The 57,263-nt window shown below is 71.3% G+C and carries 40 protein-coding genes and 24 pseudogenes (1 of these 64 running past the window's edge); 37 read left to right on the forward strand and 27 right to left on the reverse strand.

Going from position 1 to position 57,263, the window contains the following annotated elements; genetic code table 11:
* Positions 1-54: 54 nt before the first annotated feature.
* The 5 genes and pseudogenes from DEJ15_RS10685 to DEJ15_RS10695 all read left to right on the forward strand — a co-directional run bounded on the left by DEJ15_RS10685 (position 55) and on the right by DEJ15_RS10695 (position 2,621).
* Positions 55-1,039: pseudogene (locus DEJ15_RS10685) on the forward strand (glycosyltransferase family 9 protein).
* 46 nt (positions 1,040-1,085) lie between these two features.
* A pseudogene (locus DEJ15_RS18450) lies at positions 1,086-1,199 on the forward strand (PRC-barrel domain-containing protein); the annotation flags it as partial.
* Positions 1,200-1,269: 70 nt separating this feature from the next.
* Positions 1,270-1,440 (forward strand): hypothetical protein, encoded by a 171-nt coding sequence (locus tag DEJ15_RS10690; RefSeq protein ID WP_284174978.1) that lies wholly within the window; start codon positions 1,270-1,272, stop codon positions 1,438-1,440.
* 205 nt (positions 1,441-1,645) lie between these two features.
* Positions 1,646-2,236, forward strand: a pseudogene (locus tag DEJ15_RS18455) (SGNH/GDSL hydrolase family protein); the annotation flags it as partial.
* Positions 2,237-2,366: 130 nt separating this feature from the next.
* Entirely contained in the window at positions 2,367-2,621 is a 255-nt protein-coding gene (locus tag DEJ15_RS10695) for an SGNH/GDSL hydrolase family protein (RefSeq protein ID WP_284176313.1), read from the forward strand.
* A 60-nt stretch (positions 2,622-2,681) separates the two neighbouring features.
* On the opposite strand, the gene DEJ15_RS10700 is transcribed toward DEJ15_RS10695, so the two are convergent.
* On the reverse strand, positions 2,682-2,864 hold the full coding sequence (locus tag DEJ15_RS10700; RefSeq protein ID WP_284176314.1) for an alpha/beta fold hydrolase: 183 nt from the start codon (positions 2,862-2,864) through the stop codon (positions 2,682-2,684).
* Positions 2,865-3,150: 286 nt separating this feature from the next.
* Positions 3,151-3,504: pseudogene (locus tag DEJ15_RS10705) on the reverse strand (alpha/beta fold hydrolase); the annotation flags it as partial.
* A gap of 96 nt (positions 3,505-3,600) precedes the next feature.
* Here DEJ15_RS10705 and DEJ15_RS10710 point away from each other — a divergent pair.
* Positions 3,601-3,987, forward strand: a complete 387-nt coding sequence (locus DEJ15_RS10710) for an NUDIX domain-containing protein (RefSeq protein WP_284176194.1) — start codon at positions 3,601-3,603, stop codon at positions 3,985-3,987.
* A gap of 63 nt (positions 3,988-4,050) precedes the next feature.
* On the opposite strand, the gene DEJ15_RS10715 is transcribed toward DEJ15_RS10710, so the two are convergent.
* From DEJ15_RS10715 to DEJ15_RS10725, 3 genes and pseudogenes are all read right to left on the reverse strand, one after another.
* Positions 4,051-4,731, reverse strand: a complete 681-nt coding sequence (locus DEJ15_RS10715; protein ID WP_284174979.1) for an MFS transporter — start codon at positions 4,729-4,731, stop codon at positions 4,051-4,053.
* Between the two features lie 88 nt (positions 4,732-4,819).
* Positions 4,820-5,320: pseudogene (locus tag DEJ15_RS18460) on the reverse strand (MFS transporter); the annotation flags it as partial.
* A gap of 296 nt (positions 5,321-5,616) precedes the next feature.
* Positions 5,617-6,603 (reverse strand): hypothetical protein, encoded by a 987-nt coding sequence (locus DEJ15_RS10725; RefSeq protein WP_284174981.1) that lies wholly within the window; start codon positions 6,601-6,603, stop codon positions 5,617-5,619.
* A 118-nt stretch (positions 6,604-6,721) separates the two neighbouring features.
* Between DEJ15_RS10725 and DEJ15_RS10730 the strand changes: the two genes are divergently transcribed.
* On the forward strand, positions 6,722-7,072 hold the full coding sequence (locus DEJ15_RS10730; protein WP_284174982.1) for a hypothetical protein: 351 nt from the start codon (positions 6,722-6,724) through the stop codon (positions 7,070-7,072).
* Here DEJ15_RS10730 and yidC read toward each other — a convergent pair.
* Positions 7,014-8,150, reverse strand: coding sequence for a membrane protein insertase YidC (yidC, locus tag DEJ15_RS10735; protein WP_284174983.1), 1,137 nt, complete (start codon positions 8,148-8,150; stop codon positions 7,014-7,016). The genes DEJ15_RS10730 and yidC overlap by 59 nt on opposite strands.
* Positions 8,151-8,217: 67 nt before the next feature.
* Here yidC and ybaK point away from each other — a divergent pair, with 67 nt between their 5' ends.
* The 17 genes and pseudogenes from ybaK to DEJ15_RS10820 all read left to right on the forward strand — a co-directional run bounded on the left by ybaK (position 8,218) and on the right by DEJ15_RS10820 (position 26,490).
* Entirely contained in the window at positions 8,218-8,703 is a 486-nt protein-coding gene (gene ybaK / locus DEJ15_RS10740) for a Cys-tRNA(Pro) deacylase (RefSeq protein WP_110824928.1), read from the forward strand.
* Positions 8,704-8,799: 96 nt separating this feature from the next.
* Positions 8,800-11,393, forward strand: a pseudogene (locus tag DEJ15_RS10745) (ATP-dependent Clp protease ATP-binding subunit).
* 750 nt (positions 11,394-12,143) lie between these two features.
* Entirely contained in the window at positions 12,144-12,389 is a 246-nt protein-coding gene (locus DEJ15_RS10750; RefSeq protein WP_110824930.1) for a hypothetical protein, read from the forward strand.
* Between the two features lie 122 nt (positions 12,390-12,511).
* Positions 12,512-13,054: an adenine phosphoribosyltransferase gene (locus DEJ15_RS10755; RefSeq protein WP_110824931.1), complete on the forward strand. Its 543-nt coding sequence runs from the start codon at positions 12,512-12,514 to the stop codon at positions 13,052-13,054.
* A gap of 141 nt (positions 13,055-13,195) precedes the next feature.
* Positions 13,196-15,185 (forward strand): annotated as a pseudogene (thrS, locus tag DEJ15_RS10760) (threonine--tRNA ligase).
* Positions 15,185-15,763 (forward strand): HIT family protein, encoded by a 579-nt coding sequence (locus DEJ15_RS10765; protein ID WP_110824932.1) that lies wholly within the window; start codon positions 15,185-15,187, stop codon positions 15,761-15,763. Before thrS ends, DEJ15_RS10765 begins: the two are co-directional and overlap by 1 nt.
* A gap of 93 nt (positions 15,764-15,856) precedes the next feature.
* The gene (gene pdxS, locus DEJ15_RS10770) at positions 15,857-16,696 is read left to right on the forward strand and encodes a pyridoxal 5'-phosphate synthase lyase subunit PdxS (RefSeq protein ID WP_502866095.1); all 840 of its coding nucleotides are present in this window, start codon (positions 15,857-15,859) and stop codon (positions 16,694-16,696) included.
* A pseudogene (gene pdxT / locus DEJ15_RS10775) lies at positions 16,686-17,287 on the forward strand (pyridoxal 5'-phosphate synthase glutaminase subunit PdxT). The gene pdxS and the pseudogene pdxT overlap by 11 nt, the downstream one beginning before the upstream one ends.
* 98 nt (positions 17,288-17,385) lie before the next feature.
* Positions 17,386-18,150, forward strand: coding sequence for a YebC/PmpR family DNA-binding transcriptional regulator (locus tag DEJ15_RS10780; RefSeq protein ID WP_110824935.1), 765 nt, complete (start codon positions 17,386-17,388; stop codon positions 18,148-18,150).
* Positions 18,151-18,154: 4 nt separating this feature from the next.
* A complete protein-coding gene (gene ruvC, locus DEJ15_RS10785) occupies positions 18,155-18,787 on the forward strand; it encodes a crossover junction endodeoxyribonuclease RuvC (protein WP_110824936.1) in 633 nt (210 codons plus the stop codon).
* A pseudogene (gene ruvA, locus DEJ15_RS10790) lies at positions 18,784-19,405 on the forward strand (Holliday junction branch migration protein RuvA). Before ruvC ends, ruvA begins: the two are co-directional and overlap by 4 nt.
* Positions 19,402-20,440 (forward strand): annotated as a pseudogene (ruvB, locus tag DEJ15_RS10795) (Holliday junction branch migration DNA helicase RuvB). Before ruvA ends, ruvB begins: the two co-directional pseudogenes overlap by 4 nt.
* Before the next feature lie 67 nt (positions 20,441-20,507).
* Positions 20,508-20,894, forward strand: a complete 387-nt coding sequence (locus DEJ15_RS10800; RefSeq protein ID WP_110824939.1) for a preprotein translocase subunit YajC — start codon at positions 20,508-20,510, stop codon at positions 20,892-20,894.
* 93 nt (positions 20,895-20,987) lie between these two features.
* Complete coding sequence (secD, locus tag DEJ15_RS10805; RefSeq protein ID WP_110824940.1) at positions 20,988-22,733, forward strand: protein translocase subunit SecD; 1,746 nt, start codon at positions 20,988-20,990, stop codon at positions 22,731-22,733.
* Positions 22,733-23,731 carry a protein translocase subunit SecF gene (gene secF, locus DEJ15_RS10810; protein ID WP_110824941.1) on the forward strand — a complete coding sequence of 333 codons (999 nt, stop codon included), beginning with the start codon at positions 22,733-22,735 and terminating at the stop codon, positions 23,729-23,731. Before secD ends, secF begins: the two co-directional genes overlap by 1 nt.
* Complete coding sequence (locus tag DEJ15_RS10815) at positions 23,731-24,090, forward strand: rhodanese-like domain-containing protein (protein WP_110824942.1); 360 nt, start codon at positions 23,731-23,733, stop codon at positions 24,088-24,090. Before secF ends, DEJ15_RS10815 begins: the two co-directional genes overlap by 1 nt.
* A gap of 45 nt (positions 24,091-24,135) precedes the next feature.
* Positions 24,136-26,490 (forward strand): RelA/SpoT family protein, encoded by a 2,355-nt coding sequence (locus DEJ15_RS10820; protein WP_258365889.1) that lies wholly within the window; start codon positions 24,136-24,138, stop codon positions 26,488-26,490.
* Here the strand turns inward: DEJ15_RS10820 and DEJ15_RS10825 are convergent.
* Positions 26,477-28,084 carry an ROK family protein gene (locus tag DEJ15_RS10825; RefSeq protein ID WP_284174984.1) on the reverse strand — a complete coding sequence of 536 codons (1,608 nt, stop codon included), beginning with the start codon at positions 28,082-28,084 and terminating at the stop codon, positions 26,477-26,479. The genes DEJ15_RS10820 and DEJ15_RS10825 overlap by 14 nt on opposite strands.
* 147 nt (positions 28,085-28,231) lie before the next feature.
* Positions 28,232-28,963: a deoxyribose-phosphate aldolase gene (gene deoC / locus DEJ15_RS10830; RefSeq protein ID WP_110824944.1), complete on the reverse strand. Its 732-nt coding sequence runs from the start codon at positions 28,961-28,963 to the stop codon at positions 28,232-28,234.
* Between the two features lie 42 nt (positions 28,964-29,005).
* Here deoC and DEJ15_RS10835 point away from each other — a divergent pair.
* From DEJ15_RS10835 to DEJ15_RS10845, 3 genes and pseudogenes are all read left to right on the forward strand, one after another.
* Positions 29,006-30,540 (forward strand): annotated as a pseudogene (locus DEJ15_RS10835) (SDR family oxidoreductase).
* Positions 30,541-30,565: 25 nt separating this feature from the next.
* Entirely contained in the window at positions 30,566-31,021 is a 456-nt protein-coding gene (locus DEJ15_RS10840) for a DUF6804 family protein (RefSeq protein ID WP_181419538.1), read from the forward strand.
* A gap of 116 nt (positions 31,022-31,137) precedes the next feature.
* Positions 31,138-32,692, forward strand: a pseudogene (locus DEJ15_RS10845) (stealth family protein).
* 226 nt (positions 32,693-32,918) lie between these two features.
* Here DEJ15_RS10845 and DEJ15_RS10850 read toward each other — a convergent pair.
* From DEJ15_RS10850 to ctaE, 5 genes and pseudogenes are all read right to left on the reverse strand, one after another.
* A pseudogene (locus DEJ15_RS10850) lies at positions 32,919-33,807 on the reverse strand (phosphodiesterase); the annotation flags it as partial.
* Between the two features lie 204 nt (positions 33,808-34,011).
* Positions 34,012-35,703, reverse strand: a complete 1,692-nt coding sequence (gene qcrB, locus DEJ15_RS10855; RefSeq protein ID WP_110824947.1) for a cytochrome bc1 complex cytochrome b subunit — start codon at positions 35,701-35,703, stop codon at positions 34,012-34,014.
* Positions 35,700-36,769 (reverse strand): annotated as a pseudogene (gene qcrA / locus DEJ15_RS10860) (cytochrome bc1 complex Rieske iron-sulfur subunit). The gene qcrB and the pseudogene qcrA overlap by 4 nt, the downstream one beginning before the upstream one ends.
* A 33-nt stretch (positions 36,770-36,802) precedes the next feature.
* Positions 36,803-37,540 (reverse strand): cytochrome bc1 complex diheme cytochrome c subunit, encoded by a 738-nt coding sequence (gene qcrC, locus DEJ15_RS10865; protein ID WP_502866164.1) that lies wholly within the window; start codon positions 37,538-37,540, stop codon positions 36,803-36,805.
* Between the two features lie 99 nt (positions 37,541-37,639).
* Positions 37,640-38,278 (reverse strand): aa3-type cytochrome oxidase subunit III, encoded by a 639-nt coding sequence (gene ctaE, locus DEJ15_RS10870; RefSeq protein ID WP_110824950.1) that lies wholly within the window; start codon positions 38,276-38,278, stop codon positions 37,640-37,642.
* A gap of 70 nt (positions 38,279-38,348) precedes the next feature.
* Here ctaE and trpD point away from each other — a divergent pair.
* Positions 38,349-39,408, forward strand: a pseudogene (trpD, locus tag DEJ15_RS10875) (anthranilate phosphoribosyltransferase).
* Between the two features lie 131 nt (positions 39,409-39,539).
* Here the strand turns inward: trpD and glpK are convergent.
* Together glpK and DEJ15_RS10885 are read right to left on the reverse strand one after the other, a co-directional pair.
* Positions 39,540-41,051, reverse strand: coding sequence for a glycerol kinase GlpK (glpK, locus tag DEJ15_RS10880; RefSeq protein WP_110824952.1), 1,512 nt, complete (start codon positions 41,049-41,051; stop codon positions 39,540-39,542).
* A gap of 121 nt (positions 41,052-41,172) precedes the next feature.
* On the reverse strand, positions 41,173-41,898 hold the full coding sequence (locus tag DEJ15_RS10885) for an MIP/aquaporin family protein (protein WP_110824953.1): 726 nt from the start codon (positions 41,896-41,898) through the stop codon (positions 41,173-41,175).
* 345 nt (positions 41,899-42,243) lie between these two features.
* On the opposite strand from DEJ15_RS10885, the gene dhaK reads away from it, so the two are divergent.
* From dhaK to DEJ15_RS10910, 5 genes and pseudogenes are all read left to right on the forward strand, one after another.
* Positions 42,244-43,245: a dihydroxyacetone kinase subunit DhaK gene (dhaK, locus tag DEJ15_RS10890; RefSeq protein WP_110824954.1), complete on the forward strand. Its 1,002-nt coding sequence runs from the start codon at positions 42,244-42,246 to the stop codon at positions 43,243-43,245.
* Between the two features lie 79 nt (positions 43,246-43,324).
* Positions 43,325-43,952: pseudogene (gene dhaL / locus DEJ15_RS10895) on the forward strand (dihydroxyacetone kinase subunit DhaL).
* A pseudogene (gene dhaM / locus DEJ15_RS10900) lies at positions 43,949-44,257 on the forward strand (dihydroxyacetone kinase phosphoryl donor subunit DhaM); the annotation flags it as partial. The pseudogenes dhaL and dhaM, both read left to right, overlap by 4 nt.
* Before the next feature lie 46 nt (positions 44,258-44,303).
* Positions 44,304-44,531 (forward strand): annotated as a pseudogene (locus tag DEJ15_RS10905) (HPr family phosphocarrier protein); the annotation flags it as partial.
* Positions 44,532-44,631: 100 nt separating this feature from the next.
* Positions 44,632-44,694: pseudogene (locus DEJ15_RS10910) on the forward strand (hypothetical protein); the annotation flags it as partial.
* Positions 44,695-44,729: 35 nt separating this feature from the next.
* Here DEJ15_RS10910 and DEJ15_RS10915 read toward each other — a convergent pair.
* The gene (locus DEJ15_RS10915) at positions 44,730-45,566 is read right to left on the reverse strand and encodes a helix-turn-helix transcriptional regulator (protein ID WP_110824957.1); all 837 of its coding nucleotides are present in this window, start codon (positions 45,564-45,566) and stop codon (positions 44,730-44,732) included.
* Positions 45,567-45,685: 119 nt separating this feature from the next.
* Between DEJ15_RS10915 and DEJ15_RS10920 the strand changes: the two are divergent.
* A pseudogene (locus DEJ15_RS10920) lies at positions 45,686-46,195 on the forward strand (SDR family NAD(P)-dependent oxidoreductase); the annotation flags it as partial.
* 273 nt (positions 46,196-46,468) lie between these two features.
* Here DEJ15_RS10920 and DEJ15_RS10925 read toward each other — a convergent pair.
* Together DEJ15_RS10925 and DEJ15_RS10930 are read right to left on the reverse strand one after the other, a co-directional pair.
* On the reverse strand, positions 46,469-47,359 hold the full coding sequence (locus DEJ15_RS10925) for a pentapeptide repeat-containing protein (protein ID WP_110824959.1): 891 nt from the start codon (positions 47,357-47,359) through the stop codon (positions 46,469-46,471).
* 46 nt (positions 47,360-47,405) lie between these two features.
* Positions 47,406-47,837 carry a DoxX family protein gene (locus DEJ15_RS10930; protein ID WP_110824960.1) on the reverse strand — a complete coding sequence of 144 codons (432 nt, stop codon included), beginning with the start codon at positions 47,835-47,837 and terminating at the stop codon, positions 47,406-47,408.
* A 148-nt stretch (positions 47,838-47,985) separates the two neighbouring features.
* Here DEJ15_RS10930 and DEJ15_RS10935 point away from each other — a divergent pair, with 148 nt between their 5' ends.
* The gene (locus DEJ15_RS10935; RefSeq protein ID WP_110824961.1) at positions 47,986-48,399 is read left to right on the forward strand and encodes an arsenate reductase ArsC; all 414 of its coding nucleotides are present in this window, start codon (positions 47,986-47,988) and stop codon (positions 48,397-48,399) included.
* Positions 48,400-48,430: 31 nt separating this feature from the next.
* Here DEJ15_RS10935 and DEJ15_RS10940 read toward each other — a convergent pair whose 3' ends face one another.
* From DEJ15_RS10940 to DEJ15_RS10955, 4 genes and pseudogenes are all read right to left on the reverse strand, one after another.
* Complete coding sequence (locus DEJ15_RS10940; RefSeq protein ID WP_181419537.1) at positions 48,431-48,592, reverse strand: hypothetical protein; 162 nt, start codon at positions 48,590-48,592, stop codon at positions 48,431-48,433.
* Between the two features lie 10 nt (positions 48,593-48,602).
* Positions 48,603-48,986: a DUF4190 domain-containing protein gene (locus DEJ15_RS10945; protein WP_284174985.1), complete on the reverse strand. Its 384-nt coding sequence runs from the start codon at positions 48,984-48,986 to the stop codon at positions 48,603-48,605.
* A 149-nt stretch (positions 48,987-49,135) separates the two neighbouring features.
* Positions 49,136-49,369: an NUDIX hydrolase gene (locus tag DEJ15_RS10950; RefSeq protein WP_284174986.1), complete on the reverse strand. Its 234-nt coding sequence runs from the start codon at positions 49,367-49,369 to the stop codon at positions 49,136-49,138.
* Positions 49,370-49,650: 281 nt separating this feature from the next.
* Positions 49,651-50,403 (reverse strand): annotated as a pseudogene (locus DEJ15_RS10955) (SDR family oxidoreductase); the annotation flags it as partial.
* 288 nt (positions 50,404-50,691) lie between these two features.
* Here DEJ15_RS10955 and DEJ15_RS10960 point away from each other — a divergent pair.
* Together DEJ15_RS10960 and DEJ15_RS10965 are read left to right on the forward strand one after the other, a co-directional pair.
* Complete coding sequence (locus DEJ15_RS10960; protein WP_284174987.1) at positions 50,692-51,096, forward strand: NfeD family protein; 405 nt, start codon at positions 50,692-50,694, stop codon at positions 51,094-51,096.
* Positions 51,093-52,008, forward strand: a pseudogene (locus DEJ15_RS10965) (SPFH domain-containing protein); the annotation flags it as partial. The gene DEJ15_RS10960 and the pseudogene DEJ15_RS10965, both read left to right, overlap by 4 nt.
* Before the next feature lie 357 nt (positions 52,009-52,365).
* On the opposite strand, the gene DEJ15_RS10970 reads toward DEJ15_RS10965, so the two are convergent.
* From DEJ15_RS10970 to tatC, 5 genes and pseudogenes are all read right to left on the reverse strand, one after another.
* Entirely contained in the window at positions 52,366-52,716 is a 351-nt protein-coding gene (locus tag DEJ15_RS10970) for an RNA polymerase-binding protein RbpA (RefSeq protein ID WP_110824968.1), read from the reverse strand.
* Between the two features lie 113 nt (positions 52,717-52,829).
* A complete protein-coding gene (locus tag DEJ15_RS10975) occupies positions 52,830-53,483 on the reverse strand; it encodes an apolipoprotein N-acyltransferase (RefSeq protein ID WP_349814697.1) in 654 nt (217 codons plus the stop codon).
* Positions 53,484-53,859: 376 nt separating this feature from the next.
* A pseudogene (locus tag DEJ15_RS10980) lies at positions 53,860-54,411 on the reverse strand (apolipoprotein N-acyltransferase); the annotation flags it as partial.
* An 11-nt stretch (positions 54,412-54,422) separates the two neighbouring features.
* Positions 54,423-56,863, reverse strand: a pseudogene (locus DEJ15_RS10985) (DEAD/DEAH box helicase).
* A protein-coding gene (gene tatC, locus DEJ15_RS10990) for a twin-arginine translocase subunit TatC (protein ID WP_110824970.1) crosses the window boundary here: on the reverse strand, positions 56,860-57,263 show its 3' portion. The gene runs 349 nt beyond the window's last position; the window shows 404 of its 753 coding nt (coding positions 350-753); its start codon lies off the right edge, out of view; it ends in the stop codon at positions 56,860-56,862. Before tatC ends, DEJ15_RS10985 begins: the two are co-directional and overlap by 4 nt.

The following is a 57,263-nucleotide window of genomic DNA, read 5'->3' on the forward strand; positions in this document are numbered from 1 at the left end:
CAACTCCCCGGGCGTGGCGGACGGGGCGGTCGGCGCCCGGTAGCGTCGGGCCACGTGACCGCCGTTCCCACCCTGCCCCCGTCCGACGGCCGCCCGGAGCTCGTGGTGCTCCGTGCGATCAAGCTCGGCGACCTGCTCGTCGCCGTCCCCGCGCTGCACGCCCTCCGGCGGGCGTTCCCCGGGCACCGGATCACGCTCGCGACGACGGCCTGGCTCGCGCCGGTCGTCGAGCTCGTCCCCGACGTGGACGTGCACCTCGCCCAGCACGGCCTCGACCACCCGATCGCGGTCCCAGCGGGTGTCGTGGACGTCGCGGTGAACCTGCACGGTGCCGGCCCGGAGTCCGGGCAGCTCATCGACGCGCTGCAGGCCCGCCGCGTCATCGGGCACGGCGCACCCGACGGGCCCGAGTGGCAGCACGACGTGCACGAGCGCGAGCGGTGGGCGGGTCTCATGACCGCGCACGGCATGCCCGCCGACCCCGACGACGTCACGATCGCGGTCCCGGCCGTCCCCGCCGTCGTCCAGGGCGCGGCGGTCGTGCACGTCGGCGCCTTCCACGGCGCCCGGCACTGGCCGGTCGACCGCTTCGCCGCCGTGGTGCGGGGGGCTCGTCGAGCGCGGCCACCAGGTCGTGCTGACGGGAGGCGCGGACGACGTCGAGCGCGCACTGGCCGTCGCGGAATCGGCAGGTCTGGACGACGCGGCGGTGCTCGCGGGCCGCCTCGACCTGCAGCCGTTCGCCGCGGTCGTGGCGGCAGCGAGCCTCCTCGTCACGGTGGACACGGGAGCGGCGCACCTGGCGTCGGCCTACGGGATCCCGTCCGTCGTGCTGTTCGGTCCGGCTCCGCCCGAGGCCTGGGGCCCGCCCGCGTCCGGCCCGCACGTGGTCCTCACCGACGCATCGGTCCGGCGCGGTGACGTCTTCGCGGAGGACCCGGACCCGGCGATCCTCGCGGTCGCCGCCGAGGACGTGCTCGCGGCCGTCGACGGGCTCGGGGTCGTGCCCGCCGTCCGCGCACCCAGCGCCGATCGGTAGCGTCGATCCGACGGCACGGAAGGTCCGGCCGTCGGAGGGAGTCGCCGTGTTCGAAGCAGCCAACATCCGGGACTGGATCGGTCTGCCGGTCGTCGACGACCAGGACGACAAGATCGGCACCCTCGAGAGCATCTACTACGACACCGCGACGTCGGAGCCGGCGTTCGGGTCGATCACGACCGGCGTCGTCGGGAAGAAGCTCGTCTTCGTCCCCCCTCGTCGGCGCGACCGTGACCCCGAAGCACCTCGTCGTGACCTTCGACAAGAAGGCCGTCAAGGACGCTCCGTCGATCGCGACGGACGGCGAACTCGACGCCGCGCTCGAGCCCGAGCTCTTCGCCCACTACGGTCTGCCGTACCAGCCCGGCGCGGGCGGCGAGCGTCGCCTCGGTCGTCGCTGACATCCCGGCGGCGGGAGTCGAGCCGGAGAACCCGACCGTGCCCGCTCGACCCCGCCCGTCGGGTCGCCCACCCACCCGAACCCGTTCCGGAGCCCACCCTGCGCCGCTCGACCGTCTCCCGCGTCCTCACCGCGCTCGTCGCGACCGTCCTGCTGGCGGGGACGGCGTCGGTCGGCGGGGTACCGGGCACACCGACCGCCCCCCGGTGCCGCCGTCGCCGCTCCGCTCTGGCCCGTCCCCCCAGCCCTTCCCGGCCACCGACGACCCGCCCGAGACGCTCGCCGGGCTGCCGCCGGGCAGTGCGTACGTCGCGCTCGGTGACTCGTACTCCGCCGGGTACGGGCTCGGGCACCCCACGGGGCTCCCGGTCCGGGCGTGCGCGCAGTCGGGCGAGGACTACCCGCACCGCATCGCCGCCCGCTTCGGATTCGACCTCACCGACGTCACCTGCGCGGGCGCGACGAGCGAGGACGTCCGGGACCGCGTGCAGTTCCGCGGCGCCCGGCCGCAACTCGAGGCGCTGTCCGCCGACACGCGGCTCGTGACACTGACGATCGGCGGCAACGACGCCGACCTGTTCGGCACCGCGGGCTCGTGCCTGGCACTGTCCGCCACCGGCCCGGTGTTCTCCGGCCAGAACGCCCCGTCCTGCCGGTCGACACTCGCGTCCGACGGGGTGGACACCCTCGGCGCGAAGATCCAGGGCCGCGTCGCCCTCGGCGTCGCCGAGACGCTCGCCGACGTCCGGGCCGCAGCGCCGAACGCCACGGTGATCGTGCTCGGGTACCCGGCGATCTTCCCCGACGCGGCACACACCCCGTCGTCGGGCTGCTTCCGCCCGGCCGTCGACCTGGGGACCCTGGCCGGGCGGTTCCCCCCGGGACACCTACCCGTTCACCGACGCCGACGTCCGCTGGCTGCACGGCGTGCAGGAGCAGCTGGACGACGTAACCCGGAACGCGGCGCAGGCCGCGGGCGCGACCTTCATCGAGGTGTTCGCCGAGACGCAGGCGCACTCGGCCTGCGCGCGGAAGGGCGCCTACGTCGAGGGGATCTCGCTCGAGTCGCTCGGCGGCCTGAGCCGGATCGACCTCCGTCCCGGCGCGCTCCACCCGAACCGCGCCGGCGTACGCTTCCTGACCGACCGGACCGCGGACGTGCTCCGGAGCAGGTTCGGCTGAGCCGACACGTCCGTCTCGGACGCGCGACCCGGTCCGGGTGCTCCGCGACCGCGGAGCGGGTCAGCGCAGCACCGCGGCGAGCCGGTCCAGGAGCACCGGGACCGCCGTCAGCGCCGAGATGTGTCCGTCCGCGGGCCGCTCCTCGTACGCCACGGCGGGGAGTGCCGCGGCGAGGCGCCGCCCGTGTGCGACCGGCACGACCCGGTCGCGGGCTCCGTGCACGACGGTCGTCGGGACGGTCACGGCGGACAGCGGGAACCCCCCAGTCGGTGACGAACGCCACGTCGTCGTCGGTCGCGCCCTGCAGGCCCGACCCACCCGCCGCCGTCGCGTCCTGCCCGAGCGCGGCCCAGTCCCCGTCCAGGGCCGCCCAGTCGCGGTCGACGAACTGGGACGGGTCGAACGTGGCGGTCGACGCCCAGGCGAGACGGGCCTCCCGTCCGGCGGCGGCCGACCGGAGGCCACCGTCGGCCGCCATGCCGTCCCACCACCCGGTCGTGTCGTCGAACGGCGCGGGCGAGGCGACGACGGCCGCGGCGGCGACCCGGCCGGGCAGCAGTGCCGCGGCGGCGAGCGCGTGCGGGCCACCACCGGACCCGCCGAGGACCGCGACGCGGGGGAGTCCCAGCGCGTCGAGGACCTGTTCGAGGTCGCGAGCGCCGTCCGCGACGCGTCGTCCGGGCAGGGGGTCGGCTCCGCCGTAGCCCGGTCGGGTCACCGCGACGAGACGGAGCCCGCGGGCCGCCGCCGCGCTGGTGAGCGGCTCGAAGAGGGCGCCCGTGTGCGGGGACTCGTGGTGCCACACCACGGTGGGCCGGACGGCGTCCGGTGCGGTGTCGTCGACGAGGACCGAGCGGCCGTCGCGGAGTCCGATGCTGCGCATGCGCGCGAGGGTAGTCTCCGACCGTGCCCCTCCGTTCCGCCGGTCTCCTGCTGCACCGGGGGGAGCGGTCCCGCGCTCGAGGTGTTCATCGCGCACATGGGTGGCCCGTTCTGGCGTCGGCGGCCGCGGGCGTGGACGATCCCGAAGGGCGAACCCGTCGCGGGCGAGGACACCCTGACCACGGCGCTGCGGGAGTTCACCGAGGAGATCGGCACAGCACCGCCGGACGGTGTCCCGCACCTGCTCGGCGACTTCCGGCAGGCCTCGGGCAAGGTCGTCACGGTCCACACGCTGCACGCACCGGACTTCTCCGTCGACGTGGTGCGCAGCAACACCGTCGCGCTCGAGCTGCCGCGCGGCTCCGGTCGGTTCGTCGAGGTGCCCGAGGTCGACGACGCGCGTTGGACGCCGGTCGACTCCGCGCGCGGGCTCGTCGTGGCGGGGCAGGTCGCCGCGCTCGACGCCCTCGCAGCGCGCACCTGACACCTCCCGTCTCCGCCGTCCGAGCACGACGGGGAAGGGCGAGCGTCGGGCGTGCGCGGAGCGCTACCGCTCGCCGACGGTCCCGACGGAGCCGGTCGCGGTGCGGATCGAGCCCGTCGCCGCCCGGTGGACCGTGGCGACGGAGCCCGTGATCGTCTGGATCGCACGGCTCACGGTCGGGATCGAACTCGTGACGACGGCCAGCGACGAGGTCAGGACCTCGATCGACGACGTGCTGAGGTGCGGCTGCGCGGTCGCGTGCACCGGGAACCCGCGGCGCGCGAGCACGACGACGGAGAGCCCGCCGAGGAGCACGACCGCCCCGGCGAACGGCAGCGTCTGCAGCCCGGAGAGCCCGAGCACCTGCCCCCCGAGCGCGGCACCACCCGCGATGCCGATGTTCGACGCGCCGTTCACCAGGGCGCCTGCGATCTCCGGGCTGACCCCGCCGGTGCGGATCGCGGCGGCCATGAAGAGCGTCCCGGTCGTGCCGTTCGCCGCCATCCAGACCCCGGCGACGAGCATCGTGCCGGCCAGGGACCCGTGCGTGAACGGCATCACGACGAAGGCGGCGGCCATCGCGGCGATCGACACGACCAGCGTCTGCCGTGGTGCGCGGTCGACGAACAGCCCGGCGAGCCAGAGTCCGACCACGCCGGTGCCGCCGAGCACGAGCAGCGCGCCGGACACCATGCCGGCGTCGAGCCCGGCGTCGACGACGTAGGGGCCGACGTACGTGTACACGACGTAGTGCCCGGCGAACAGCAGCAGGTCCGCGACGACGACGGAGAGCAGTCCGGTCCGGGCCCACGCCCTGGGGGGACCCGACGTGCGGGGACGCGGCCCCGCGGACGGAGGGGAGGAAGGCCGCCGCGACCACGGCGAGGACGGCGGCGCACGCGGCGACCCCGCCGACGGCCGGTCGCCAGCCGACCGTCTCGCCGACGCCGGTGGCGAGCGGCACGCCGATCACGAAGCCGAGCGAGCTCCCGGAGTAGACGAACGCGATGGCCCGGCCGGCCAGCCGCGGCGGCACGATCCGGGTGGCGTACGCGGACGCGACGGAGAAGAACAGGGCGTGCGCGATGCCGCCCACGACCCGGCCGGCGCAGACGACGGCGAACGAGGGCGCGAGGGCGACGAGCGCGTTCGACACCGTGTACCCGACGAGGGTGGCGACGAGCACGGTCTTGCGCGGCAGCTTCGCCGTGAGGGACGTCAACGGCAGCGCGAGCAGCGCGACGGCGGCCGCGTACACCGTGATGACGACGCCCATGGTCGACTCGGTCACGCCGAGGTCGCGGCTCATGGTCCCGAGCAGGCCGACCGGCATGAGTTCGGTCGTGATGGCGAAGAACGTGGCGAGCCCGAGCACGGCGATCCCGACCACCGACGACGTCGTGACGGTGATCGGCGTCGTGTACGGGTGGACGGTCTGGTTGCTGGTGGTGGACACGGCGGCTGACCTCCTCGAGGACGTGGAGGAGCGCGCGCGGACGACGGGTCGGCCGGGGAGAGCGCGCTCGGGTGGACGGGATGTGGAGACGGATTTCTTGCCACTCCACGGCGAGTGCGCCCGTCCAGTGTTGCACGCTCGATCCGGTTCGCGCGAGGGCACCCGGGTGGCTCTCAGGAGCGCTCCAACGCCGCGCGGGCAGGAGCCGTCAGTACATCCGACTCGTGGCGGTGCTCGTGACCGTGCCGCGTACCGCGCCGCCGACCAGGCGCACCCACAGCGTCCCGCTGGCCGACGTCGCGGAGAGCGAGACCGTGCCGTGGAGGGCGTCCTCGCGGGGGTAGCAGGCGCTCGTCCCCTCGATCCGGTCCGCCGTGGCGACGAGGCAGATGGTCGACGGGTCCCGTCCGACCGCCGCCCACACGTTCCACGGCGTGCCCGCCGCGTCGCCCGACAGCGAGCGGTTCGTGAAGACGAGCCGCGTCGAGCGCAGCGCGACCGGGGCCTCGATGGAGCCGGGGGAGTTGGTCGGCGAAGGTCTGCGGCAGGTCGAGCATCTGTTCGACGGTGACCGTGCCGGCCGCCGGGGTCACGGTGGCGCGACCGGGTTCCGCGGATCTCGCGCCGACCGAGAGTCCGACGCCGGTGCCGAGCACCAGTCCGACCACGACGGCGCCGGCACCGGACGCCCAGAGCACGGTCCGGTCGGTCCGGCGCGCCCGGTCGGCCAGCCGTCGGGCACCGGCGAGGAGGCCCGATCCGCCTCGGTCGGGCGCGTCGCGATCCGCGCCGCCGTCGTCCGCGCCGCCGACCGCGACGCCGCCCTCTCCGACCCCGTCCCCGCCGACCCGCTGGTCGTCGGTCCGGTGGTCGTCGGCCCGGTGCTCGCCGGGGTCGCGGACGTCGGCGTCCCCGCCGACGCCCGGGATGACCGCGTCGTCGTCGGTCGGGTCGCCCTCCGGACCGGCCGACCGGCCACGTCGCGACGCGGGGCGGGCCGCCGCCCGTCGACCGTCGGCGCCGGAGGACGTGGCGGGCGCGACGTCGGAGCGGGGGGCGCCTCCGGGCCTCCCGGTCGAGGTCCGCCAGCGCGATGCGGGCGCGGGCGGCCTCGGTGGGTGTCGACGCGGCGCCCCAGGCGATGCGTTCGAGACGGGCACGTGCTGCCGCGTCGTCGTCGGTCCGGCTCATGCGCGCTCCTCGTCGTCACGCCTGGGGCAAGACTGCCACCGCAGCGGTGTCGGCGCCCACCCAGACCGGGGGGAGTACGCCCGAGGGATGACCGACGCGCAGAACGACCAGTCGACCGACCCGGCGGTGCCCGCCGACGCCACCGGTTCCACACCGGCGGACGTCGACGAGGAGACCCTCGAACCGCTCAGCCACGACACCCAGTCCGGCGCGGCCGACTACGTCGCGACGAGCCCGGGCGGCAGCGGCACCGAACGCCACGTCCCGCTCCCCCGAGGAGGAACAGGGCCGCGACACCGAGTACGACCCGGTCGACCAGGGACCGCAGCAGGAGGGCCAGGGCGGCTGACCCGCGGCTCGTTCGGCCCCGCGCCCGCCGTCACCGCACGAGCCGGCGCAGGACCGCGCGCTCCGCGAGCGTCCACACGGCGCTCGTGACCAGGTACAGGGCGGCGGCGAGCGGCGCGACCGCGGCGAAGACGACCGAGACGAACGGGACCCACCGCGCGATCCCGGCCGTGACGGCCGCTCCCGGCACGGTGACGTCCGGAGCGGGGACAGGCGCCGGGTTCCAGTGCTGCTGTGCCCGACGCGTGTGCTCGACCGCGACGACGAGCACCGCGAGCAGCACGAGCACGAGCCAGCCGTGCACCCACAGCGGGGACGTCAGCACCGCGACGGCCGACTGCGCGAGCGGGATGCCGGCGAGGGACGCGCGGAGCAGGGTGTTGACCGTCCCGTCGATGCTCGCGTGCGTGAAGACCGTGTACAGCAGCGAGACCACGGGTGCCTGTGCGAGGACGGGCAGGCACCCGGCCAGCGGTGCCACCCGTTCGGCCGTGTACAGCTCCTGGAGTGACCGCTGGAACCGTGCGGTGTCGCGACCGGCACGTCGGCGGAGTTCCGCGATCCGCGGTGCGAGGCGGCGACGGTCCCGCTCCGCCCGGACCTGCAGCACGGACAGCGGGACGAGCAGGACGCGGACCGCGAGGGTCAGCACGACGACGGCGAGCGCCGCTGCTGCCGGTCCCGCGACCGGGGTGAGGGCGTCGGTGAGGACGGCGACGAGGTCCGCGCCGGCGTGCAGCACGGCGCTGAGGCCGGGCAGGGTGGTGATGTCCATGGATGGTCCTTCGATCGGAGGGGTCGGGCGCGAGCGCGGCCCGACACCGACCGGTGTCAGACCGCCGGGACGCCCCCCCGGAGCCCGTGACCGCACGTGCCCGTCCGCATCCGGGTCGCTCCAGGCGATCCGGGTGACGAGGTCCGGTGCCGTGGAGGGCACCGGGAGACGGTCCGCTCCGACCGCGGTGATGAGCAGGGCGACGAGCCGCAGCACGAGCGCGGCTGCGGCGAGCGCGGCGATCCCGGCGACGGTGACGCCCACGACGGTGACGCCGAGCACGGCGACCGCGAGGGCCGGTGGTGCACCAGGGACCCATGCGTGACCGAGCGCGGCGGGGCCCGGCGCGTGCAGCGCGGAGACCACGCGGAGCAGCACCTCGATGACCGTCATGGTGCGGCTCAGCGTACCGTCCGCGAGCCTCCGGAGACGTGCCGGGGACGCGGGGCAGGATCGGTGCATGAGCGCAGCTTCCCCGAGCACCCCGGCGACGGTCGCGCTGGAGCGGGCCGGCGTCCCCTACACGCCGCACGTCTACGAGCACCACGAGAGCGCGACGAACTTCGGCGAGGAAGCAGCGGCGGCACTCGGGCTCCGCGAGGAGCAGGTCTTCAAGACCCTCGTGGTGTCGGTCGACGGTGAACTCGCGGTGGCGATCGTCCCCGTGGCGGACCGGCTCGACCTCAAGGCCGTCGCGGCGGCCGTCGGCGGGAAGAAGGCGTCGCTCGCGGACCCCGCGCTCGCGGAACGCCGCACCGGGTACGTCGTCGGCGGGATCAGTCCGGTGGGACAGCGGACACGACTGCGCACCGTGCTGGACGCGTCGGCCGCCGACCACGCGACGATCTTCGTGTCCGGCGGGCGCCGCGGGTTCGACATCGAGGTGGTCCCCGCCGACCTGGTGCGCGTCACCGACGCGAGCACGGCGGCCATCACCCGGACCTGAGTCGACTCGCCGCAACTTCTTCCCGGACACGGGAATGACCGCGGCCCTCCTGCGTTGCATTGAGCCGAAGGCACTCAAGTTCCTCAGGAGGTCCCTTTGCCACAGACGTTCGGCCCGACCGGCGGCAACGACTCGTTCGACGAGTTCCTCGCACGACTGCTCGCGGCTTCGCAGAACCCCGGTCAGTCCCAGCGGTCCGTGCCGTTCGGACGGCCGGTCGACATCACCCGGCTCCTCAGCCGGCGCACCCACGAGCTGCTCCAGCAGACGGCCGCGTACGCCGTCGAGCAGGGGCAGCACGAGATCGACGCGCTGCACGTGCTGCACGTGCTCGTCGGCACCGAGCCCTTCGCGGCCGTCCTCCGGTCCGCGGGTGCCGACCCCGAGCGGTTCGCCGCCGAGGTCGAACAGCGCCTCCCGATGCCGTCGGGTGACCGTGTCGAGGGTCGCCCGGCCCTGACCCCGTCCGCGCAACGGATCCTGCTCGAGGCCACCCAGGCCGCGCGCGGGTTCGGCAGCACGTACACCGACCCCGAGCACGTCTTCTTCGCGCTCGTCACCGACCAGGACACCGTCGCGGGGCAACTCCTCGCGAGCGCCGGCGTCACCCCGCAGGTGATGCAGTCCTACGCGCACGACGCGGCCGAGGCCGCACGAGAGGGGCGACCCATGCCCGGCACCACCACCGCCGACCAGGACCAGCAGTCGGAGACCCCGACGCTCGACCAGTACGGCACCGACCTCACGGCACGCGCTCGTGACGGCCGCATCGACCCGGTGATCGGCCGCGCCGACGAGATCGAGCAGGCCGTCGAGATCCTGCTCCGCCGCACCAAGAACAACCCCGTCCTCATCGGCGAGCCCGGCGTCGGCAAGACCGCCATCGTCGAGGGACTCGCCCAGCGCATCGTCGACGGCGACGTCCCGGCCCTGCTGCAGGGCAAGCGCGTCGTCGCGCTCGACCTGCCCGGCATGCTCGCCGGCACCCGGTACCGCGGTGACTTCGAGGAGCGCCTGACCAAGGCGATGGACGAGATCGCCGCGCACGCGGACGAGCTCATCGTCTTCGTCGACGAGCTGCACACCGTCGTCGGCGCCGGTGGTGGCGGCGAGGGCGGTTCGATGGACGCCGGCAACATCCTCAAGCCGCGCCTCGCCCGCGGTGACCTGCACCTCGTCGGCGCGACGACGCTGAAGGAGTACCGCCGCATCGAGAAGGACGCCGCACTCGAGCGTCGCTTCCAGCCCGTGACGGTGGGGGGAGCCGAGCTTGGAGGACGCGGTCGCGATCCTCACCGGTCTCAGCCCCCCGCTACGCCGAGCACCACGGCGTGACGTACTCCGACGAGGCGCTCCGAGCGGCCGTCGAGCTCTCGCACCGCTACGTGACCGACCGGCACCTGCCGGACAAGGCCATCGACCTCATCGACCAAGCCGGTGCCCGCCGTCGCCTCGCCCGGTCGGGCGACGTCGACGTCGACGCGCTCCGGGCCGAGGTCGCCGACCTCACGGCCCGCAAGGACCGCGCCGTCGCCGAGGAGCAGTACGAGGAGGCGTCCGACCTCCGCGACGAGATCGCCGGACTGGAGGCCCGGATCACCGCCGCCGACACGGGCGAGGTCGCCCGGTCGTCCCGACCGCACGCCGCGGACGACGTCATCACCGAGGCGGACATCGCAGCCGTGGTGTCCCGCGCCACCGGGATCCCGGTGACCCGCCTCGGGTCGGCCGACAAGACCCGCCTCGCGGGCCTGGAGTCCGAGCTGCACGACCGCGTGGTCGGCCAGGACGACGCCGTGCGGGCGATCGCGAAGGCGGTCCGACGCAGTCGCACCGGGATGGGCGACCCGCGTCGCCCGGTCGGCAGCTTCCTGTTCCTCGGACCGACCGGTGTCGGCAAGACCGAGCTCGCCAAGGCGCTGGCCTCGTCGCTGTTCGGGGACGAGTCGGCGATGCTCCGCTTCGACATGAGCGAGTTCGGCGAACGCCACACGGTCTCGCGACTCGTCGGTGCCCCTCCGGGGTACGTCGGCTACGACGAGGCCGGGCAGCTGACCGAGCGCGTCCGTCGGAACCCGTACTCGGTGATCCTGCTCGACGAGGTCGAGAAGGCGCACCCGGACGTGTTCAACCTGCTCCTGCAGGTGCTCGACGACGGACGGCTCACCGACGGACAGGGCCGGACGGTCGACTTCCGGAACACCGTGGTCATCATGACCTCGAACATCGGGTCGGAGTTCCTCGCGTCCCGCTCGGGTGCGCTCGGCTTCTCGGTGGCGGCCGACGGCGGCTACGCCGAGGACGACCTCCGCAACCGCGTGATGGGCAGGCTGCGCGAGTCGATGCGGCCGGAGTTCATCAACCGGATCGACGAGATCGTGCTGTTCCGCAAGCTCGAGCGCGGGCAGCTGCGCTCGATCGTGTCGCTGCTCCTGCAGGACACGGCGCTCCGGCTGGCGGCGCAGGGCATGGTGCTCTCGGTGTCCGAGTCGGCGACCGACTGGCTCGCCGAGCACGGCTACGAGCCGGAGTACGGCGCCCGTCCGCTCCGTCGTCTCATCCAGCGCGAGGTCGACGACCGCATCGCGGAGCTGGTGGTCGAGGGCGCCACGGACGACGGCGTCACGGTCCGCATCGACGTCGTGGACGACGAGGTCGTCGCACTGGTCGACGCATCCGTCGCGGTCTAGCGACTCCCCACGACGAAGCCCCCGGCACCATCGGTGCCGGGGGCTTCGTCGTGTGTTCGGGAATGCAATTCCACGGAATGCCGGGGGGAAGGGTTGCGGAGTCCTCCTGCGTCTGGATAGTGTTCTCCCGACGCGAACGGAATTCCGACGCGTCGGGAATCCGAAGGTCCGAGCGACCGCAGAACCGTGCCGAAAGGGGGGCCGACATTGATCACCACACTCACGCCGTTCCGGGCATTCCGTGGAACCACCGGTCCCGTCTCCGGTTCCTGCTGACCGGACCGTCCTCCCGTCTGACGGGCTCGTACGCTGAGCCACTGCTCGTGCTCGATGCCCGGTCCGACCTCCTCGTGGATGTGCTGCTCCGGCGGCACTGACCGCCGGCGCTGACGAGCCGAGCAGGCCGACCGCCCCGTGCTGTCGGACCGGCTCGCTGGTCCGCAGTCGCCGGTCGCTCCTCCGAGGGGTGTCCCCGAGCCGAGCCCGGCACCGCCGTCGACGTCGTCGACGGTCGGCGCCGTCGAGTCGGTCCAGGTGACGGGACGGCGCGTTCGTTCCCGGACCTGCTGGCATCTCGCACGCATGCAGAAACGGATCCGCATGCATTGATCGAGGTGTTCCGTCGCGCCCTCCGGGGCATCGTCGACGAAATGCAGCAGGTCATTCCCCGACCCGTTTCCCGGGTCATTCCGTCGACCCTTCCTCCGGCAATCCCGTGGATCTCCGGCAATCCCCTGAAATGAGAACACCATGTCATCGAAGACCCTCCTCCGACCCGTCCGGCCGCCCACCGGCGCGCCCCGGCCGGTGTCACTGCCGGACCGTCTGGCGCTCCGGCTCGGACTCGCCCTCATCGTGTGGAGCCGCCGCACGCGGCGACAGCCCCACGAGATCGACCCGGCCGAGGAACTCCGCCGGCAGTGCGAGCACGAGGCGCGTCTCGTCCGTGAGGCCGAGTGGCTGCTCCTCGTCACCGGACCACGGCAGTGGCGCTGAGTCGCCCGGTGGCGACCAGCGGACGGGAGGCGCGGGACCGATCCGTCCCGCGCCTCCCGCCCGACTCCAGCCGGCCGGTCGGCGTCCTGGCCGCACCCCCGTTGGCCCGTACGGTTGACGGCATGAAGGAGACCGCCGCTGCCCTCGTCGAGCGCCTCACCCAGATCGTCCCCGACTTCCCGAAGCCGGGCGTGCTGTTCCGTGACGTGACGCCGGTGTTCGCCGATCCGATCGCCTTCGGGCGCGTCTGTGAGGCCCTCGCCGCACCGTTCGCGGTGGGTGCGGGTTTCGCGGCCGTCGCCGGCATCGAGGCGCGCGGGTTCGCCCTCGCCGGCGGCATCGCGGCGCAGCACCAGGTCGGCGTCCTGACCGTGCGCAAGGCCGGCAAGCTGCCCGGCGAGGTGCTCAGCGAGCAGTACGCGCTCGAGTACGGGGAGGCCGAACTCGAGTTGCGCCCCGGCCAGCTCGAACCCGGCACCCGGGTGCTCGTCGTCGACGACGTCCTCGCCACCGGGGGCACGGCGGCCGCGACCGTGACGCTGCTCGAGCGCGCGGGGTACGAGGCGATCGGGTTCGCCGCCCTGATCGAACTCGACGGGCTGTCCGGCCGCGAGCGGCTCGAACCGCGTCTGCCCGTCACCACCCTCGGCGCCGTGCCGGCCTGAGCCTCGGCGACGGACTCCGCGGGTCGGCGCCGGTGCCGTCCGGCGACCGCGCCCGCACTAGTCTTGACGCACCCAATCCGATCGAGGAGTCCCACCATCGTGACCGAGTCAGTCGCCGCAGAACCCGCCGAGCCCGCCGACGTGCCCCAGGCACCCGAGCCCCGCACCGCGACGACGACCACGACGGGCACCGATCTGTTCGACGGCGTCCGCGGTGTCGTCGCCGTCCGGGTGGCCGGTGTGCTCAAGGACCTGGCGGCCGAGGTGGCGGCCGGCGACGTCGTCGAGCCGGTGACCCTCGACGAGCAGGACGGCCTCGACATCCTCCGGCACTCCGCCGCGCACGTGCTCGCGCAGGCGGTGCAGCAGATCAACCCGGACGCGAGGCTCGGCATCGGGCCGCCGGTCACCGACGGCTTCTACTACGACTTCGACGTGGCCGAGCCCTTCACGCCCGAGGACCTCAAGGCGATCGAGAAGGGCATGGACCGCATCGTCAAGCAGGCCCAGCGCTTCCGCCGCCGGGTCGTGACGGACGGCGAGGCCCGCGAGCTCATGGCGGGGGGAGCCCTACAAGCAGGAGCTCATCGGCCTGAAGGGCGCCGCTGCCGATGGCGACTCGGGCGAGAGCGTCGAGGTCGGCGCGGGCGAGCTCACCGTGTACGAGAACGTCGACCCGAAGTCCGGCGAGGTCGTCTGGCAGGACCTCTGCCGCGGCCCGCACGTCCCGCACACCCGGTGGATCGGCAACGCGGCGAAGCTCATGCGCGTCGCCGCCGCCTACTGGCGCGGGTCGGAGAAGAACCCGCAGCTGCAGCGCGTGTACGGCACCGCCTGGCCCGACAAGGACCAGCTCAAGGCGTACCTCGTGCGCCTCGAGGAGGCGGCGAAGCGCGACCACCGCAAGCTCGGCGCCGAACTCGACCTGTTCTCGTTCCCCGACGAGATCGGCTCGGGCCTCGCGATCTTCCACCCCAAGGGCGGCATCATCCGCCGTGAGATGGAGGACTACTCGCGTCGTCGGCACGAGGAGAACGGCTACTCGTTCGTCTACACGCCGCACATCACCAAGGGCGACCTGTTCGAGCAGTCCGGTCACCTCGGGTGGTACAAGGACGGCATGTTCCCGCCCATGCACATGGACGAGGCGCGGGACGAGGACGGCAACGTCACCCGACAGGGCGCGGACTACTACCTCAAGCCCATGAACTGCCCGATGCACATCCTGGCGTACCGGTCGCAGGCCCGCTCCTACCGCGACCTGCCGCTGCGGATGTTCGAGTTCGGCACGGTCTACCGCAACGAGAAGTCCGGCGTCATCCACGGCCTCACCCGGGTCCGTGGCCTGACCCAGGACGACGCGCACATCTTCACCACGCAGGAGAAGATGAAGGAGGAGCTCACCACGACCCTCCAGTTCGTGCTGTCCCTGCTCCGCGACTACGGTCTCGACGACTTCTACCTCGAGCTCTCCACCAAGGACCCCGAGAAGTACGTCGGCGACGACGAGGTCTGGGAGGTCGCTACGAACACCCTGCGCGAGGTCGCCGAGGAGTCCGGGCTCGAACTCGTCGCCGACCCCGCCGGTGCGGCCTTCTACGGCCCGAAGATCTCCGTGCAGGCGCGCGACGCCATCGGCCGCACCTGGCAGATGTCCACCGTGCAGCTCGACTTCAACCTCCCCGAGCGGTTCGGCATCGAGTACACGGCTGCCGACGGCACCCGTCAGCGCCCGGTGATGATCCACCGTGCCCTGTTCGGGTCGATCGAGCGGTTCTTCGGCGTCCTGACCGAGCACTACGCGGGGGCGTTCCCGGTCTGGCTGTCCCCGGTGCAGGTCGTCGCGATCCCCGTCGCCGAGGAGTACGGCGACTACCTCGACGAGGTGGTCGCGAAGCTCCGTGCGAAGGGCGTGCGCGCCGAGGTCGACCACTCGGACGACCGCATGCAGAAGAAGATCCGAACGCACACCAAGGCGAAGGTGCCGTTCCAGCTCATCGCGGGCGGCGACGACCGCGACGCCGGGGCCGTCAGCTTCCGGTTCCGGGACGGCCGCCAGGACAACGGCGTGCCCGTGGACGAGGCCGTCGAGCGCATCACGACGGCCATCCGCGACCGCGTGCAGGTCTGATGTCCGGCCCGCTCGACGACGAGGGCGACCCGCTGGTGATCCGGGACGCCGCCACCCAGGCGGCGGTCCCGGACGCCTTCCAGCGCCTGTGGAACCCGCACCGGATGGCGTACATCGACGCCGGCCGGGCGGGCGAGGGTCGCGGGCACCGTGACGACTGCCCGTTCTGCGAGGCACCGCGGAAGTCCGATCGTGAAGCCCTCATCGTCGCGCGGGGCGAGCACGCGTACGTGCTGCTCAACCTGTACCCGTACAACAACGGCCACCTGCTCGTCTGCCCGTACCGACACGTCCCGCTCTACGACGAGGTGACGCCGGAGGAACTGCAGGAGATCGGCGAGCTGACCCAGACCGCGATGCGGGTCCTCCGCCGGGTCGCCCACTGCGACGGGTTCAACATCGGGATGAACCAGGGCGAGGTCGCCGGCGCCGGTGTTGCCGCACACCTGCACCAGCACATCGTGCCGCGGTGGCAGTCGGACGCCAACTTCTTCCCGATCATCGCCCGGACGAAGTCGCTCTCGCAGATGCTCGGCGAGACCCGTCGACTCGTCGCCGAGGGGTGGCCGGAGCACTAGACTGGGGGGGGATCATGAGCGACAGCACCCCCCAGCACCGTCACCGCCACTTCGACCACCGGGTCCTCACGCGTCAAGCGCGGCCTCGCGGAGATGCTCAAGGGCGGCGTCATCATGGACGTGATCGACGCCGACCAGGCCCGCATTGCCGAGGAAGCCGGCGCCACCGCCGTCATGGCCCTCGAGCGCGTCCCGGCCGACATCCGTGCGCAGGGTGGTGTCGCCCGCATGTCCGACCCGTCGATGATCGAGGAGATCATCGCCGCCGTGTCGATCCCGGTCATGGCGAAGGCCCGCATCGGCCACTTCGTCGAGGCCCAGGTGCTCCAGGAGCTCGGCGTCGACTACATCGACGAGTCCGAGGTGCTCTCGCCCGCCGACTACGTCAACCACATCGACAAGTGGGGCTTCACGACGCCCTTCGTCTGCGGTGCGACGAACCTCGGCGAGGCCCTCCGCCGCATCACCGAGGGCGCGGCCATGATCCGCTCCAAGGGCGAGGCCGGCACCGGCGACGTGTCCGAGGCCACGCGCCACATCCGCACCATCTCGAAGGAGATCGCGGCGCTGCGGAACCTCAAGGAGGACGAGCTCTACGTCGCCGCCAAGGAGCTGCAGGCCCCGTACGACGTCGTGAAGGAGGTCGCGCAGACCGGCTCACTCCCGGTGGTGCTCTTCACCGCCGGTGGTGTCGCCACCCCCGCCGACGCCGCGATGATGATGCAGCTCGGCGCGGACGGCGTGTTCGTCGGCTCCGGCATCTTCAAGTCCGGTGACCCGGCCAAGCGCGCCGCGGCGATCGTCAAGGCCGTGACCTTCCACGACGACCCGAAGGTCATCGCCGAGGTCTCGCGTGGGCTGGGCGAGGCGATGGTCGGCATCAACGTGGCCGACGTCCCCGCGCCGCACCGTCTCGCCGAGCGTGGCTGGTAACGCCGCGCCCCGGATCGGCGTCCTCGCCCTGCAGGGGGGACTTCCGCGAGCACATCTCGTCCCTCACGGAGCTCGGCGCCGACGTCGTGCCGCTCCGCCGTCCGGAGGAGTTGGCGGCGCTCGACGGCGTCGTCATCCCCGGCGGTGAGTCGAGCGTGATGGACAAGCTGTCCCGGACGTTCGGCCTTGCGGAACCGCTCGCCGATGCCATCCGCGGTGGCCTACCGGCCTACGGCACCTGCGCGGGCATGATCATGCTGAGCGCGCGGATCACCGACGGCATCGCCGGGCAGCACACGCTCGGGATCCTCGACACGACGGTCCGACGCAACGCCTTCGGCAACCAGAACGACTCGTTCGAGACGGACATCCCGATGCCGGAACTCGGCGCGGACCCCGTGCACGCGGTGTTCATCCGGGCGCCCGTGGTCGAGGAGCACGGCATCGACGTGCGCGTGCTCGGGGCGCTGACCGACGGGCAGGTCGTCGCGGTGCAGCAGGGCAACGTGCTGGCGAGCGCCTTCCACCCGGAGGTCGCGGGGGGAGGACCGCTTCCACCGGCGCTTCCTCGACCTGGTCCGTTCCGCCTGAGCCGGGCCGCCGGTTGGCCGCGCCAGCGAGGCGGAGGGCGGCCGAGCCTCCCGGGTCGGTAGACTGGACCGGATTTTCGGCTAGACGCAAGGAGAACCGTGTCCGGGCATTCCAAGTGGGCAACGACCAAGCACAAGAAGGCGGTCATCGACCAGCGCCGTGCGAAGTCGTTCGCCAAGCTCATCAAGAACATCGAGGTCGCCGCGAAGATGGGCGGCGCCGACATGTCGGGCAACCCGACGCTGGTCGACGCGGTCCAGAAGGCCAAGAAGACCTCGGTGCCGAACGACAACATCGACCGTGCCGTCAAGCGCGGCGCCGGCCTGACCGGTGAGTCGATCGAGTACACGACGATCATGTACGAGGGCTACGGCCCGAACGGCGTCGCGCTGCTCATCGAGTGCCTCACCGACAACAAGAACCGCGCTGCGGCTGAGGTCCGGACCGCGATGTCGCGCAACGGCGGCACCATGGCCGACCCGGGCAGTGTCGCCTACAACTTCAACCGCAAGGGTGTCATCTCGGTCACGAAGACCGACGGGCTCTCCGAGGACGACGTCATGACGGCCGTGCTCGACGCGGGTGTCGAGGACGTCATCGACCAGGGCGGCGGCTTCGAGGTCATCACCGAGGCGTCCGACCTCGTCCAGGCACGCACGGCCCTGCAGGACGCAGGGATCGACTACGACTCCGCCGACGCCGAGTTCGTGCCGAACCTCAAGGTCGAGGTCGACGCCGACACCGCCCGCAAGGTGTTCAAGCTCATCGACGCGCTCGAGGACTCGGACGACGTGCAGAACGTGTACGCGAACTTCGACGTGCCCGCCGACGTGCAGGCCGAGCTCGACGAGGACGAGGAATAAGACCGTGCTCCGCGTGCTCGGGGTGGACCCCGGGCTCACCCGGTGCGGGGTCGGCGTGGTCGAGGTCACGCCGGATCGGCGCGCCCGCCTCGTGCACGTGACGGTCGTCCGCACCCCGGCGGACATGGCCCTGGAACTGCGGTTGCTCGCGATCGCGGAGGGCATCGCGGAGCAGATCGACACGCACCGTCCGGACGCCGTCGCCGTGGAACGCGTCTTCGCCCAGGCGAACGTGCGCACCGTGATGGGGACCGCGCAGGCGTCCGGGCTCGCCCTGCACGCCGCAGCGGCGCGCGGGCTGCCGGTCGGGCTGCACACTCCGTCCGAGGTCAAGGCCGCCATCACCGGGTACGGCAACGCGGACAAGCGGCAGGTGCAGGCGATGGTCGCGCGGGTCCTCGGCCTGGCCGAGGCACCGAGGCCGGCGGACGCCGCGGACGCGCTCGCCCTCGCGGTGTGCCATGCCTGGAGGCTCGGCTCGCCGGACGCCGTCAGCACCGGCACGCAGACGCTCACGCCCGCGCAGCGCGCGTGGCGTGACGCGCAGGCCGGTGCAGCCGGGCGGAGCGCGGCGTCCCCGCTCGTGCGGAGCGGCGGTCCGAGGACGTCCGCGGTCCGCCCTAGGCTCGGGGCATGATCGCGAGTCTCCGGGGCACCTGCATCGACGTGGCCGGATCGACCGCCGTGGTCGAGGTCGGGGGGAGTCGGGTACGCGGTGACGGTCACGCCGGCGCACGCCCTGACCATGCGTCACGGCGCAGAGGTGTTCGTCCGCACGGCGCTCATCGTCCGGGACGACGCCTTCGAGCTGTTCGGCTTCGACTCGGTCGAGGCGCTCCGCGTGTTCGACCTGCTGCGCAGCGTCTCCGGCGTCGGGCCGAAGTCCGCCCTCGGCGTCCTCGGGCAGATGACCGCGGCACAGGTGGCGAACGCCGTCGCGAACGACGACGACGCCGCGTTCCGGAAGGTCTCCGGGATCGGTCCGAAGACGGCCAAGCTCATCATCGTCGCCCTCGCCGGCAAGCTCGCCGCGTTCGAGGCGCCGACCGCCTCGGCTGCCGCCGGTGCGGTCGCCGCGCACCCCGCCTCCGAGGACGTCGTCATCGCACTGGTCGGGCTCGGCTGGCGCGAGGAGGCCGCCCGGTCGGCCGTCGACGACGCCGTCGCGAACGAGCCCGGCGTCGCCCAGATGGGGACGCAGGCGCTCCTCCGCGCCGCGCTCGGCACGCTCCGACCGGCGGGTGCCGGTCGATGAGCGGCGGCATCACCGCGGCCGACGCCCAGTCGCCCGAGGAGCTCGCGTTCGAGGGAGCGCTCCGCCCGAAGTCCCTCGACGAGTTCGTCGGGCAGCGGAAGGTCCGCGGGCAGTTGGACCTGCTCCTCAAGGCCGCTGCCATGCAGGACCGGACGCCGGACCACATCCTGATGGCCGGACCGCCCGGACTCGGCAAGACGACGCTCGCGATGATCGTGGCGCACGAGTCGAACCGCCCCCCTGCGGATGTCGAGCGGCCCGGCGATCCAGCACGCAGGTGACCTCGCCGCCGTCCTCTCGTCGCTCATGCCCGGCGAGGTGCTGTTCATCGACGAGATCCACCGGATGGCCCGATCGGCCGAGGAGATGCTCTACCTCGCGATGGAGGACTTCCGCATCGACGTCATGGTCGGCAAGGGCGCCGGTGCGACGAGCATCCCGCTCGACCTCGCCCCGTTCACCCTCGTCGGTGCGACCACCCGGGCCGGACTCCTGCCGAACCCCCTGCGCGACCGCTTCGGCTTCACCGCGCACCTGGAGTTCTACGAGCGTGACGAGCTCGAGCAGGTCCTCATCCGCGCCGCCCACCTGCTGGAACTCGACTTCGACCGGTACGCCCTGCGGGAGATCGCCGGGCGCTCCCGCGGGACCCCGCGCATCGCGAACCGTCTGCTGCGACGGGTCCGCGACTTCGCGCTCGTGCACGGCACCCGGGACGGCATGGCCGCGGTCCAGGGCGCACTCGACCTGTACGACGTCGACGAGTACGGCCTGGACCGGCTCGACCGCGCCGTGCTCGAGACGATGCTCACCCGCTTCGACGGCGGCCCGGTCGGGCTCAACACGCTCGCGGTGTCCGTCGGCGAGGAGTCCGAGACGATCGAGTCGGTCGTCGAGCCGTTCCTCGTCCGCATCGGGCTCGTCACGCGGACCCCGCGCGGCCGCATCGCGACCCCGCAGGCCTGGCGGCACTTCGGGCTCACGCCCGGACAGGCCGCAGCACAGCCGGGGTTGTTCGACGCCGACGGTGCGTGAAGGACCGGACATCTGCGTGCTCTAGACTGCTCGCGCCCGAAACCGCTCGACCGACCGGAGGGTCCCCATGGACCAGTACTTCCTCATCATCATCATCGTGGCGTTCGCGGCCTTCATGTTCTACAGCAGCCGCAAGCGCAAGAAGCAGCAGTCGGAGACCGCCAGCCAGATGGTCCCCGGTGCCCGTGTCATGCTCTCGTTCGGCCTCTACGGCACGCTCGTGTCCGTCGACGACGAGAAGGTCACCGCAGACGTCGAGATCGCACCGGGCACCGTCGTCACGGTGCACCGCCAGACCCTGTCCCGCGTCGTGCCGGAGGAGACTCCCGAGGCCGTCGAGACGACCACCACGACCGAGCCCGCGGCGGACCACGTCACCGAGCTGAACGGCGAGCCGATCTACGGCGAGCGGGTCGAGGACGTCGACACCACGAAGCGCAAGACCGAAGACTGACCGACGACGCCGTCGGGACCACCCGACGGTGCGACACCATGGGCCCCGTGCGTTCCGACGTGCGGGGCTCACGACAGAAAGACGAGACGACCGGTGGCACGATCGACACCCGTCAAGAAGGCGCTCCGCTCGCTCACCTGGTTGGTGATCATCCTGGCGATCCTCGCGGGGCTGAACACCGCAGCGTCGATCCTCGCGAGCACGTCGAAGGACGCCTCCGACAAGTGGTACGACGGGGCGAGTTGGGTCCCGGAGCTCGCGCTCGACCTGCAGGGCGGGACCCAGATCACCCTCGCGGCACAGAGCACCGAGGGGTCGGCCGTCACCTCGGAGCAGCTGCAGCAGGCGGTGAACATCATCCGCCAGCGCATCGACGCCACCGGTGTCTCGGAGTCCGAGATCAACACCCAGGGCGCCAACAACATCGTCGTCTCGATCCCCGGCAAGCCCGACCAGGAGACCATCCAGCGCATCGAGGCCGCAGCGAAGCTGACCTTCCGTCCGGTGCTCTACACCGAGGCCGCGTCGGACAGCGCCGTCGGCGACGACGGCTCGCAGTCCGCGTCCCCGACGCCGTACTCGCCGCCCGCATCGCTCCAGGCCAGTCCGAGCGCCGAGCCGACCAACGGCAGCGACCTGGCCTGGGTGACGCCCAAGCTGCAGGACCTGTACACGAACTACAAGTGCTCCGCCCCGGACGACGTGACCGCCGCCCCGGACGACGAGCCGCTCGTGACGTGTGACGCCGACGGCACCGCGAAGTACATCCTCGGCCCGGTCGAGGTCTCCGGCGCGGACATCAGCAACGCCACCTCCGGCCTCGCCTCGAACTCGCAGGGCACGACGACGGGCGAGTGGGCCGTCAACCTGACCTTCAACGGCGCCGGCACCAAGGACTTCGCGACGGTCACGAACCGCCTCGTCTCGCTCGCGCAGCCGCAGAACCAGTTCGCCATCGTCCTGGACGGCACGGTCATCACGGCACCGTCGACGAACGCGGCGATCACGAACGGCAAGGCCCAGATCACCGGCGCGTTCACCGCGGACTCCTCGAAGACCCTCGCCGACCAGCTGAAGTACGGCGCACTGCCGATCAACTTCCAGGTGCAGTCGAACGAGGTCATCTCGGCCACGCTCGGCACCGCACAGCTCGTCGGCGGTCTCGTCGCCGGCCTCATCGGTCTCGTGCTGGTCATCATCTACTCGGTCATCCAGTACCGGGCGCTGGCGTTCGTCACGGTCCTGTCGCTCGGCGTCGCCGCAGCCCTGACGTACCTGGTCATCGCGATCATGTCCTGGCGGGTCGACTACCGGCTCTCGCTCGCGGGTGTCGCCGGCCTGATCGTCGCGATCGGCATCACGGCGGACTCGTTCATCGTCTACTTCGAGCGCATCCGTGACGAGCTCCGCGACGGTCGAGCCCTCGAGAGCGCGGTCGAGTCCGGTTGGAAGCGTGCGCTCCGCACGATCCTCGCCTCCGACTCGGTCAACTTCCTCGCCGCCGTGACGCTCTACGTGCTCGCGGTGAGCGACGTGAAGGGGTTCGCGTTCACGCTCCTCCTGACCACCCTCATCGACGTCGTCGTCGTGGCGCTGTTCACGCACCCGATGATGCAGCTCATCGCCCGCAGCCGGTTCTTCGGTGAGGGGCACACGTTCAGCGGTCTCGACCCGGCCGCCCTCGGCGCGGTCTACCGCGGCCGCGCGCAGTTCCGCGCACCCATCGTCGACGGCAAGCGGCAGCGCAGTGCGCGTGAGGCCGCCCGCCGCCAGACCATCGCCGAGCGCAAGGCATCCGGCAGCACGGGCAACGACACCGGCAACGGGAAGGACAGCTGATGGCGAGCTTCAGCCAGTTCGGCAGTGACCTCTACACGGGCAAGCGGTCCTACGACTTCGTGGGACGGCGGAAGACGTGGTACCTCATCGCGGTCGCCTGCATCGTGATCTCCCTCGCGGTGCCGTGGCTCCGTGGCGGGTACCAGCTCGGCATCGAGTTCACCGGCGGCTCCGAGTTCACGGTCTCGGACGCCGAGTCCACCGACCAGAACATCGCCACCGAGACCGTCGAGCGCGTGGTGTCGGACGAGGCACCGCGTGTCTCGCAGCTCGGGACCCACGGCATCCGCGTGCAGACCGGTCAGCTCACGAACGCGCAGACCGACGAGATCGCCTCGGACCTCGCGGCCGCGTACGACGTGCCGGAGTCCCAGGTCGCCGCGACCTTCATCGGAGCGACGTGGGGCGCGGACGTCCTGGCGCAGGCCATCCGCGGTCTCGTGATCTTCCTCGCCCTGGCCGCCGTGTTCATGGCGCTGTACTTCCGCACCTGGAAGATGTCGCTCGCGGCGATGACCGCGCTCGTCCACGACCTGCTCATCACGGCCGGCGTGTACGGCATCGTCGGTCTCGAGGTCACTCCCGCGGCCGTCATCGGCTTCCTGACGATCCTCGGCTACTCGCTCTACGACACGGTCGTGGTCTTCGACAAGGTCCGCGAGAACACGGCGATCGAGTCGCACCGGACGTTCAAGCAGTCCGTCAACCTCGCGATCAACCAGACGCTCGTCCGGTCGATCAACACCTCGGTCGTGGCGCTGCTGCCGGTCGCGGCGATCCTCTTCATCGGGTCGTACGTCCTCGGCGCCGGCACCCTGCGGGACATCTCCCTCGCGCTCTTCATCGGCATCATCGTCGGCACCTACTCGACGATCTTCCTGGCGGCGCCCATGTACGCGCACCTCCGCGAGAACGAGCCCAAGGTCCTCGCGAGCGACGCGAAGAAGGCGCAGGCGGCCGGGAAGCAGCGTCCCGTGCAGGCCGGGGCAGACGTCTGATGGGCCCGCAGGAGGTCGAACTGGCCGACGCGCTCCAGCGGATCGAGGACGGCGCGCCCCTGATCGACGTGCGCGAGCAGTCCGAGTGGGACGAGGTGCACGCACCGCAGGCGACGCTGCTGCCGATGTCGGAGCTGCAGGCGCGGTGGGCCGAGGTGCCCGCCGACGACGAGCACCCCGCGGTCGTCGTGTGCCACAGCGGGTACCGCTCGGCCCAGGTCGTCGCCGCGCTCGAGCGTGCCGGGGTCCCGGCGGTCAGTCTCGCCGGCGGGATGGTGGCGTGGGAGCAGTCCGGCGCCCCGGTGGTCCGCCCCGGACGGACTCCCGCCGCTGACGGCGAACGTGGTCACGAGCACTGACCCGACGCGCGTAGTGTTGTCGGATCGAGTCCCGGGAGGCGCAGCATGACCGACACGCGTGAGTCCTCGCAGCCGGATGCCGGTGCTGCTTCCCGGCCGTCCGACGGGTCGCGACCAGGGTCCGCTCCGCGCCCGTCGAGCCCGCCGCTCGGGTCGAACACGACCGGCAACATCGGGTCACTCCGGTCGCTGCTGCCGCGGCTGTTCTCCCGCGCACAGCCGGCCGGTGCCGTCGACACCCTGATCCGCACCGTCCGGTCGCACCACCCGAAGGCCGACACGACGCTGATCGAGCGGGCGTACTCGGTGGCGGAGCGCGCGCACGACGGCCAGAAGCGCAAGTCCGGCGAGCCCTACATCACGCACCCGGTCGCGGTCGCGCAGATCCTCGCCGACCTGGGCATCGGCACGATCACGATCGCCGCCGCGCTCCTGCACGACACCGTCGAGGACACGGACTACCAGCTCGACCAGCTGCGCGAGGACTTCGGTGACGAGATCGCGATGCTCGTCGACGGCGTCACGAAGCTCGACAAGGTCAAGTACGGCGACAGCGCGCAGGCAGAGACCGTCCGCAAGATGGTCATCGCCATGTCGAAGGACATCCGTGTCCTGGTCATCAAGCTCGCCGACCGCCTGCACAACGCCCGCACCTGGGGCTTCGTGGAGTCGGCCTCCGCCACGCGGAAGGCCAAGGAGACCCTCGAGATCTACGCGCCGCTCGCGCACCGCCTCGGCATCCAGATGATCAAGCTGGAGCTCGAGGACCTGTCGTTCGCGGTGCTGCACCCGAAGCTCTACGTCGAGATCGACAGCCTGGTCAAGGAACGACAGCCGAAGCGCGAGCAGTTCGTGCAGAACGTCACGGCGACGCTGAAGAAGGACCTCAAGGCCGCGAAGGTCCGCGGCGACGTGATGGGCCGCCCGAAGCAGTACTACTCGATCTACCAGAAGATGATCGTGCGCGGCCGCGAGTTCGACGAGATCTACGACCTGGTCGGGATCCGCGTGCTCGTCCCGACCGTGCGCGACTGCTACGCGATGCTCGGTGCCGTGCACGCGCGGTGGACGCCGCTGCCCGGCCGCTTCAAGGACTACATCGCGACGCCGAAGTTCAACCTGTACCAGTCGCTGCACACCACGGTGCTCGGGCCGCAGGGACGTGCGGTCGAGATCCAGATCCGCACGCACGAGATGCACCAGCGTGCCGAGTTCGGCGTCGCCGCGCACTGGAAGTACAAGCAGCGCGTCACCGGTCGTGATGCCGAGAGCACGTCACAGTCCGACCAGGACATGGCGTGGCTCGCCCACATCACCGACTGGCAGGCGGAGACGAGCGACCCGGCGGAGTTCCTCGACTCCCTGCGCTACGAGATCGGTGCCAAGGAGACCTACGTCTTCACACCGCAGGGCAAGGTGATCGGCCTGCCGGCCGGCGCGACCCCGGTCGACTTCGCCTACGCCGTGCACACCGAGATCGGGCACCGCACGATGGGCGCCAAGGTCAACGGTCGGCTCGTCCCGCTCGAGAGCCAGCTGTCCAGCGGGGACGTCGTGGAGATCTTCACCTCGAAGAACCCGGACTCCGGCCCCAGCCAGGACTGGCTCACCTTCGTCCGGAGCCCCCGGGCCCGGAACAAGATCAAGCAGTGGTTCACCAAGGAGCGCCGGGAAGAGGCGGTCGAACAGGGCCGTGACGCCATCGCCCGGGCGATGCGCAAGCAGAACCTGCCGCTCCAGCGCATCATGAGCCAGGACACCATCTCCGAGGTGGCGTCGGCGATGCGGTACGACGACGTCTCGGCGCTGTACGCGGCCGTCGGCGAGGGGCACGTCTCGAGCCAGTCGGTGATCGAGAAGGCGCTCGGCAGCATCCAGAACGAGACCGAGACGGACGAGCCGGAGCTCGCGTTCCCGCGGCACGTGACGAGCCGCCAGCTGCGGAACAGCGACAGCGGCGTGCTCGTCCGTGGGGCGCCGGACATCCTCGTGAAGCTCGCGAAGTGCTGCACGCCGGTGCCGGGCGACCAGATCGTCGGGTTCATCACCCGCGGTCAGGGTGTCTCGGTGCACCAGGCGTCGTGCACGAACGTGAAGTCCCTCATGAACGAGCCCGACCGGATGATCGAGGTCGAGTGGGCCCCGTCGTCCAAGTCGGTGTTCCTCGTGCAGATCCAGATCGAGGCGCTCGACCGCTCCGGCCTGCTCAGTGACGTGACCCGCGTGCTGACGGACCACCACGTGAACATCCTGTCCGCCACGGTGTCGACGTCGTCCGACCGGCTCGCCCTGTCCCGCTTCGTCTTCGAGATGGGTGACACGACGCACCTGGACCGCGTGCTCAACGCGGTGCGCCGGATCGACGCCGTGTACGACGTCTACCGCGTCAGCGCTGGCTGATCTCGGTCGGCTCAGCGGGACCCCGGGCCCGGGTCAGCGCAGCAGGCCGATCCCGGCGTCGCGGAAGCGGCGTTGCGCCTGGCGACCCATCGGCAGCCGCTCGGACGCCGTGAGCAGTGCCGCGAGGCGCGGCGGATCGACCAGTGCGGTCAGCACCAGACCGCGCAGCGCCTCGGCCTCCGCCGCCTCGAACCCGCGTCGGTCGCGCAGCAGGTCGAGCGCCGTCGCGTCGGGGCTGAGGACACGCACCCCCCGCCCGCAGCACGACGTCCTCCGGGCGGAGTGCGATCTCACGGACACCGGCCCAGGCCCCGCGGCGGCGGGACCGTTCACCGGCCGGCACACAACTGTCGTGGGGGGAGCGGCGGACGGGAACACGCGCCCCAGATCCACGCCGCGCTCCGCCCCGCTGCCACGAACTGCGCACCCGCGACGGACCACGCGTAGGACGCCGCCCGGAGCGCCGTGTCCTGCGGTTCGGCGACGGACGCCCAGCACGCGCCCACCGGGACGAGTTCGCCGGCGAGGACCGCGGCACGTGCCTCGGCCGCCGGCCAGTCGTCGGTGGTGACGAGGCGGGAGGAGGGCACACGGAGATGATGCCCGAACACACCACCCCGAGGCCGACGGTGTGGAGAAGGAGGGTCAGCGCAGGACGTCGGCGCGGTGCACGAGGGCGGCCGCTCCGATGAGGGGACCGTCCTGGGACAGGCCGGTGGGGACGATCCGGACCTTCGTCACGAACGGGAACTCGACCCGCTCGGCGACGGCCTGTCGTGCGTACTCGAACAGGTCGGGGGGAGACGTGCGAGAACCCGCCGCCGATGGCCACGACCTCGAGGTCGACCAGGCTCGTCGCCGCGGCGATCGCCTGCCCGAGGGCTCGTCCGCTCCGCTGCACCGCGGCCACCGCGACCTCGTCGCCGGCGGCGTAGGCGGCGGAGAGCTCCTCGCCGGTCGTCCCGGTGAAGCCCTGCCGTCGCGCCCACGCGACGGTCTTCGGTCCGCTGGCCACGGCCTCCAGGCAGCCGGTGCCGCCGCACGCGCACGGGTCGTCGTAGCCGCCGCACTCGACGTGGCCGATGTGCCCGGCGTTGCCGGTGGGGCCGCTGACGGTGCGTCCGTGCAGGATGAGGCCGCCGCCGACGCCGGTGGACACGATCATGCCCATCACGTGGTCGGAGCCCTGTGCCGCCCCGACCCAGTGCTCGGCGAGCGTGATCGCCAGCCCGTCCATGCGGAGGGTCACCGGCACGTCGTCCGGCACGTGGACCGCGACGCGGTCGCGGAGCGGGTACCCGCGCCAGACCGGCATGTTGAGCGGTGACACGAGCCCGTTCACCTCGTCGACCGGTCCGGCCGACCCGATGCCGACGCCGACCAGGCTCGCGTCGGTGGGGAGCGCCGCGAGCGCGGCGACCACGACCTCGTCGACCGCGGCCTGCAGCTCGTCCGAGGTCCGTCCGGGCCCGGTCGGGCTGCGGTGTCGCGTGCCCGGCAGGACGACGCCCTGGTCGGTGACGAGCGCGGCTTCGACCTTGGTGCCGCCGAGGTCGACGGCGAGGGCGAGGGACGAGGACGTGGTGCTGGACATGCGCACTCCGGTGTGGCGGTCGGGAGGCCCGGCAGCGGTCCGTGACGCTGACGTCGCGTCCGGCGCAGCCGACCCGGGGAGGGGATCGGGTGGGAGGTCAGGGGATGGAGCCCCGGAGCCGCGGCCCCCCACGGGGGCCGACGGCCGTCAGTAGGACGAGGTGTCGTCGCCGCGGTCGGAGGAGGAGCCGGTCGCGGCGCGGTGAGCGACCTCGTCGAGGATGCGTGCCGAGGCGCTCGTGCCGATCCGGTCCGCGCCGGCGCGGACCATCTCGAGCAGGGTGTCGAGTCCGCGGACGCCGCCCGAGGCCTTGACGCCGGTGTCGGCGCCGACGGTCTCGCGCATGAGGCGGATGTGCTCGGCCGTGGCACCGCCACCGGCGAAGCCCGTCGAGGTCTTCACGAACGACGCCCCGCCGGCGACCGCAGCGCGGCTGGCGGCGACGATCTCGTCCTCGGTGAGGTAGGCCGTCTCGAGGATGACCTTCACCACCGTGTCGCCGGCTGCCTCGACCACCGCGCGGACGTCCCGCTCGACCCGCTCCCAGTCGCCGGACTTGGCGGCGCCGATGTCCTGGACCATGTCGAGTTCGAAGGCGCCGTCGGCCAGGGCCTGCAGCGACTCGGCGACCTTCGTGGCGGTCGTCGTGGTGCCGTGCGGGAAGCCGATCACGGTGCCGACGCCGACCCCGGTGCCCTGGAGGCGCTCGACCGCGTGGCGGACGTCGCTCGGACGGACGCACACGCTGAACACGCGGTACGTGGCGGCCTCGTCGAGCTGTGCGTCGACGGCTGCGCGGTCCAGCTCGGGCTTGAGGATGGCGTGGTCGATGAGCCGACGGACGGCCTCGGCGGTGACGGGGAACGATGTGTTGTCCACCCGGCAAGCCTACTGGCAGGCGCACGGCGTACCGTTCCGGCCATGCGCGTCCTCGTCACCGGGGCCACCGGGTACATCGGTGGCCGACTGGTCCCCAGACTCCTCGACGCCGGACACGACGTCCGGGTCCTCGTCCGCAACCCGCAGAAGCTGCAGGACGTCCCGTGGAACGACCGGGTGGAGGTGTCCGAGGGGGGACCTGCAGGACGCCGACGCCGTCCGGTCGGCGGTGGACGGTATCGAGGCCGTGTACTACCTGGCGCACGCCATGGGCGCCGACGGCGACTTCGAGCAGGCCGAGCGCGACGCCGCCCGGACGATGGCGCGCGTGGCCCACGAGTCAGGGGTGCAGCGGTTCGTCTACCTGGGCGGCCTGCACCCGGACGGCGAGCTCAGCAAGCACCTGCGCAGCCGGAAGGAGGTCGGGGACGTCCTCCTCGGCTCCGGCGTGCCGACGGTCGCGCTGCAGGCCGGCGTCGTCATCGGCAGCGGGAGCACCTCGTTCGAGATGATCCGGCATCTCACCGACGTCCTGCCGTGGATGCCGGCGCCGCGGTGGGTCCGGAACCGGATCCAGCCGATCGCCGTCCGCGACGTCCTGTACTACCTGGTCGAGGCCCTGACCATCCCCGCCGACGTCAACCGCACCTTCGACATCGGCGGGCCGGACGTGCTCCGGTACGGCCAGATGCTCAACGGGTACGCGGTCGAGGCGAAGCTGCCGCAGCGTCCCATCTCCGTCCTGCCCGTGCTGACGCCCCGCCTGGCAGCGCACTGGTTCAACGTCGTCACGCCGATCCCGCGCAAGCTCGCGACCCCGATCATCGAGTCGCTGCAGTTCGAGTGCGTGCAACGTGAGCACGACATCGACGACGTCGTCCCGCAGCCCGAGGGCGGCCTCACGTCCTACCGGCGCGCGGTCCGGCTCGCCCTCGCGAAGATGCGGTCCGGCGAGGTCGAGACGAGCTGGCGCAACGCGACCCTGTCCAGCGGCTCTGCCGACCCGCTGCCGAGCGACCCCGACTGGGCCGGCCACACGGTCTACGTCGACGACCGCAAGCGGCACTCGTCCGCACCGCCCGAGGCCGTGTGGAGCGTCGTCGAGTCGATCGGCGGCGAGAACGGCTGGTACTCGTTCCCCCCTGGCCTGGGTCGCCCGTGGGTGGCTCGACAAGATCGCCGGTGGCGTCGGGCTGAACCGCGGCCGCCGCGACCCGAAACGCCTGGAGCAGGGCGACGCGCTCGACTGGTGGCGGGTCGAACGGCTCGTCCGGGGCCGGTACCTCCGGCTCCGCGCCGAGTTCAAGTCGCCCGGTCGTGCATGGCTCGAGATGACCGTCACGCCCGCGGACGACGGCGGCAGCGACTACCACCAGCGCGCGATCTACTTCCCGCAGGGCCTGGCCGGACGGCTGTACTGGTACGGGATCCTGCCGTTCCACGGCGTCATCTTCCCGGGCATGGTCGAGCGGATCACCGCCCGGGCCGAACGGGAGGCGCACCGCACCGATTCGACGCAGCGCAACTCCACGTACCAGGATGACGTCGCGCAGCCCGCGCACGAGGAGACGGCATGACCGACGACGGCACGGTACGAGGACGATGACGGCACGCAGGGGACGACCACCCATCGGTTCGTCGCAGCAGCACGGGTCGGCCCGTCCCCAGCCAGTGGCGCGGGCGGCCGGTGCACGCGACCAACGGGCCTCGTCCGCCTCCGGGCGCGGGGAGGACGGACTGCCGGCGTTCACCCGGCCGGCTCTGGCGCCCTCGTTGCTCGCCGCCGTCGTGCTGCTCGCCTGCGTCGCCTTCATCGACTCGTCCGCGTTCGTGTTCGCCCGTTGGTGCGTCACCGTGCTCGCGCTCATCGTGCTCGTCTTCGCCGTCCGCGGCCGCGTCTGGTGGGCGGCGGTCCTCACCGCCGCCGTGGCGGTCTGCTGGAACCCCGTCGTCACGCTGCCGCTGCCAGGTGAGCTGTGGGCGGGCCTCCAACTCGTGGCCGCTGCGCTCTTCATCGTCGTCGGCATCGCCGTGAAGGTCCCGCGCCCGCCGGAGTGAGCCTCCCGGTCGCCCCTCCGTCGGCGCGACCGGCGTCCGCGGGCCGACCGGCCGCGCGGACGGTAGGATCGGCGGTGCCGTGCACGGAGCACGGCAGTGCGACCTGGAAGGCGTGGATGAGCGACGAGACCGAGCCGGTGACCGAGAGTCCTCTGCTGACCCCTCGACCGTCCTCCGGCGGTCTCGACCGACCCGACGTCGTGCTCCGCAAGGGGCGGCTGACGCTCATCAACGGGCACCTGACACCGCAGCAGTCGATGATCGAGGACCTCCTGTTCCTCGACGACGCGCTCACGGCCGGCGACGTCGACCACCTGCTCATCCGCGGGAACGACCAGCGCCCGGTGATCGCCGTCGACGAGCGGGACCGCCAGCGCGCCGAGAGCGCCGTCATGGCCGCCGGCGCGGGGGGAGCCCTTCTACGCCAAGCCGCCGGGCAAGCCCGCCGTGCTCGTCCTCGACGACGGCTTCGGCTCGGTGGACGAACCGGTGCTCCGCGTGTTCCGTCCCCGGCTCGAGCCCATGGGCCGGCTCCGCTACGGAGCGGAGACGAGCGTGCAGCTCGAGTTCTGGCGGGTCACCGAGACCGAGGTCCTCGCGCCGGTCGAGAACGCCCTGATGCGCCGCAGCCTGCCGATCGAGGAGTTCGTCCTCGTCGACATCGACCGGTACGGCCGGTCCTGGAGCACGGTCGAGCACATGTTCGACGACCACGTGTCGGACATCCGGTTCCCGATCGACATCGTCTTCTCGTGGGTGGACGGCAACGCCATCGAGTACCAGCGTGCCCGCCAGGCCGCACAGGCGGACGCCGTGCTGGGAGAGGGCGACGACGCCCCGGCCCGGTTCCGACAGATCAACGAGCTGAAGTACGCGCTCCGGTCGGTGCACATCTTCGCGCCGTGGATCCGCACCATCTACATCGCGACGGACTCACCGGCGCCCTCGTGGCTCGCCGACCACCCGAAGGTCCGCATCGTCCGCAGCGAGGAGTTCTTCGCCGACCCGTCTGTCCTGCCGACGCACAACTCGCAGGCCGTCGAGTCACAGCTGCACCACATCCCGGGGCTCAGCGAGCACTTCATCTACTCGAACGACGACATGTTCTTCGGTCGGCTCATCGACCCGTCGGTGTTCTTCAGTCCGGGCTCGGTCACGAAGTTCATCCTCGCCGACACCCGGATCGGCCTCGGCGTGAACAACGCCGCGCGGAGCGGGTTCGAGAACTCGGCCCGTGTGAACCGGCGGCTCCTGCAGCAGCGCTTCGGCGCCGTGACGACGCGACACCTCGAGCACGCGGCCACCCCGCTGCGGAAGAGCATCATGACCGAGATGGAGCACGAGTTCGCCGACGAGTTCGCCGCGACCGCGGGTTCGCGGTTCCGTGCGGCGGACAACATCTCCGTCACGAACTCGCTGTACCACTACTACGCACTCCTCACCGGGCGCGCGATCATCCAGGAGAACGCCTCCGTCAGCTACATCGACACGACGATGCAGGCCGGGCTCCGGACGCTGGACGAACTGCTCAAGAAGCGCAACGTCGACTTCTTCTGCCTGAACGACGGCAGCTTCCCGGAGGTCAGCGACGAGGAACGCACCACCCGGGTGACCGACTTCCTCGAGCGCTACTTCCCGTTCCCGGCACCCTGGGAGCGTCCCGAGGCGTGACGGCCCGAGGCATGACGACCCGAGGCATGACGCCCGAGGCATGACGACCCGAGGCATGACGCCCGAGGCGTGCCGCCCCGAGCTTGATCCCCGCCGAACGGCGGACGGGAGGCCCGGTGCCGCTCGGCACCGCGCCTCCCGTCCTTCCATGGGTCAGCGCCGGATGGGCGAGACCGGGATCGTGTCGAGGGTGAAGACCGGCATCGACGCGGTGACAGGGGCCGGTTCGACCGCCGGGGGGGATCACGACGCCGGCTGCGGCGAGACGCGCTTCCGTCTCGACGGAGGAAACCGGCTCACCGACCGTGGCGTACGTCCCGATGGGGACCACGGAGTGGACGACCTGGTTGCCGTACACGTGCATGAGGTTGAACGACTGCGCGCCGTCACGCCCGCGGGTACCACGCTGGAACTCGTTGAGGTCCTGCGTGTAGCACGTGGCGCTGGCCACCGAGACGGGGATCCCGGCGAACACGGCGCTGGTCGAGTAGTGCAGGTGCCCGGCGATGATCGAGATGACGTCGCTCCCCTCGACCACCTCGGCGAGGGCCGCCTGGTCGCGGAGCTCGACGAGGACGGTCAGGTCCTGCACGCTCGGGACGGGCGGGTGGTGCATCGCGAGGATCGTGCCGTGCGGCGCGGGCTCGGACAGGACCTCGGCCAGCCAGTCCAGCTGCTCGGGGGGAGACCTCGCCGTGGTGGTGGCCCGGCACGCTCGTGTCGAGCGTGATGACGCGGAGTCCGTTGACGTCGTAGACGAAGTCGACGGGACGGTCGGTCGGCTGGAGCCCGAAGAGCTCTTGGCGGAACGCACCGCGCTCGTCGTGGTTGCCCATCGCCCAGATCACCTGGGCACCGATGCGTTCTGCAGCGGGCTCGATGATCGCGCGGACACGGGTGTACGCGCCGGGTTCGCCCTTGTCGGCGACGTCGCCGGTGACGACGATCGCTTCGGGTCGGGCACCTGACGCCTCGATCTCGGCGATGATCTGACCGAGACGTTCCGCCGAGTCGACCGCCCCGTACAGGGGACCGTCGCCGGCGAGGAGGTGGGTGTCGCTGAGGTGGAGCAGGAAGTGGTTCGGCCTGGGGTGTTCGGCCGTCCGGGCGTCCATCGGGTCTCTTCTTCCGTTGGCAGCGAGTGCGTGGTGCAACACGATGCCACACCGACTTCGACGATTCCAACACCGCGGTGTGAACGCCCCGTGAACTGGGGCGGCGTGTCCGATGTCCGCGGGATGACGCGATCGCTTGAGGCGAAACGCAACGCCCCCGACCACGGAGTGGACGAGGGCGTTGCGTTTCTTGCCGAGGAATACCTACTTCGTGCCGGCTCCGACCTGCGGGGCCTGGTGGGTCCCTTCGAGGTCAGGACCGTGGTGCGCGGCGTGCGCAGCCTCGAGCTCCGACTTCGACACCGGCTCGATGCGGTCCTCGAAGAAGAAGCGGGACACGCGCGCCCGGGCCTTCTGCATGGAGCTGATGCGACCACGAGCGTCGGGACGGATCATCAGCGGCTTGTAGTCGTTGAACTCCAGCAGGCGCCACCGCTCGTACTCGTCGAGCTGCTCGTGTACCTCGATGAACTCACCGTGCGGCAGGCGCACGATGCGGCCCGACTCGTACCCGTGCAGGACGATCTCGCGGTCCTTCTTCTGCAGGGCGAGGCACACCCGCTTCGTGATCCAGAACGCCACGAACGGACCGAGGACCGTCGCCGCCTGGAGCACGTGGATCACGTGGTTGATCGAGACCATGAAGTGCGTCGCGATGAGGTCGGAGGACGCCGCCGTGAACAGCGCACCGTACAGCGTGATGCCGGCGACACCGAGGGCAGTGCGGGTCGGGGCGTTGCGCGGACGGTCGGCGATGTGGTGCTCGCGCTTGTCGCCGGTGACCCACGCCTCGATGAACGGGTAGACGAAGATCGCGACGATCAGGCCACCCAGGACCGCGATCGGGACGAGGATGTTGAACGACACCGTGTACCCGAACCAGACGACCTCCCAGTGCGGCGGCACCAGACGGAGCGCGCCGTCCGCGAAGCCGATGTACCAGTCGGGCTGGGTTCCGGCGGACACAGGGGAGGGGTCGTACGGGCCGTAGTTCCAGATCGGGTTGATCGTGAACAGCGACGCGATGGCGGCGAGGATGCCGGCGACGATGAAGAAGAACCCGCCACCCTTCGCGGCGAACGCCGGGAGGATCGGAACGCCGACGACGTTCTCGTTCGTCTTGCCCGGACCCGCGTACTGCGTGTGCTTGTTGACGACGACGAGCACGAGGTGCACGCCGAGCACCGCGACCAGGATCGCCGGCAGCAGCAGGATGTGGAGCGTGTACAGGCGGCCGACGATGTCGGTGCCCGGGAACTCACCACCGAACAACAGGTAGGCGATCCAGACGCCGATCACCGGGATGCCCTCGATCATGCCGACGATGATGCGGAGACCGTTGCCGGAGAGCAGGTCGTCGGGGAGCGAGTAGCCGGTGAAGCCCTCGGCCATGGCGAGGATCCAGAGCACGAAGCCGAAGACCCAGTTGAGCTCACGCGGCTTGCGGAACGCGCCGGTGAAGAAGACGCGCGCCATGTGCAGCATGACCGAGGCCACGAACAGCAGTGCGGCCCAGTGGTGGATCTGTCGGACGAACAGCCCGCCGCGGATCTGGAACGAGATGTCCAGCGTCGACTGCAGGGCAACCGACATCTCGACGCCCTTCATCGGGACGTACGGACCGTTGTAGACGACCTCGGTCATCGACGCCTGGTAGAAGAACGTCAGGAAGGTCCCCGAGAGCAGGACGACGACGAAGCTGTAGAGCGCGACCTCGCCGAGCATGAAGCTCCAGTGGTCGGGGAAGATCTTGCGCCCGACCTCCTTCACCAGTCCGGAGAGGCTCGTGCGCTCGTCGATGTAGTTCGCGGTGTAGTTGATCAGCCGCGACCCACGGTCAGGAGTCGGCTTGTTCGACGACTCGGTGTTGGGGGTGGTTGTCGTTGTGCTGCTCATGAGCGGGCACGCTCCCAGAAGGACGGGCCGACCGGCTCGTGGAAGTCGCTCTGTGCGACCAGGTAGCCGTCGTCATCGACCGAGATCGGAAGTTGGGGGGAGGGGGGCGGGCCGCCGGTCCGAAGATGACCTCGCAGTTGTTCGAGACATCGAAGGTGGACTGGTGGCACGGGCACAGCAGGTGGTGCGTCTGCTGCTCGTAGAGCGCGACCGGGCAGCCGACGTGGGTGCAGATCTTGGAGTACGCGACGATGCCGTCGTAGCCCCAGTTCTCCTGGCCCTTGCCGGGGTTGAGGTCCTTCGGGTCCAGGCGCATCAGGAGGACGGCGGCCTTCGCCTTCTCCTCGAGCATGTGCTCGGAGTCGAGCATGCCCTCGGGGATGACGTGGAACACCGATCCGATGGTGACGTCGGACGCCTTGATCGGCAGACCCGTCGGGTCCTTGGTCAGGCGCAGGCCCGACTTCCAGAAGGTGTGACGGAGCAGCTCGTTCGGGTCTTCCTTCGGCGCGAGGTCGCGCACCAGGACGATGCCGGGGAGGGGGAACGCGACGAGGGCACCGATGAGGGAGTTGCGGATCAGCTTGCGACGGCTGAAGCCGGATTCCTTGTCGGCGAGCTGGAAGGCCTCGACCGCCTTGGCACGGGTCTCGTCCGAGCCGCGCGTGGTGTGGCGCATCTCGGTGAGCTCGCGGTCGGAGACCAGGGTCTTCGACCAGTACACGGCGCCGATGCCCAGCGCGAGCAGCGCGAGCGTGATCGAGAGCCCGAGGAAGAGGTTCGCCGAGCGGACGGACCCGAAGTCGTCCGCGTCGATCGGGAAGGCGATGTACGCCGCGATCGACAGGACGCTGCCGATGATCGACAGGTAGAAGAACGTGGCGACCTGACGCTCGGCCAGGCGCTGCTTCTTCGGGTCGACGTCGGTGCGCCGAGCGCGGTGCGGCGGCTCACCCGGGTTCTCGAACCGCTCCGCCGGCAGGACAGCGGTCCCGGCCGGCTGCGTCGCGCCGTGCTTCTCGACAGCCGAGGACGAGTTCAGCGCCTCGTCATCGTGCTCTGCCATGGTGTTCCCTTCAGTGTCGTGCGACACGGACGATCAGTTCTGCTTCGCGGTCAGCCAGACGGTCATCGCGACGACCGCGCCGAGCCCGAAGATCCAGATGAACAGACCCTCGGCGACCGGGCCGATGTCACCCAGGCCGAAGCCACCGGGCGACCGGTTGTCCTGCACGTACTTGAGGTACGTGATGATGTCGGCCTTCTGGTCCGGCGTGAGGTTCAGGTCGTTGAAGACCGGCATGTTCTGCGGCCCGGTCAGCATGGCCTCGTAGATGTGCTTGCCCGAGACGTCGCGCAGGTTCGGCGCGTACTTGCCCTCGGTCAGGGCGCCACCGGCGCCGGCGACGTTGTGGCACATGGCGCAGTTGATGCGGAACAGCTCCGCGCCTTCTGCGGCGTCGCCCTCGGAGCCGTTCGTGAGCTCCTTGCCGGGGACCGACGGGCCGGGGCCGAGCGAGGCGACGTAGGCGGCCATCGCGTCGACCTGCTGGTCGGTGAACTGCTCCGGCTTCTCTTCGCCCTGCGGGCCCTGCGCGGCGAGGGGCATGCGGCCCGTACCGACCTGGAAGTCCACCGACGCGGCGCCGACACCGATGAGGGACGGGCCCTCGCTCGTGCCCTGCGCCGACAGCCCGTGGCAGGTGGCGCAGTTCGACGCGAAGAGCTTCTCGCCCTCGTTCACCTGGGACTGGCTCGACTCGGCGACGGTGCTCGACGTGCTGTCCTCGGCGTTGGCCGAGGTGCTGAAGAGCGCGTACGCGCCGCCCGTCGTCATGAGCGCGACGGCGAGGAGGGACACGGTCGCCAGGGGGGGAGCGACGGCCCTTCTTGTTCTGCTTCGTTGTGTTGAACATGCTGTGGGGCTGCCTGATTCTCACTTGAGGAGGTAGATGACGGCGAAGAGACCGATCCACACGACGTCGACGAAGTGCCAGTAGTAGGACACGACGATCGCGGTGGTGGCTTCCTTGTGCCCGAAGTTCTTCGCGGCGAACCCACGGCCGAGCGTGAGGAGGAAGGCGATGAGGCCACCGGTCACGTGCAGGCCGTGGAAGCCGGTGGTCATGTAGAACGCGGAGCCGTAGGCGCTCGAGGAGAGCGTCATGCCCTCGTGCCAGAGGTTGGCGTACTCGAAGATCTGCCCACAGACGAAGATCGCACCCATGCAGTAGGTGACGAAGAACCACTCCGTCATGCCCCAGTCCTTGGGGTTCCAGCTGGTGCGGTGCACCTGGAACCGCTCGGCGGCGAAGACGGCGAACTGGCAGGCGAAGCTCGACAGCACCAGGATGATGGTGTTCACCGACGCGAACGGCACCTCGAGCTTGGCGGTCTCGGTCGCCCAGAGCTCGGGAGAGGTGCTGCGCAGCGTGAAGTAGATCGCGAACAGGCCGGCGAAGAACATGACCTCGCTGCCCAGCCACACGATCGTCCCCACGGCAACGGGGTTCGGCCTGTTCAGGACCGGACCGCTGACGGATCTGGAGAGAGGGGTGCTTGTCACGTCCTCCATTATGGCGGAATCCACCGACAGTGTTTTCGCAGGCAACTGGCGGGTCTTCGAGAATCAGTACGATCGAGCCATGTCTGACGCTCTCTCCTGGCCTGCGGTGATCAGCGCGCTCATGGCGCGCGAGGACCTCTCGATCAGGCAGTCCACATGGGCCATGGAGCAGATCGTCCAGGGTCGGGCCACCGACGCCCAGATCGCCGCGTTCGCCGTGGCGCTCCGCGCGAAGGGCGAGACGGTCGACGAGGTCGTCGGGTTCCGCGACGCGATCCTCGACGCCGCGGTCCCGCTCGACGTCGACCCGATGGCCCTCGACATCGTCGGGACCGGCGGCGACGTCGTCGGCACGGTGAACGTCTCGACCATGGCCGCCGTCGTCATCGCGGCCGCGGGCGTCCCCGTGGTCAAGCACGGGAACCGCGCGAGCTCGTCGAAGTCCGGCTCGAGCGACGTGCTCGCCGCACTGGGCCTCGACCTGACCATGGACGCCGCGCGTGTCGCCGAGACCTTCCAGCGTGTCGGTCTGACCTTCGCCTTCGCGAGCGCGTTCCACCCCGGGTTCGCCAACGCAGCCGCGGTCCGGCGGGAGATCGGGGTCCCGACGGTGTTCAACTTCCTCGGGCCCCTGGTCAACCCGGCGCGCTGCGAAGCGAACGCGGTGGGCGTGGCACAACTCGACCTCGTGCCGATCATCACGGGCGTGTTCCAGACGCGTGGGGCGACGGCGCTCGTGTTCCGCGGTGACGACGGGCTCGACGAGCTCACCACGACCGGGCACAGCCACATCTGGCAGGTGTCCGGCGGTCGCGTCACGGAGCACGACCTCGACCCGCGCGACCTCGGCATCGCCCGTGCCCGCACCGAGGACCTGCTCGGCGGCGAGCCGGCGGAGAACGCGGCCATCGTCCGCCGGGTGTTCGCGGGGGGAGTCCGGGCCCGTCCGGGACATCGTCCTGCTGAACGCGGCGGCGGGTCTGGTCGCCTTCCGGCTGGCGCAGGACCCGGACGAGGTCGACCGTCCGATCCTGCAGCGGTTCCGCGAGCAGCTCGTGGTCGCAGCGGACTCGATCGACTCCGGCGCCGCGACGCGCAAACTGGACGAGTGGGTGGGCGTGGCGCCCGCCGCCGTCTGACCCGTACCGCCCGCGGTCACCCTCGACGGACGCTGGGACCCGGTCCCGACGCAGCACGGACGCGACGACGGGAGGCCCGCACCGGTCCGTGGAACCGGTACGGGCCTCCCGTCCGTGTCAGGCGATCCGCGTCAGCGGACGTCCTCGTCGACCCAGTCGAAGGTCTTCGTGACGGCCTTCTTCCAGAGGCGGAGGGTGCGCTCGCGCTCGGCGGCGTCGAGCTGCGGCTCCCAGCGCTTGTCCTCCTGCCAGTTGGCACGGAGCTCGTCGAGGTTCGCCCAGAACCCGACCGCGAGACCGGCGGCGTAGGCGGCACCGAGGGCCGTCGTCTCGGCGACCACGGGCCGGACGACCGGCACGTCCAGGATGTCGGCCTGGAACTGCATGAGGGCGTCGTTCGCGGTCATGCCACCGTCGACCTTGAGCTCGGTGAGCGCGACACCCGAGTCGGCGTTGACGGCGTCGAGGACCTCGCGAGTCTGCAGCGCCGTCGCCTCGAGGGCGGCACGCGCGATGTGGCCCTTGTTGACGAAGCGGGTCAGGCCGACGAGGGCGCCGCGGGCGTCCGGGCGCCAGTACGGCGCGAACAGCCCGGAGAAGGCCGGGACGAAGTACACGCCACCGTTGTCCTCGACGGTCGTGGCGAGCGTCTCGACCTCCGGCGCGCTGCCGATGATGCCCAGGTTGTCGCGGAGCCACTGGATGAGCGAGCCCGTGACGGCGATCGATCCCTCGAGCGCGTAGTGCGTCTCCTGGTCGCCGAGCTTGTAGCCGACGGTGGTGAGCAGCCCGTTCTCGGAGCGGACGATGTCGGTGCCGGTGTTGAAGATGAGGAAATTACCGGTGCCGTAGGTGTTCTTCGACTCGCCCTGGTCGAACGCGGCCTGCCCGAAGGTGGCGGCCTGCTGGTCGCCGAGGATGCCGGCGATCGGGACCTCGCGGAGCAGGCTCGAGGACTCGACGTGGCCGTACACCTCGGAGGAGCTGACGATCTCCGGCAGCATCGACTTCGGCACACCGAAGTCGCCGAGGATGTCGTCGCGCCACTGCAGCGTCTCGAGGTCCATGAACAGCGTGCGGGACGCGTTCGTGACGTCGGTCTTGTGGACGCCGCCGTCGGTGCCACCGGTCAGGTTCCAGAGGACCCAGGTGTCGGTCGTGCCGAAGAGCAGGTCGCCGGCCTCGGCCTTCTCGCGTGCACCCTCGACGTTCTCGAGGATCCAGGCGATCTTCGTGCCCGAGAAGTAGGTCGCGAGCGGGAGTCCGACGATCGCCTTGTAGCGGTCGGTGTCGCCGTCGGCGAGCTTGTCGACGATGGCCTGCGTGCGGGTGTCCTGCCAGACGATGGCGTTGTAGACGGCCTTGCCGGTGGTCTTGTCCCAGACGACCGCGGTCTCGCGCTGGTTCGTGATGCCGACCGCCGCGACGTCGTGGCGGGTGATGTCGGCGCGCGACAGGGCCTGACCGATGACCTCACGGGTGTTGTCCCAGATCTCGGCCGGGTCGTGCTCGACCCAGCCCGCACGCGGGAAGATCTGCTCGTGTTCCTTCTGCCCGACGGAGACGATCGAACCGGAGTGGTCGAAGACGATCGCTCGCGTGCTGGTGGTTCCCTGGTCGATGGCGACGATGTAGTCGGCCATTGGTGCTCCTTACGACGGTGTTCGGTGCTGCGGCCGGGCCGGGTCGACCCGGCCGCGAGGGTGGTGCAGGTGGTGGGGAGCGCGTCGGACGCGCTGGTGGTGCGGGGGGTTCCCTGCGGTGCTAGGACACCATCGGGAGGAGCGCGCCGGAGACGACGGCGGCGAGGGCGCCACCGACGAGCGGGCCGACGACCGGCACCCAGGCGTAGGACCAGTCGCTCGTGCCCTTGCCCTTGATCGGCAGGATGGCGTGCGCGATGCGCGGGCCGAGGTCACGGGCCGGGTTGATCGCGTAGCCGGTCGGGCCACCGAGCGAGACACCGATCGCGATGACGAGGAAGGCGACGGGGATCGCGCCGAGCTCGGCCGGGGTCTGGCCGTTCGTGAACGCGATGACGACGAAGACGAGGACGAACGTGCCGATGATCTCCGTGACGACGTTCCAGCCGTAGCTGCGGATCGCCGGACCGGTGGAGAAGACGCCGAGCTTGGCGGCGGCGTCGGGCTCGGCGTCGAAGTGCTGCTTGTAGGCGAGCCAGACGATCACGGCACCGATGACCGCACCGATGAGCTGGGCGAGCCAGTAGAGGAACATCTCGCCGACCGTGATGTTGCCGAGGATCGCCTGCGCGAGGCTGACCGCGGGGTTCAGCTGGCCGCCCGACTTGTAGGAGACCGTGACACCGGCGAAGACCGCGAAGCCCCAACCGATCGTGACCATCAGGAAGCCGGCCCCGAAGCCCTTGGACTTGGTGAGCGAGACCGCGGCGACGACACCGCCACCCAGGATGATGAGCATCGCCGTCCCGACGAGCTCAGACATGAAATTGACGCCGATGCCGTCCATCGGTACCTCCGATTAGCTGTGTTCGGGGGGCCCGGCCTGAGCACCGGCACTCCCCGTCGAGTGATTGAGCCCGAGCATAGTGCTGGGCGTTTGCCCGATGTGGGGGACAGCGAGGCTGCTGCCGCGAAAGTGAGAGGACGTGCACGCACCCTGGTCACCCGGGTCCGCGCGGAGCAGCGACGGGGCCCCGCACCGTGAACGGATGTGCACCGGAACGGCACGGGTGCGCGGCCGTGCCCCTGGTGCGCGCACCTCCCGGCGGTACAGTGAGCCGACTCCGGACGACGTCGGCGGTGGACGACTGCGGACCGGTCTCTCACCCGTGTCACACCGTGGAGGCGCAGCATGAAGAAGCTCATCAACGACCCGCAGGCCGTGGTCATCGAGACCGTCCGCGGGTTCGCCCTCGCCCATGCCGAGCACGTCGTGCTCGTGGAGGACCCGGTCCACGTGGTCCGCCGCGACGCCCCCGTCCGCGGCAAGGTCGGCATCGTGAGCGGCGGTGGCAGCGGGCACGAACCGCTGCACGCCGGTTTCGTCGGACCCGGCATGCTCGACGCCGCCGTCCCGGGCCCGGTCTTCACGAGCCCCACCCCGGACCCCATCGTCGCCGCCACCAAGGCGGTGGACGGGGGAGCGGGCGTGCTGCACATCGTGAAGAACTACACCGGGGACGTCCTCAACTTCGAGACCGCGGCCGAACTCGCCGCCATGGAGGACATCCGCGTCGAGAGCGTCGTGGTCGACGACGACGTCGCCGTCCAGGACTCGCTGTTCACGGCGGGCCGACGCGGCGTCGCCGGCACCGTGGTCGTCGAGAAGTGCGCGGGCGCGGCGGCCGAGCGCGGTGACGACCTGGACGCCGTCACCGCCGTGGCCCGGCACGTCAACGAGGTCACGCGCTCGATGGGCCTCGCGCTCGCCTCCGGCACCGTCCCGCACGCCGGTGAGCCGTCGTTCACCCTGGCCGACGACGAGGTCGAGCTCGGCATCGGCATCCACGGCGAGCCCGGACGCGAACGGATCGCGATGGCACCCGCGGACGAGCTCGTCGACCGGGTCCTCGAGCCGATCCTCACCGACCTCGCCGCTCCGGCCGGCTCGCGGCTGCTCTTGTTCGTCAACGGGATGGGCGGCACCCCGCAGTCCGAGCTCTACATCGCCTACCGGCGCGCCGCGGAGGTGCTCACGGATCGCGGCCACGAGGTCGCGCGTAGCTTGGTCGGCAACTACGTCACCTCCCTCGAGATGCAGGGGTTCTCGATCACCGTCACGGTGCTCGACGACGACCTGATCGCCCTCTGGGACGCTCCGGTCGAGACCCCGGCACTGCGCTGGGGTCGCTGACACCGGGACCGCACGACACCACCAGCACGACGACACCGCTCACGACGCCGACCTGCTCGGCCGCACGAAGGGACACACCTTGTCGCTCGACACCGCATGGGCCATCGACTGGGTCCGCCGCACCGCCGCCACGATCGACCAGCACCGAGCGGAGCTCGTCACGCTGGACCGCGAGATCGGTGACGGTGACCACGGCGAGAACCTCGACCGTGGGTTCCGCGCGGTCGTCGAGTCGCTCGACACCGCAGCCCCGGAGACACCGGGGGCGGTGTTCAAGCTCGTCGCGACGAAGCTCATCTCGACCGTCGGCGGTGCCGCCGGTCCGCTGTTCGGCACCGCGTACCTCAAGGCGGCCCAGGCAGCCGGGGACGCGGCCGAACTCGACGCGGACACCCTGGTGGCCGTGCTCACGGCGGCCCGCGACGGCGTGGTCTCCCGTGGCAAGGCCGAGGTCGGCGACAAGACGATGGTGGACGCCTGGACGCCCGCCGTCGACGCCGCCGCAGCATCGGCAGCCGCGGGGGGAGACGCCCGAGCAGGTCCTGGCCGCCGCCGCCGCCGCCGCGGCCACCGGCGCCGAGTCGACCGACGCCCTCGTCGCGCGGAAGGGCCGCGCGAGCTACCTCGGCGAGCGTGCCGTCGGGCACCGCGACCCCGGCGCCCAGTCGAGCGCCTACGTCCTGCGCGCCGCGGTGGACGCGGCATGAGCGTCGGGATCCTGGTCGTCTCGCACAGTGCCGCCGTCGCGCAGGGCACGGTCGACATCGCCCGGCAGATGGCCGGTGACGTCCGGCTCGTCGCGGCGGGCGGCACCGACGACGGCGGGATCGGCACCTCGTTCGAGGCGATCTCGGCCGGGATCGAGGAACTCGCCGCCGCCGACGCCGTCGTGGTCCTGTGCGACCTCGGCTCCGCCTACCTGACGACCGACACGGCCCTCGACTTCCTCGACGAAGACCTCCGGGCACGCGTGCACGTCTCCGACGCGCCGCTGGTGGAGGGGACCGTGGCCGCGGCCGTCGCAGCGCAGACCGGTGGTGACGTCACGGCCGTGCTCGATGCGGCGTCCACCGCCGGTGGTACCGGGACGGCTGGTCCTGCCGACCGCACCGACGCGGCGGGCGGCGGGGGGAGCCTCCCGGCCGGGAGGCGCGGGACAGGCCGCCGACAGCGGCGACGCGGACGGGGCGGTCGCCACCGCCACCGCCACCGCCGAGCTCGTCAACGAGTCCGGCCTGCACGCGCGCCCCGCCGCCGAGTTCGTGAAGGCGGCCGCTCGGCACGAAGCCGTGGTCCGGGTGAACGGCGTCGACGCGAAGAGTCTCCTCGCGATCATGGCGCTCGCGCTGCCGAAGGGGGGCCTCGGTCACGGTCGAGGCGTCCGGGGCGGACGCGCAGGACGCGGTAGACGAACTCGTCGCGCTCGTCCGCTCGGGCTTCGGCGAGTAGCCCCGACCGGCCGGTGCGGCGGCAGGACCGGCCGGTCAGCCGCTCGTGACGACCGACTGCAGTCCGGTGACGCGCAGCAGGTCGAGCCGCGACGCGTCCTCGCTGCCGGGCACGACCGTGTAGACGACGATCCGCAGGTCGCTGCCCGGCACCGAGAGCGTGTCGCAGTCGACCTCGATCGGGCCGACCGGCGTCAGCAGGGTCTTCCGGCTCGTCCGGTGCTCGGCGATCCGGGCCTCGCCCCAGCGGCGCTCGAACTCCGGGCTCGTCGCGCGGAGGTCCCGGACGAGTTCGGCGAGGCGCCGGTCGTCCGGGTACCGCCCGAGCGCACCGCGCAGGTCGGCTGCCAGGTCGGACGCGAAGGCCTCGCCGTGCTCGTCGTCGAAGTCGACGCCCTCGTGGCCGTCGGTGAAGAACTGCCAGACGAGGTTCGCCGACCGCCCCTGCCACCGGTCGCCGTCACCGGATGCCGCAGCCCAGAGGTCGTTCCGGTACAGCAGGTCGTGGCTCGCGGTGAAGACGGCGAGCGGCACGTCGGCCAGCCGGTCGACGATCCGCTGCACACCGGGTGTGATGTGCCGGGGAACGACGCCGCGCGACGGGGGAGCTGCCCCGGCGACGCGGAACAGGTGGTCGCGCTCCTGCTCGGTCAGCCGGAGCGCGGTGGCGAGCGCGGAGAGGAGCTGCGGCGACGGGTTCAGTGCCCGCCCCTGCTCGAGCCGCACGACGTAGTCGACGCTGACACCGGCGAGTGCCGCGAGCTCCTCGCGCCGGAGGCCCGCCGCCCGCCGCCCCGGACCGGCGGGCAGACCGACCTCGGCCGGGCTCACCCGGTCGCGCCAGGACCGCAGGACGTCGGAGAACTCGCTCATGCGTCCATCCTCGCGCCGATCGACGGCCCGACCGTGGTACTCGCAGTCCCCCCCGTCGGCCAGGCAGCACGTCGAGGGGTGCCTGGGGGGAGCGGATCGGCAGCGCGCAGGATGGACCCATGACCACCACACTCATCACCGGGGCGAACCGCAGCCTCGGCCTCGAGACCGCCCGCCGCCTCATCGAAGCCGGCCACACCGTGATCGCCGGCGTCCGCGACCCCGACGACGCCGACGCCGTCCGCTCCCTCGGTGCCTCCGTCGTCCAGCTCGACGTCACCGACCAGGCGAGCGTCGACGCCGCGTTCGCGTCCGTCCCCGCCCTCGACGTCCTCGTCAACAACGCCGGGATCAGCGGCACCTCGTACGGGGTCGACGACCTGACCGCCGAGGCGATGACGGCCGTCCTGGAGGCGAACGTCACCGGCATCGTCCGCGTCACCCAGGCCGCCCTGCCGCTGCTCCGCGCGTCCGAGCACCCCGTCGTCGTCAACGTCGCCTCCGGCGTCGGCTGGCCGCGGTTCCTCAGCACGCCGGGTCACGACGAGTTCCCGGTGCCGATGATCCCGTACGCGGCCTCGAAGGCGGCCGTCATCGCCCTGACCGTGCAGTACGCGAAGAACCTGCCGACCTTCCGGGTCAACGTCAGCGACCCGGGCTACACGGCGACCGACTTCAACGGTCACTCCGGGCACCAGACGGTCTCCGAGGGCACCGACGCGACCGTCGCGCTGGCGCTCGTCGGCCCGGACGGCCCGACGGGGGGAGTTCCACAACCGGCACGGGCGCATCGACTACTGACGTCGACGCTGGGCTGGACGGACGGGAGGCGCGTGGCGGGCTCGCCGCGCGCCTCCCGTCCGTTGTCGGTCCAGCGGGACGTGTCGGACCGGACGGCGGCCTCAGCCGCCCCAGTGAATCGGCCGCTGGAAGCCGTCGTCGAGCCGTGTGTCGGCGTCACCTCGTGCCGCGTCCACCTGCATCTGGGTGAGGACGACCGCCCCGCGGAGGTCCGCACCGGACAGGTCGGCGTCCCGGAGGTCGGCACCGATGCACTCGCACGAGCGGAGATCTGCGCCGGTGAGGTCGGCCCCGATGAGCAGCGCGCCGCGGAGGCTCGCGCCCCGCAGGTCCGCCCGCCGCAGGTCGGCGCCCACCAGGTCGGCGCCCACCAGGTCGGCGCCGGGGCCGACCCGGAGGCGGCCGACGCGACGCTCGTCGGCTCCGGTGTCGCGGCCATCCCCGCCGCGGACCCGAGCCCGCGCGCTCCGACTCGCCGCGAGCAACAGCGGTCGTGCGGCGTCGTACTCCGCGTCGACGTCGATGCCGAGGATCGTGTCCGGGTCGGCGTCACTGAGCGCACAGACGCGCTCGAAGTCCCGTGTCAGCCGTTCGGCGTCCGTGTCGGCAGGGGTGATCGTGATGGCCTCGTCGAGGTACCGGAGCAGTTCGTGCAGCCGCCGCACGACCGGGAACGCCGCGAACATCGCCTGGCGGGTGGCGTCGTCGTCCCGCCAGGACCGACCCGCGAAGGTGTGCCGCGAGACCTTCTGCCCGGCGCCGGAGCAGTCGAAGACCGTGCAGCCGCGGAACCCCTCGGCCCGGAGGCGCGGATGGATCGTGCAGGCGTCGGCGCCGTCGAGGTTCGTGCACGGGTCGCCGGCGGGTTTGTCGACGGGGAAGTCGACCGACCGGGTGAAGGCCAGCGCGACGCAGCAGAGGCCGAAGCAGTTCGCGCAGTCGGCACCGAGGTCCTCGCGGCGGCCGAGGGTCACCCGGGTGCGTGTCGTCATCAGGGTCGAGGCTCCACAGCGATGTGAGCGGCGCCGTCCGCGGTGGTCAGCGCCGCGTCCGGAGCGCGTTCGTCGCCCAGAGCGCGACGGCGATCAGCACGGGCTGGAAGAGGAGTCGGACGAACCGCTTCGTGTCGGTGTCCAGCCCGAAGCCGTCCCGGTGGTGCAGCCACTGCGCGATGTTGCCGGGGAAGACCGCGGTGAAGAAGACCGCGGCCACCCAGCCGACGGTCGCCTGCCGGCGGACGAGCAGCATGAGCGCGGCGCCGAGAGAGATCTCCGCGACGCCGGACGCCAGGACGGTGACGTCCGGGTCGAGCGGCACGAACTCCGGGACCTGCGCCCGGAACTCCTGGCGGGCGACGGTGAGGTGACTGATGCCCGCCCACGTCATGGCCGCACCGAGCAGGATGCGGACGACCGTGCGAGGCGCGGTGGAGTGGACGAGACGGCGGCGGTCGATCTCTCGGTCAGTCATGTTGTGCACAACCTAACACGGAGCTCCGAACGGCAGGGGAGCCGAGGGAGGCGAATCCGTCACGCCTGCGCCTCGGTCAGTCTGAGCTGACATAATATGCATTATCGGCGCGCGATCACCGGCAACGCGAGTGCGGCACAATCACCTCATGAACACCGGAACGCCCGACCAGAAGCCCGCCGTCCTGTTCGTCTGCGTGCACAACGCCGGGCGGTCGCAGATGGCCGCGGGGTTCCTGCGTGCGATCGCCGGTGACCGCATCGACGTCTTCTCCGCCGGGTCCGAGCCGGCGGACCAGGTGAACCAGGTCGCCGTCGCCGCCATGCACGAGGTCGGCATCGACATCGTCGGTCAGACGCCGGCGATCCTGACGACCGACGCGGTCCGGAACGCCGACGTCGTCATCACCATGGGCTGCGGAGGCGCGTGTCCGGTGTTCCCCGGCAAACGCTACGAGGACTGGGAGCTCAGCGACCCGGCCGGCCTGCCGATCGAGGACGTCCGACCGATCCGCGACGACGTCCGCGGACGCGTCGAACGCCTGGTGGCGACGCTCGTCTGAGCGCCGCTGCCAGGCGTCCGCGGGTGCTGCCCTAGTTCGACGAGTCGTCGGACGAGGTCGGCACGTCCGAGCTGTCGATCTCGAGGGCTGCGTTCTCCTCGCCCTGCTCTTCGACGGTGTGGTCCGTGTCGGGCTGCTGGGGCTCGTCGGCCTGCGTGGTCTCTTCTGCCGGGTCCGGCTGGCTGTACGTCATGTCGGTGACGCTACGCCGCGGTCGCTCGATGGTCGCAGGGACCGCTCGTTCCCGGACAGACGGGAGGCCCGTGGCGAGTTCCGCCACGGGCCTCCCGTCGTTCGATCGCAGTGGTCAGAAGCCCAGCGCGGTGTTCATGTTCGCGGCCGCGTTGAAGAACGCGATCGACGAGAAGATGCCGATGACGAGCGACAGGACGGAGATGATGACACCGGCGATCGCCAGGCCGCGGCCGCGCTCCCCCCGTGCGCTTGATCTGCGACAGGGCGATGAGGCTGACGACGAGGCCCGCGATGTTGATGACGAAGGCGAGCACGAAGCCGACGATCGCGAGCGTGCTGAACTTCTGGCTGCTCTGCGCCGTGCTCTGGTACGGGTTGGTGGTGTTGGTCATGATGACTCCGGTGCGAGGATGACGTCAGGTCGCTGACGATTGGTCGACTCTGAACGTACTGACACGGCGGTCCGGTGTCCGGAAAGCGGCGCAGGCACCCACGAACTGGGGACACACCGATCGCGCGAGCGGCGGCACCGAGCGCTGCGTCAGCGCACGGACCGGCGCACCAGTTCCGGGAGCTCCGCTGGCTCGAACGGCTCGTCCGTCGCCTCGAGTTCGTCCGCCGTCCACCACCGGGCCGCCAGGATGTCGACACGTTCGTCGTCCGTCCACTCGGCGTCGGACAACGTGAAGCCCGCCGTACGGACGACGTAGAACTCCGCGTGCCCGCGGTCGTGGTCGGCCTGGTCCCACGTGACCGCGAAGTCCCAGGACCACACCGGCTCCCCCCGGGTCGGTGATGACGATGCCGGTCTCCTCGCGGAGCTCCCGGACCGCCGCGTCCCGGTGTGACTCCCCCCGGGTCGACGCCGCCGCCCGGGGTGATCCACCGGTGCGCGCCGTCGGAGGACGGCGCCTTCGTGTCCATGAGGAACACGCGTCCGTCAGGGTCGAGCAGGAGGATCCGGGAGGTCCGGCGCAGGCCGTGTGCAGCAGTCACGGCACCGACGCTAGCCGCCGGGTGCGACGCACGCGCCGCGCGACGGCGAGGGCCGACGGCTCAGCTCGTGAAGGAGCTGACGTCCCCGACGAGCTTCGTGTGGTCGGCGGGGATCGGCTCCACCGCGGCGAGGGCGATCTCGGCGGCGAACTCGGACACGCTGTAGAGCTTGCCGACCGCCTCGCGGCGACCCTCGATGGCGCCGGGGTTGATGCGGTTGAGCAGGGTCGCCGTGATGGTGCCCTCGATCATGTCGCCGGAGACGGTGACGAACTCGATGCCCGCGGCCTCGAGCTGCGGCAGGAGCTCACGCAGGGCGAGTTCGCCGGCGCGCTTGCTCTTCGCGACCGGGAGGTACTCGGGCAGCGTCTCGGCGGTCTCGACGAAGTGGGCCTGGTGGCTCGTGACGAAGACGACGCGGGACCCGGCGGGCATGTGCGGCACGGCGGTCTGCAGCATGTCGACCTGCGCGTCGCGGTTGAGTCGCAGCGCGTAGTCGTCGCCCATGCCGGACTCCATGCCGCCGGAGGCGTTGAGCACGAGCAGGTCGATGCCGCCCCACTCCTGCACGACCGCGTCGACCATCGCCTGCACGGAGTCGTGGTCGGTGAGGTCGGCCCCGAGGGCGAGCGCCGCTCCCCCGGCCGCGACGATCTTCTCTGCGATCTGCTCGGCACGACGCGCTTTGTTGCGGTAGTTCACGACGACCTTGGCGCCGGCCTCTGCCAGGTACCCGACCGTGTCCGCTCCGATGCCGCGGGAGGACCCGGTGACGAGGGCGCGCGTGCCGTCGAGGGATCCGGGGGGCGAGGGGGGCTGCTCACAGTGGTGTCTCCTGTCGTGGGGCGGCGCCGGTCCTGGTCGTCCCGGGCGGCATCGAGCCTACCAAGGCGCGGCGCGGCCAGCCCGGTACCCGCGCCGCCGTAGGGGCCACCAGTCGCCTCGCCGGAGGGCGCTGGTACGTTGGTCGGACAAAACCGGACGTCGCGACGCAGCGACCGCCGCGCGCGATGTACGGGGAGGGAGATCGCGTGGACGTCACGGAATGGACGCAGGTGATCGTGTGGATCGCACTGGTGCTCGTCCTGGGGGGTGGTCGAGGTGTTCACCCTCGACTTCGTCTTCATCATGCTCGCTGCCGGGGCAGCCGGCGGCCTGGTCGCCGCACTGCTCGACGCCGAGTGGTGGCTGTCGACGCTCATCGCCGCGGTGCTCGCGCTGCTGCTGCTCGCCGTCGTGCGTCCTCGGGTGCTCCGAGCGCTGAACCGCGGTGCCGACCCGCACCGGACCGGTATCGACGGCCTGGTCGGGATGAGCGGCACGGTCGCGCTCGCGTTCACGTCCTCCGGTCCCGGTCAGGTCCGCCTGGCCAACGGTGAGACCTGGAGCGCGCGCTTCGCTCCCGGCACCACCGACCGCACACCACCACTCGGCACCCGCGTGGTCGTCGAGTCCATCGAGGGCTCCACAGCCGTCGTCCGCACCGAACAGAAGGCTGGCCAATGACCCTGTCCACCGGGACGGTCGTCCTGATCGTCCTCATCGCCGTCGTCGTGGTCTTCGTGATCGTCGTCCTCGCCAAGGCCATCCGGATCGTCCCCCCAGGCCACCGCCGGCATCGTCGAACGGCTCGGCAAGTACCACAAGACCCTCAGCCCGGGGTTGAACCTGCTCGTGCCGTTCATCGACCGTCTCCGGCCGCTGCTCGACATGCGCGAGCAGGTCGTCTCGTTCCCGCCCCAGCCGGTGATCACCGAGGACAACCTCGTCGTCTCGATCGACACCGTCGTGTACTTCCAGGTCACCGACGCCCGCGCCGCCACGTACGAGATCGCGAACTACCTCGGCGCCGTCGAGCAGCTCACCACGACCACGCTCCGCAACGTCGTCGGTGGGCTCAACCTCGAAGAGGCCCTGACCAGCCGCGACAACATCAACGGGCAGCTCCGCGTCGTGCTCGACGAGGCGACCGGCAAGTGGGGCATCCGCGTCGGCCGTGTCGAGCTGAAGGCCATCGAGCCGCCCGTGTCCATCCAGGACGCGATGGAGCAGCAGCTGCGTGCCGAGCGGAGCCGTCGTGCCGCGATCCTGCAGGCCGAGGGCACGAAGCAGTCCCAGATCCTCGAGGCCGAGGGCCAGCGGCAGGCGGCGATCCTCGCGGCGGAGGGTGACGCGAAGGCCCAGGTCCTCCGCGCCGAGGGTGAGGCGCAGGCGATCGCGACGGTGTTCGACGCCATCCACACCGGAGACCCGGACGAGAAGCTGCTGTCCTACCAGTACCTCCAGATGCTGCCGAAGATCGCCGAGGGCACGTCGAACAAGCTCTGGATGATCCCGAGCGAGTTCACCGAGGCGCTCTCCGGCATCGCGAAGGGCTTCAGCGCCACGCGGACCGGCGGTGCGCCCGCAGCCGGCCCGGTGGGCAGCGGCGACTTCCTCGAGAAGATCTCCAAGCTCGCGGGCGAGAGCCTCGTGACCACCACCGCCGCGACGACCGGGAGCGGCACCGCGGCCCGGAGCGCGGACGCCACCGCGGCGGACATCGTGCCGGAGTCCGCGCTGGCGGACCGCCTCGCCGAGTCGGACCGGAGCGTCGACGAGAAGCTCGCGGCCGCCGCCGACGCGACCCGCGCCCAGTTCCGGACGGACGAGCAAGCCGGCTCGACCGACGGGCAGGCGCAGGGCGAGGACCGCTCCCCCCGCGGTCTGACCGACACACGACGACGGCCCGCTCCCATCAGGGAGCGGGCCGTCGTCGTGTGTGCCGCGCGACGCCTACGCGCCGCGGCGGGCACGGAGCACCTGCAGGCGTTCCTGCAGCAGCTCCTCGAGTTCTTCCCTGGAGCGCCGTTCGAGCAGCATGTCCCAGTGGGTCCTCGGCGCCTTGACGTCCTCTGCGGCGACCTCGACGGGGGTGCCGTCGTCGCCGAGCAGTCGTCCTTCCATCCCGGTGCGCGGGTCCGACCAGACGGCCGGGACCTCTGCCTCGGCGGAGAAGACGATGTCGAAGGTCTCTCCCGAGACCGCCTGGTAGACGGCACGCTTCCGCTCGGAGAGCTCGACACCGTCCTCGCTCTGGAGGCTCTGGCTCCCGAGCCGCATGCCTCGGAGACTCCGATCAGCCATGTCCGACTCCTCTCGCTCGTTCCTCCGGTCCAACCCACACCACCCGCCTTTCGTTCCGGAGGGGTGGCATTCACAGTCGGTTCCCAGTGCACGGCGCGGCCCCGGATGGCAGGTCAGCGGCGGCGGTGTCCCCACGGAGCGCAGGCGAGCAGGACGAGCAGACCGCCGAGCGACAGCGCGAGCGTGATGTTCCCCGACGCGACGGTCGCCGGCGTGGTCGACGTGCCGAGCGGGACGTCCGTCACCATCGAACTCGCGGTGTACGCCGGGACCCGGTCGATGGTCCGACCGCTCGGGTCGATGACCTGAGATGCGCCGACGGTGGAGATGTTCACGAGCGACCGTCCGGTCTCGACGGCCCGCATCCGGGCGATCTCGAGCTGCTGGAGGTTCTCGTCGGTCCCGTCGAAGTCGGCGTTGTTCGTCTGCGCCAGGATCACCTGCGCTCCCCCGTCCGCCAGGTCCGCCGTCAGGCCGTCATCCACCACGTCGAAGCAGATCATCACGCCGGCGCGGATGCCGGCGACCGGCAGCACGTTCGGCTTCGTCCCCGGGGTGTAGTCGCGCTGCAGGAGCCCGATCAGCGACGGGGCGAGCTTCGAGTAGAACCACCGGTCCGGGACGTACTCCCCGAACGGGACCGGCCGCTTCTTGTCGTACGAGGCCCCCCAGCCGTCGTCGTCCCACACGAACGAGGTGTTGTGCAGGACCCCGGACGCGGTCTGCGTCACACCGCCGGCGACCAGCGGGGCCCCGACGCTCCGCACGACGGCGTCGAGCGCGGACGCGATGACCGGTTCGCGACGGGGGGTCGTACTCCGCCGCCGCCTCCGGCCACACGACGAGGTCGACGCCGCGGGCCTCGACGTCGGTCGCCGCGACCTGCGACCGGAGGACGTCGCCGGGTTCGGCGCCGTCGAAGTAGCCGGCGGGCCCGTTGCCCTGGACGGCCTCGACCCGCACCGTGCCGTCGACCGCCGTCGGCCACGCGGGCACCGCCAGGACCACCGAGACGAGCAGGCCGGCGGTCGCGACGCGGACTGACAGGCGGAGCCCGCCGACGAGTCCGAGCGAGACCACGACGGCGACGCAGTAGACGACGATGAAGCTCAGTCCGAGGACGCCGACGTACGCGGCGAGGTGCGTGAACGGGCCCTGGGACTGGGACAGGCCGACCCGACCCCACGCGAACCCGCCGTAGGGCCAGCTGCCGGAGAACCACTCGCGCCCGGTCCAGAGCGCTGCGACCACGGCCGGGAGGCCCCACATGCGTCCGGCGGTGGAGGTCACGACGCGCCCCACCCACCGGTACGCGAGGGCGATCGCCACCGTGCCGAGGGCGAAGAGCGCCGCCTCGAGCAGCGCGAGCGCGAACCAGGGCACCGGTCCGAGGTACCGTCCGGCCCACGAGATCACCGGCACCCAGAACGCGACGCCGGCGACGAACCCGAGCCACGAGGCGCGGCGGGCCCGCTGCCCCATCGCGGCGAGCAGGAGGCACGCGACCGCCGGGTACGCGAGGAACCACCAGCCCGGGGACGGGAACGACAGGGCGAACAGGAGTCCGCCGACGACCGACAGCGGCAGCGCCTGCGCGAGGGGCAGGGCCGCGGTGAGCGCGTCGCCCGCCGTCCCGGGCCGCCACCGTTCGACGGACGCACGCACCGGACGCACGGGTGTGGCGAGGACCGTCACCGGGCCTCCCGTCAGACCGTCGCGTAGGCGACGATGCCGCGGCGCACCGCGTCCGTCGCACGACGAGCCGTGCGGGCGAGGTCCTCGTCGCCCGCGTTGCGGATCTGGTCGAGGAGGTCGATGACCTGCTTCGACCAGCGGACGAAGTCGCCCGCGGCGAGGTCGAGCGACCGCAGCACGTCGTCGAGCGGGGACCCGGAGGCCCACCGGAACATCCCGAGCGCGATCGCCGGTGTCGGCGGCTCGGAACCGGCGAGCCGGGCGTCGCGCTCGACGTCGTCCAGGCGGGCCCAGATCGTGAGCGTCTCGTCCAGAGCCGGCCGGAAGGCGCCGCGCGGCACGGCGTGCTCGGTGCCCGGCGCGTCCTCGCGGCGGGGCTGGTAGACGATGGTCGCCGCCATCCCGGCGAGCTGCGCGGGTGTGAGTTCCTTCCACACGCCGGCCTCGAGGCACTCGGCGACGAGCAGGTCGCGGTCCCCGTAGATGCGCTGCAGCCGCCGACCGCCGGCCGCCACCGTGACGTCCCCGGAGTCGTCCTGCACCAGGTACCCGAGTGCGAGCAGCACGTCGGTCACGCGGTCGAACGTCGTCGCGACCGCGCCCGTGCGGGACCGGATCTGCTGCACGAGCTTGTCGTTGCTGCGCTTGAGCTTGTACCAGCGCTCCGCCCAGCGGGCGTGGGCCTCGCGGTCCGGGCAGGCGTGGCACGGGTGCCGCTGGAGCTGCCGGCGGACCTCGGTGATCGCGGACTGGCGGTCCTGGCGGGCCCCGTGCGAGGCCTCGCGGCCGCCGGGCACGTTCGAGCGCTCGAGGTCCGACAGCCGTCGGCGGAGTGCCGCGTACTCCGTGAAGTCACCGAGGTGGCACTGCATGGCGTTCTGGTAGCCGTCCAGGGACTCCTGCTGCGACCGGACCTTGCGGGCGAGGTCGACGACGGACCGGTCCGCCTGGAACTGCGCGAACGAGGTCTCGAGCACCTCGCGCGTGCGGTCGCGGCCGAACTGCTCGATGAGGTTCACGGCCATGTTGTAGGTCGGCTTGAACGACGAGTTGAGCGGGTAGGTCCGACGGCTCGCGAGCGACGCGACGGCCTGCGGCTCGAGGCCGTCCGACCACTGCACGACCGAGTGGCCCTCGACGTCGATCCCCCCGACGCCCCGCACGACCGGTGAGCTGCGTGTACTCCCCCCGGCGTGATCGGGACCCGGGCCTCGCCGTTGAACTTCTCGAGCTTCTCGAGGACGACGGTGCGCGCCGGCATGTTCACCCCGAGGGCCAGGGTCTCGGTGGCGAAGACGACCTTGAGGAGCTTGCGCTGGAACAGGTCCTCGACGACCTCCTTGAACGCGGGCAGCAGCCCGGCGTGGTGTGCGGCGACCCCGCGCTCGAGCCCCTCCAACCACTCCCAGTAGCCGAGGACGGCGAGGTCCTCGTCGAGCAGGGTGCGGCAGTGGTACTCGGCCGTCTCGCGGATCTCACGCCGCTCGTCCGCGGTCGTCAGCGACAGCCCCGAGCGCACGACGTGCCGGACGCCCTGGTCGCAGCCGTTCCGGCTGAACACGAAGAAGATCGCCGGCAGGAGCATGCGCTCGTCGAGCATCTTCGCGATCTGCTCGCGGTGGGCCTTCTCCGCACGGGGACCACGGCGGTCCGGGTACACCGGGCGCCCGCGACGGCCGCGCGGACCGTTCGTGCCGTGACGGTTGGCGCCGCCGACGAGCCGGAGGAGCTCGGGGTTGACGCGGTTCGTCGCCGCGGCACCGGACGAGTCGAAGAGGTCGACCATCTTGTTCCCGACGAGCACGTGCTGCTCGAGCGGGACCGGGCGGTCCTCGGAGACGATGACGTCGGTGTCGCCGCGCACCGTCTGCAGCCAGTCGCCGAACTCCTCGGCGTTGCTGACGGTCGCGGAGAGCGACACCAGCCGGACCTCGGTCGGGAGGTGCAGGATGACCTCTTCCCAGACCGCGCCACGGAACCGGTCGGCGAGGTAGTGCACCTCGTCGAGCACCACCCACGCCAGGTCGTCGAGCAGGTCCGAGTCGGCGTAGATCATGTTCCGCAGGACCTCGGTCGTCATCACGACGACGCGGGCCCGGGGGTTGACGTTCGTGTCGCCGGTGAGCAGCCCGACCTCGGTCTCGCCGTACGCCTGCACGAGCTCGGCGTACTTCTGGTTGCTCAGCGCCTTCATCGGCGTCGTGTAGAACACCTTCGCGGTCGGCTGTCGCATCGCCAGCCAGATCGCGAACTCGGCCACGATCGTCTTGCCGGCGCCGGTCGGTGCGGCCACGAGCACGCTGTTGCCGCGGTCGACCGCGTCACAGGCCGCGAACTGGAACGGGTCGAGGTCGAAGCGGAGGTCGGTCCGGAACAACTCGAGGTTCCGCGAGCGACGGCGGACCTTCGCGGCGGCGAACCGCTCGGCGGGGCTCAGGCTGGTCTCGGTCACAGGCCGTACTCCTCGTCGAGCTTCGCCTGGCGCTTCGCCAGACGGCGGTCGTGCACCCACGTCACCAGGCAGGCGGCGAAGTAGAGCACGACCATCGGGATGGCCAGGATGAACATGGACAGCACGTCCGCCGACGGCGTGACGAGCGCGGTGAAGACGAGGATCAGCACGATCGCGACCCGCCACGACCGGACGATCGCCGCGGCCGTCAGGACCCCGACGAAGTTGAGCAGGACGAGGAAGACCGGCAGCACGAAGGCGATGCCGACCGCGACGATGAGCTTGATGACGAAGTCGTAGTACGCCTTCGCGTCGACGATCGACGTGTCCTGCGCCGAGACGAAGCTGCCGAGGATGCCGACGACGTGCGGCAGGACGTACCACCCGAAGGCGCACCCGG

The organism is Curtobacterium sp. MCJR17_043 (assembly GCF_003224315.2).
Lineage (GTDB): Bacteria > Actinomycetota > Actinomycetes > Actinomycetales > Microbacteriaceae > Curtobacterium.

What these genes read in the sequence shown, in the direction of transcription:
- glpK (WP_110824952.1), bottom strand. Translation starts at nt 41,051, where the DNA reads ATGGCCGACTACATCGTCGCCATCGACCAGGGAACCACCAGCACGCGA.
- DEJ15_RS10970 (WP_110824968.1), bottom strand. Translation starts at nt 52,716, where the DNA reads ATGGCTGATCGGAGTCTCCGAGGCATGCGGCTCGGGAGCCAGAGCCTC.
- DEJ15_RS10945 (WP_284174985.1), bottom strand. Translation starts at nt 48,986, where the DNA reads ATGACCAACACCACCAACCCGTACCAGAGCACGGCGCAGAGCAGCCAG.
- ybaK (WP_110824928.1), top strand. Translation starts at nt 8,218, where the DNA reads ATGAGCGCAGCTTCCCCGAGCACCCCGGCGACGGTCGCGCTGGAGCGG.
- DEJ15_RS10885 (WP_110824953.1), bottom strand. Translation starts at nt 41,898, where the DNA reads ATGGACGGCATCGGCGTCAATTTCATGTCTGAGCTCGTCGGGACGGCG.
- DEJ15_RS10840 (WP_181419538.1), top strand. Translation starts at nt 30,566, where the DNA reads ATGACGGCACGCAGGGGACGACCACCCATCGGTTCGTCGCAGCAGCAC.
- DEJ15_RS10940 (WP_181419537.1), bottom strand. Translation starts at nt 48,592, where the DNA reads ATGACGTACAGCCAGCCGGACCCGGCAGAAGAGACCACGCAGGCCGAC.
- secF (WP_110824941.1), top strand. Translation starts at nt 22,733, where the DNA reads ATGGCGAGCTTCAGCCAGTTCGGCAGTGACCTCTACACGGGCAAGCGG.
- DEJ15_RS10825 (WP_284174984.1), bottom strand. Translation starts at nt 28,084, where the DNA reads ATGTCCAGCACCACGTCCTCGTCCCTCGCCCTCGCCGTCGACCTCGGC.
- qcrB (WP_110824947.1), bottom strand. Translation starts at nt 35,703, where the DNA reads ATGAGCAGCACAACGACAACCACCCCCAACACCGAGTCGTCGAACAAG.
- DEJ15_RS10800 (WP_110824939.1), top strand. Translation starts at nt 20,508, where the DNA reads ATGGACCAGTACTTCCTCATCATCATCATCGTGGCGTTCGCGGCCTTC.
- dhaK (WP_110824954.1), top strand. Translation starts at nt 42,244, where the DNA reads ATGAAGAAGCTCATCAACGACCCGCAGGCCGTGGTCATCGAGACCGTC.
- yidC (WP_284174983.1), bottom strand. Translation starts at nt 8,150, where the DNA reads ATGACGGTCATCGAGGTGCTGCTCCGCGTGGTCTCCGCGCTGCACGCG.
- DEJ15_RS10730 (WP_284174982.1), top strand. Translation starts at nt 6,722, where the DNA reads ATGACCGACGCGCAGAACGACCAGTCGACCGACCCGGCGGTGCCCGCC.
- DEJ15_RS10820 (WP_258365889.1), top strand. Translation starts at nt 24,136, where the DNA reads ATGACCGACACGCGTGAGTCCTCGCAGCCGGATGCCGGTGCTGCTTCC.
- DEJ15_RS10755 (WP_110824931.1), top strand. Translation starts at nt 12,512, where the DNA reads ATGAAGGAGACCGCCGCTGCCCTCGTCGAGCGCCTCACCCAGATCGTC.
- DEJ15_RS10750 (WP_110824930.1), top strand. Translation starts at nt 12,144, where the DNA reads ATGTCATCGAAGACCCTCCTCCGACCCGTCCGGCCGCCCACCGGCGCG.
- DEJ15_RS10930 (WP_110824960.1), bottom strand. Translation starts at nt 47,837, where the DNA reads ATGACTGACCGAGAGATCGACCGCCGCCGTCTCGTCCACTCCACCGCG.
- DEJ15_RS10915 (WP_110824957.1), bottom strand. Translation starts at nt 45,566, where the DNA reads ATGAGCGAGTTCTCCGACGTCCTGCGGTCCTGGCGCGACCGGGTGAGC.
- qcrC (WP_502866164.1), bottom strand. Translation starts at nt 37,540, where the DNA reads ATGACGACGGGCGGCGCGTACGCGCTCTTCAGCACCTCGGCCAACGCC.
- pdxS (WP_502866095.1), top strand. Translation starts at nt 15,857, where the DNA reads ATGCTCAAGGGCGGCGTCATCATGGACGTGATCGACGCCGACCAGGCC.
- DEJ15_RS10925 (WP_110824959.1), bottom strand. Translation starts at nt 47,359, where the DNA reads ATGACGACACGCACCCGGGTGACCCTCGGCCGCCGCGAGGACCTCGGT.
- ctaE (WP_110824950.1), bottom strand. Translation starts at nt 38,278, where the DNA reads ATGGAGGACGTGACAAGCACCCCTCTCTCCAGATCCGTCAGCGGTCCG.
- DEJ15_RS10935 (WP_110824961.1), top strand. Translation starts at nt 47,986, where the DNA reads ATGAACACCGGAACGCCCGACCAGAAGCCCGCCGTCCTGTTCGTCTGC.
- DEJ15_RS10765 (WP_110824932.1), top strand. Translation starts at nt 15,185, where the DNA reads ATGTCCGGCCCGCTCGACGACGAGGGCGACCCGCTGGTGATCCGGGAC.
- DEJ15_RS10710 (WP_284176194.1), top strand. Translation starts at nt 3,601, where the DNA reads ATGGGTGGCCCGTTCTGGCGTCGGCGGCCGCGGGCGTGGACGATCCCG.
- DEJ15_RS10815 (WP_110824942.1), top strand. Translation starts at nt 23,731, where the DNA reads ATGGGCCCGCAGGAGGTCGAACTGGCCGACGCGCTCCAGCGGATCGAG.